Genomic DNA, 44,952 nt, shown 5'->3' on the forward strand with positions numbered 1-44,952 from the left:
ACCGTCACCTCGGCCCGCACCAGGTCGCCCGGGCGCACCGGGGCCATGAATTTCAGCGTCTGGCCCAGGTAGACCGTGCCATGGCCGGGCAGCTGTTCGCCGATCACCGCCGAGATCAGCCCGGCGGTCAGCATGCCATGGGCGATGCGTCCCTCGAAGATGGTGTCGCGGGCGTAATCCTCGTCCAGATGCACCGGGTTGCGGTCGGTCGAGACGGCCGCGAACATCTCGATATCCTCGTCTGTCACCACCTTTTGCAGGTAGCGCATCATCCCGACTTCCAGATCCTCGATGACGATGGTGCCGCGCGGAAGATTGTCCAGCATCATTCAATGCCCCCGGTGAGTAGCTTCATGCTGCATAGCAGCACCGGGGGCTTCGCGCAATAAAATAATGCGGCCTGGCAAAAAACGGACCGATTATTACCGGCCCGTTTTGCAGCTCAGCGCAGCCGGCCGATGCTGTAGCGCGGGGCCTCGGCCCGCATCGCCAGCCATTCCTCGAGCATGGCCGGGTCGGGGTTTTCCACGTCGGGGCCGAACTCGGCCGCGGCCAGCCCGCCAGTGACGAAAAGCGCGTCGATCCCCTCGCCCGCGGCGCCGGGAATGTCGGTGGCGATGCCGTCGCCCACCGCCAGGATGCGGGCATTGTCGTCGATGCCCAGGCGGCGGCGCGCCAGGTCATAGATCGGCGGATGCGGCTTGCCGAAATACAGCGCCTCGCCGCCCAGGTCCTGATACATCTCGGCCAGCGCGCCGGCGCAATAGACCCGCTTGTCGCCCAGGTCCACCACCACGTCGGGATTGGCGCACAGAAGCTTCAGCCCGCGCTCGCGCGACAGGATCAGCCGGGTGCGGTAATCCTCGGGCACCTCGGTCAGGTCGTCGAACAGGCCGCAGCAGACGATGCCCTCGGCCTCGGTCATGGGCACGCGCTGGATCGGGGGCGCGTCCTGCCACTCCTCGGGGATGTCGGTGAAGAAGCCCTCGTCCTTGTCCTGGGCGATGGCCCAGACCCGGCGGCCGACGGCGCCGGCGAACATCGCGTCCTGCGCGGCGTCGCCGGAACTGACCACCAGATCCCAGGCGTCGCGCGGCACGCCCATGCGGTCCAGCTGCTCGGCGACGTATTTCCACGGCCGCGGCGCATTGGTCATCAGCACCACGCGCCCGCCGCCGGCACGGAAAGCCTGCAGCGCCGCGATCGCCGCGGGCCAGGGCGCCTTGCCGTTGTGCAGGCAGCCCCAGAGATCGCAGAACAGGACGTCGTAATGGGTGCCGACCTCGGCCAGCGAGCGGATGATCTGCGTCATGGAGATGCCTTCTTTTCGTATCAGACCGCGAGCGCGGGGATGATCTGCTTCTTGCGCGACATGATGCCGGGCAGGACGACCGTGTCGCTGCTGACGGTGGCGTTGAAGCTTTTCTCGGCCACGGCCTTGACGAAGTCGTTCGGAACCAGGAGCGTCGCTTCCTCGTTCAGGATGTCGACGATGAACAGCAGCACCTCGTCGGCGCCATCGGCGGCGGCAACGCCCGGCATGGCGGCCATCAGCGCGCCCTTGCGGTCCAAGAGCACCTGCGGCGCCGTGGTTTCCAGCACCGAGACGCGCAGCTGCTTGCCGCCCAGCTCATATTCCTTGCTGTCCATGCGCAGCAGCGCCTCTTCGGTAAAGGCCGACACGTCGGACTTGGCCGCGAACATCTCGGCCGCGTATGCCGGGATCGAGACGCCCAAATCCTTGGCGATCTTCTCGGCCACCCAGCGGTCATGCGGCGTGGTGGTCGGGCTGCGGAATTCCAGCGTGTCGGACAGGATGCAGGTCAGCATCGCGCCCTTGACGCCGCGCGGGGCGCGGGCCAGCGCCTCGTCGCCGATCAGGTCGTGCATGATGGTCGCGGTGCAGGCCAGCGGGCGGATGGTGATGCTGATCGGCAGCTTCGTCTTGATGCCGCCGGCCAGCAGGTGGTGGTCGATGATCTCGATCACCTCGGCCGAGGCCAGCGATTCGGGCAGCTCGGCGGGGTTGTTGGTATCCACGATCACGCAGCGGTCGCCGGCAGCCACGTCGGCGATGATCGCGGGCTTGTCGAGGTTCCACTTGGTCAGCATCCAGGCGGCCTCGGTGTTCGGCTCGCCCTGCAGCACGGCGGCGGCGGGCTCCTTGCGGATCTCGGACAGATACCAAGCCCAGATGATGGGCGAGCCGGTCGAGTCGGTGTCGGGGGCCTTGTGGCCGAAAACCTTGATCATGCTGATCCCCTGAGATTGGGCGGAAAATTCGCGCGGGTTATAGGGCGCGGGGCCGGGAATGTCTATCAACCCAAGGCCAGCGCCGCATTCAGCGCCAGGGCCAGCAGCACGGTGTTGTAGTAGAACGAGAAGGCCGAATGCAGCAGCGTGATCCGCCGCGCCTGGCTGTCCAGCGCGGTCACGTCGGCGGTCTGCGCCGCCATGCCCAGCGTGAAGCTGTAGTAAAGGAAATCCCAGATTGTCGCGTCCTGGCCCTCGGGCAGGCCGGGAAAGCCGAGGTTGCGCTTTTCGCGCCCGTCCGGGCGGCGGGCATACCAGAGGCTCGCGTAGTGAAAGGCCATGACCGTGTGAATCATCGCCCAGCCCAGCGGCACCGAGGCCAGCGCAAAGGCCGGCCGCAGCCAGAAGCCGGAATGCGGGTCGCGGATGGTCAGCAGGATCGCCACCAGACTGATCGCGACCGAGCCGAAGGCGATGGGGACGATGACGCTCATGCCCTCGTCGTCCAGGTCGGCATGGCCGCGCATGATCTCGACCGTCATGCGCCGGATCAGAAGCCCGGTCAGCAGCAGGTAGCCCAGGCAGAAGGTAACCGAGAACAGCAAAAGCCGGTCCAGCGCCTGCATCCGCCAGGCGCCCAGGCCCACCGCCAGCCCCAGCGCGAAGCTCAGCAGAAAGCGCAGGTGGCGCCGCAGGTCGTGCAGCATTCAGGCCGGGGTCTGCTGGTGCTGGACGATGCGCCAGTCGCCGTCGCGGCGGATCCAGGTGGTGGTGCAGAGCGCGCGATAGGTCTCGGCCCCGGCGCGGCGGGCGGTGGCGTGATAGGCGAGCACGCAGAGCACGTCGGTCTCGATGGCGGCGCGGTCGCTCATGGTGACCTCCTGCCAGCGCGGGGCCGCGGACAGGTTTTCGACCACCCGGCGCCGGGTCAGGATGCCCGTCGGCGCAAAGGCCATCAGGCAGGCGTCGTCGAGCTTGCGCGCCGCCTCGGCCGCGCCCGAGAGCCAGAATTCGCGTTCCTCGCGCCACAGATCATCCGCCATCGCCTATCCCCTCCACCGTGACCGGGCTGATGGTCCAGCCGCGGTCCTGCAACAGTTGCAGCACGCCGTGCCGGCCCGGCAGGTGCAGCGCGCCAAAGCCCGCGACCACGCCCTTGCCCTGGCGGGCGGCGTCGGCCGCTGCCTGTTCAATGGGTTGGATCCAGCTTTCGTTCCGCTGGTCCATCAGCTTTTCCTGCGCCAGCCGCATCTGCCGGTCCACCTCGTCCCGGCCGAGGCCCGAGTTTTCATAGGCGTCGAAGCGGCCGAATTCCCAGATCAGCCAGCTGTCGCCGGCGAAATAGCTGTCGCTGAGCGTGGTGGCGTAATCGTCGGCATAGGCGGCGGCGGGCATGGCGGCGCGGATCATGTCCTCTTCCTCCTTGGGGGTCATGTCTCGAAACAGGGTGAAGACGGTGTCCCAGGGCTCCAGCGCCCGCACCGGCACGTCGGCCGCCTCGGCCCGGGCGATCAGCAGGTGGTCGAGCCCGCCGGCATCGCCCCGCGCCTCGACCATGCGCTTCATGCAGGGCGAGATGCCGAGCATGACCGCGACATACCAGGGCCGCAGCTTGCTGGCGATCAGCGCGGGCAGGCCGCGATCCTCGAGCGCGGCCGAGAGCGCCTGCCAATCCGCCTCGCCCAGCCGCTCGGGCAGGGTCGGGCCGGTGGTATCGACGACCAGGGTCGGGTCGGCGGCCATGGCCTCGGCCAGCTTCGCCTCCTCGGCCGGGCCGGCCTCGACCAGCAGGGCGGCGGCGCGGTCGATCTCGGGGCCGAAGCGGGCCATGGTCCGCTCGTGGCGCGGATCGGCGAAGTGATAGGTGCCGAGCAGCAGCACATGGCTGTCGCCCTTGCCCGCGCGCCAGAACAGGCCCTTGTGATGGGGCACCGCATCGGTCGCGGCGCGCAGCTGCGCCAACCGCTCGGGCGCCATGTCGTCGAACAGATTGCGCCCGACGCAATCCTGCGCCGCCGCGGGCCAGGCCAGGGTCGCGACGGCGATGAAGGCGGTCAGCAGGGATTTCAGGCGCATCGCGGGCTCCGGGCAGGTTCCGGCGCAGCATGGCACGGCGCCCCCCAAGGCACCAGAGCGGGCACGCGCCAGCCTAGCGCGGCAGCGGCAGTTCCTGGGGCGGCGCCTGCCCCGCCAGCAGCGCCTGCCAGATCCGGGTGACTTGCGCGGCCTTGGCGGGCCAGGTGAAATCGCGCATCACCCGCGCCTGCCCCGCCGCTGCCATGCCCGGCAGCACGGCAGGATCGGCCGCAATGGCCTGCAGCCGCGCGCGCAGCCCGGCAACGATCTGCGCGCGGCTGCCCATCGGGATGCGAAAGCCGGTGGCATCATCGACCAACTCGCCCGGCCCGGCGTAATCGGCGATGACCGGCACCACGCCCAGGGCCATCGCCTCCAGCACCACGCCGCCGCCGAACTCCCGCACCGAGGGGAACACCAGCAGTTGCGAGCGCGCCGCGATGGCCTGCACCTGGGCATGCTCGACCCAGCCGAGCAGGTTCACCGCATTGCCGACGCCCTCGCGCGCGACCAGATCGCGCAGCTGGTCCATCTGCGGCCCGTCGCCGATGATGTCGAGCACCAGCGCGCCCGAGCGCAACAGCGGCAGCGCCGCCTCGACCGCCATGTCGGCGCCCTTGTAGGGCACCAGCCGGCCGATGAAGCAGCCGCGCAGCGGCAGCGTGCCCGGTTGCGGCGCGGTCAGGCTGAAGCGCGCGGGGTCGATGGCGTTTTCCGGCAGCCAGACCGTCTTGGCGCGATGCTTCGCCGGGATCTCGCCCAGGGTATGCATCGAGCCGCAGATGATGGCACTGGCATCGCGCAGCATGGCGCCGCGTCCCGGCAGCGCCTTGTAGGCGCCGCGGATATAGGACAGCCACTCCTTTTCGCGCCGCCGCTCGCTGTCGAAGCCCTTGGGCCAAGGCACGCCGCCGTTCAGCGGTCCAAGCACGAAGGGCACCCCTGCCCGCTTGCAGCGCGGCGCAAGCAGGCTGTTCGCGGTCGGCGTCAGCGGCGTCACCCGGTGCACGATGTCGAATTCGCCGGCGCGGATGCGGGCGCCGAAGGCGCGCCAGACCAGCCGCTCGAAATAGCCGTAGCCCAGGGTCGAGACCGCGGTCTTGATCGTCCAGCCGACGCCCTTGCCCATGCTGAGCCGTTCGGCCAGCCGCCACATCGGCGCGGCCAGCGCCTCGCTGTCGATGGCGGTGAAGTCGCGGCCCTCGACCAGGCCGGCGCGCAGGATCGCCTCGCGGTTGCGGACCTGGGTGACGATATGGACATCGGCCACCTCGCGCAGCGCATGGGCCAGCGACCAGCCGACCAGCGGCACCGAAACCCATTCCGGGTTTGCCGCCTCGGCGATGACCAGAGCCTTGATGCGCCTCTCCACGATGCCGTCCCCCAGCCTGTACCCCCTTCCGCGTAGCCGCGGCGCAGAAACCGCGTCAAGCGGATTTCGCGGCGAATTTTTCTGGAAGCCGGGCGTTGACAGGTGCCGGGGCTCTGCCTAGATGGGCGTCACTGGCACTCACCAAGACCGAGTGCCAACATCTTAAACCAACCTGTAACACCGGAGTGTTCACATGGCTTTCAAACCGCTGCACGACCGCGTTCTGGTCCGCCGCGTCCAGTCGGACGAAAAGACCAAGGGCGGCCTGATCATCCCCGACAGCGCCAAGGAAAAACCCGCCGAGGGCGAGATCGTCTCGGTCGGCGAAGGCGCGCGCAAGGATTCGGGCGAGCTGATCGCCCCGGCCGTGAAGGCCGGCGACCGCGTGCTGTTCGGCAAATGGTCGGGCACCGAGGTCACCGTCGACGGTGAAGAACTGCTGATCATGAAGGAAAGCGACATCCTGGGCATCATCGCCTGATCTCGCCTTCCCGCATAACCCATTACAGGAGTAGATAGAATGGCTGCGAAAGAAGTCCGGTTCAACACCGACGCCCGCGACCGCATGCTGAAAGGCGTGAACATCCTCGCCGACGCCGTGAAGGTCACGCTGGGCCCGAAAGGCCGCAACGTGGTGATCGACAAGTCCTTCGGCGCCCCGCGCATCACCAAGGACGGCGTCTCGGTCGCCAAGGAGATCGAACTGTCCGACAAGTTCGAGAACATGGGCGCGCAGATGGTCCGCGAAGTCGCGTCGCGCACCAATGACGAGGCCGGCGACGGCACCACCACCGCCACCGTGCTGGCCCAGGCCATCGTGAAAGAGGGCATGAAGGCCGTTGCCGCCGGCATGAACCCGATGGACCTGAAGCGCGGCATCGACGTCGCCACCGCGAAAGTGGTCGAGGCCATCAAGGCCGCCGCCCGCCCGGTCAACGACTCGTCCGAAGTGGCGCAGGTCGGCACCATCTCGGCCAATGGCGAAGCCTTCATCGGCCAGCAGATCGCCGAAGCCATGCAGCGCGTCGGCAACGAGGGTGTGATCACCGTCGAAGAAAACAAGGGCATGGAGACCGAAGTCGAAGTCGTCGAAGGCATGCAGTTCGACCGCGGCTATCTCTCGCCCTATTTCGTGACCAATGCCGACAAGATGGTCGCGGACCTGGAAGACGCCTGTATCCTGCTGCACGAGAAGAAGCTCTCGTCGCTGCAGCCGATGGTGCCGCTGCTGGAAGCCGTGATCCAGTCGCAAAAGCCGCTGCTGATCGTCGCCGAAGACGTCGAAGGCGAGGCCCTGGCCACGCTGGTCGTCAACAAGCTGCGCGGCGGGTTGAAGATCGCTGCCGTCAAGGCGCCGGGCTTCGGCGACCGCCGCAAGGCCATGCTGCAGGACATCGCGATCCTGACCGGCGGCCAGGTGATCTCGGAAGACCTGGGCATGAAGCTGGAGAATGTCACCATCGACATGCTCGGCCGCGCCAAGAAGATCTCGATCAACAAGGACAACACCACCATCGTCGACGGCGCCGGTGAGAAGGCCGAGATCGAGGCCCGCGTGTCGCAGATCCGCCAGCAGATCGAGGAAACCACCTCGGACTACGACCGTGAGAAGCTGCAGGAGCGTGTCGCCAAGCTGGCCGGCGGCGTCGCCGTCATCCGCGTCGGCGGCATGACCGAGATCGAGGTGAAAGAGCGCAAGGACCGCGTCGATGACGCGCTGAACGCCACCCGTGCGGCGGTTCAGGAAGGCATCGTCGTCGGTGGCGGCGTGGCCCTGGTCCAGGGCGGCAAGGCGCTGGAAGGCCTGACGGGTGTGAACTCGGACCAGGATGCCGGCATCGCCATCGTCCGCCGCGCGCTGGAAGCCCCGATGCGCCAGATCGCCGAGAACGCCGGCGTTGACGGCGCCGTAGTGGCCGGCAAGGTCCGCGAGTCGAACGACAAGGCCTATGGCTTCAACGCCCAGACCGAAGAATATGGCGACATGTTCAAGTTCGGCGTGATCGACCCGGCGAAAGTCGTCCGCACCGCGCTGGAAGATGCGGCGTCGGTGGCTGGCCTGCTGATCACCACCGAGGCGATGATCGCCGAGAAGCCCGAGCCGAAGGCTCCGGCCGGTGGCATGCCCGACATGGGCGGCATGGGCGGCATGATGTAATCAGCCCCGCCTTTTGGCGAAGGATCGGCCGTCCCGAAAGGGGCGGCCTTTTCGATTCAGGCCGAGGCCCAGCGCTGCTGCGCGAGCCGGCGCAGGAAGGCCAGCACGAAGATCCCGGTCAGGATCAGCACGATGGTCGGCGCCGGCGCGCTGTCGAGCCAGAAGCTGGCATAGACCCCGATGAGCATCGCCGCCATGCAGACCGCGACCGCCACCGCCAGCATGCGGCCGAAGCTGCGCACCAGCAGGAAGGCGATGGCCCCCGGCGCGATCAGGAGCCCGACCGCCAGGATCAGCCCGGTCGCCGACATGGTGGCGACGATGGTCAGCGACAGCACCGTCAGCAACCCGTAGTGCAGCAGCCCGACCGGCAGGCCCGAGGCCCGCGCCTGCGCCGGATCGAAGGCGTGCAGCATCAGGTCCTTCCATTTCAGCAGCAGCACCGCCGCGACCGGCAGCGCGATCCCTAGCGCCAGCCGCAGGTCCTGCGGCCCGACGCCCAGCATGTTGCCGAACAGGATATGGTCCAGATGCACGTCCGAGGTGATCGCGGTATAGATCACGATCCCCAGCCCGAACATGCCCGAGAAGACCACGCCCATCACCGTGTCCTGCTTGACCCGGCTGTTGCCCGACAGATAGCCGGTGGCCAGCGCCGTCACCATGCCGGCGGAGAAGGCGCCCAGGATCAGCGGAAAGCCCCAGAGATAGGCCAGCACCACGCCCGGCAGCACGGCATGGCTGACCGCATCGCCCATCAGCGCCCAGCCCTTGAGCACCAGGAAGCACGACAGCAGCGCCGTCGGCACCGAGACGATCACCGCGATCAGGAAGGCATCTCGCATGAAGCCGAACTGGAAGGGCAGCAGAAGCTCGCTCATGGTGCTGCCTCCAGCGCGGCGCGGGCCTTGGCGCGGGCGGCGAGCAGCCCGTGCTTCGGCGCCCAGACGAAGGTCGCGAGGAAGATCAGCGTCTGCAGCACCACGATGATGCCGCCGGTGGCGCCGTCGAGGAAATAGGACAGATAGGCGCCGGCGAAGCTCGTCACCGTGCCGATGGTGACCGAGAGCGCGATCAGCCGCGGGAAGCGGTCGCAGATCAGATAGGCCGTCGCCCCCGGCGTCACCACCATGGCGATGACCAGGAAGGCGCCGACCGTCTGCATCGCCGCCACCACCGAGGCCGACAGCAGCACGAAGAATACGGCCTTCAAGAGCCCCGGCCGCAGCCCGACCGAGCGCGCGTGGCTTTCGTCGAAGAAGACCACCATCAGGTCCTTCCATTTCGCCAGCAGCACCGCCAGCGAGACGAAGCCGATGATCGCCAGTTGCAGCGTGTCGCCAGGGGTGATCGAGAGGATATTGCCCATGGTGATGGTCTGGACCGAGATCGCCATCGGGTTGATCGAGACCATGAACAGCCCGAGCCCGAAGAAGCTGGTGAAGATCAGCCCGATCACCACATCGGGTTTCAGCCCCGAGCGGTCCGACAGGAACAGCATGGCCGCCGCCGCCAGCCCGCCCGACAGGAACGCCCCCAGCGCAAAGGGCAGGCCCAGCATATAGGCGCCGGCGACGCCCGGGACCACGGAATGCGACAGCGCGTCGCCGATCAGCGACCAGCCCTTGAGCATCAGATAGGCGGACAGGAACGCGCAGACCCCGCCGACCAGCGCCGAGACCCACATGGCATTGGTCATGTAGAGATAGTCGAAGGGCTCCAGCAGCAGGCTCATTCCGCGCCCTCCTCCGGCTTTCCGGCGGTATGGGTGCGGTCGCCGTATTGCACCAGCGGGCGCTCGTCGTCGGTCAGGATGGTGACGCGGCGCGGGTCGTCGTCGTCATGGAGCCGCGTGCCGCCCAGGGTAAAGCGGCGCAGCACGCCGCCAAAGGCGGTTTCCAGGTTCTCGCGGGTGAAGGTGGTCTCGGTCGGGCCGTAAGCCAGCACCGTGCCCTTGACCAGCACCACCCGGTCGCAGAACTCCGGCACCGAGCCCAGGTTGTGGGTCGAGACCAGCATCACCCTCCCCTCGTCGCGCAGCTCGCGCAGCAGCGCGATGATCTGGTCCTCGGTCTTGACGTCGACGCCGGTAAAGGGCTCGTCCAGCAGGATGACGCGGCCGTCCTGCGCCAGGGCGCGGGCCAGGAAGACGCGCTTCTTCTGGCCGCCCGAAAGCTCGCCGATCTGGCGGTGGCGGTAATCCTGCATGTTCACCCGCGCCAGCGCCGCATCCACGGCGTCGCGGTCGGCCTGGCGCGGGATGCGCAGGAAACCCATGTGGCCATAGCGGCCCATCATCACCACGTCCTCGACCAGCACGGGGAAGGACCAGTCCACCTCCTCGGCCTGCGGCACATAGGCGACGAGGTTGCGCTTCAGCGCCTCGCGCACCGTCATGCCCAACAGGCGGATCTCGCCCGCGGCGGCCGGCACGAAACCCATGATCGCCTTGAACAGCGTCGATTTTCCGGCGCCGTTCACCCCGACCAGGGCCGTGACCGTGCCGCGCGGGATCTGGAAACTGGCATGGCGCAGCGCGGTCAGCCCGTTGCGATAGGTCACGGTCACGTCGCGGGCGTCGATGCCGCCGCCGGGGTCGGCCCGGTCGTTTTCTCCAAGCTCGGTCCTGATGTCGTCGCGCATCCCTGCTCCCTTGCTCAGTTGCCGGCGGCCAGGCCCTTGGCCACGGTTTCGGTGGTGACCTTCAACAGGTCGAGGTAGCTCGGCACCGGCCCGTCCGACTCGGACAGGCTGTCGACATAGAGCACGCCGCCGTAATGCGCGCCGGTCTCGCGCGCGACCTGCTCGGCCGGGGCAGTGTTCACCGTGCTTTCACAGAACACCACCGGGATCTGATGCGCGCGCACGCCGTCGATCACCGTGCGCACCTGGCGCGGCGTGCCCATCTGGTCCGAGTTCATCGGCCAGAGGTAGAGCTCCTTCAGCCCCAGGTCGCGCGCCAGATAGGGAAAGGCGCCCTCGCAGGTCACCAGCCAGCGCCGGTCCTCGGGGATGGCCGCGATCGCGGCGCGCAGCGGCTCCAGCGCCGCGCGCAGCTGCTGCTTGTAGGCCTCGGCATTGGCGGCATAGGTCGCGGCATTCGCAGGATCCTGCTCCGCGAAGGCCTTGGCGATATTGTCGACATAGGCTTCGGCATTGGTCAGGCCCATCCAGGCATGCGGGTTCGGCTTGCCCTCATAGCCGCCGGCGGCGATCGGGATCGGCTCGATGCCTTCGGTCAGCGTGGCCGAGGGCACCTCGCCCAGGTTGGCCAGAAACTGCTCGAACCAGCGCTCGAGGTTCATGCCGTTCCACAGGATCAGGTCGGCGCCCTCGGCCCGGACGATGTCCTGCGGCGTCGGCTCGTAGCCGTGGATCTCGGCGCCCGGCTTGGTGATCGAGACCACTTCGGCCGCGTCCCCCGCCACATGCCGGGCCATGTCGGCCAGCACGGTGAAGGTGGTGACCACCTTCATCTTCTCCGCGGCCGCAGCCGAGGCCGCCATGAGCGCCATCGCCGCCACCGCACCAATCAGGCGCGCGCCTGTCCGAGCCATGCCCATCCCTTCCGGTTTCGCGGCGCGCAGCCATTCCGGCGCCGATTCAGTTGCGAGTTGATCGCATATAGACATAGCGTCCTGCGCGCACATCGCAAGTGCAAATCAGTCGCAACTGGGTGGAGGGCTGCGAGATGGGGCCGTGCCGAGGATGCACCGGGCGCGCACCCGCGTACACCGCGCGTACACCGGCAACGCGCGGCGGCGGCTGTATGGGTCGGACCCGGACAAGCCGGCGATGAAGTGGAAGACCCCGCCCGGGTTATCGACCGGACTGTTGAGAAATTGCCTTAAGTCGCGGCCGAGAGAGCCGGGCATACAGGACTGAACGATTTCAATGATTTGGCGACCCCGGGACGACTCGAACGCCCAACCTAGTGATTAGAAGTCACTTGCTCTATCCAGTTGAGCTACGGGGCCGTGATTCCTCTGATAGCGGTTCGGGAGACGGTTCGCAACCTGCGACCACCTTCCTTACCGGTTGTATTCGCGTCCATATTTGGTCCAGAGCCGGACCTGGAAGGCGCACGCTCGATCCAGCCAAGCCACGGGGCCGTGTCGCCTTGTGCGGCGGCAAACCGCGCCACAAAGGACGGCGGCTGAATCAACCGCTCAATCGGCGCCGGACAGATCCAAGGTCATGAAGACGCTGTTCGGATCCGCGGCGTAGTCGCCGAAGGGCCCGCATTCGACGAAACCCGCCCGGGCGTAAAGCCCCCGCGCCGCGACGAAGGTCGGCTGCACGCCGGTCTCCAGGCTCAGCCGGGCCAGCCCCTCGGCGCGGGCATGGTCGATCAGCGCCGCCAGCATGCGGCGGGAATGGCCGCGACCGCGCGCCTCGGACAGGACATGCATCGACTTGATCTCGCCCAAGCCCGGCGCGATGCGCTTGACCGCGCCCATGGCCAGCGGCCGGCCGGCCTCGCGCAGGACGAAGAAGCCGATCTCGGGCCGCTCGAGCGCGGCGCGCGGCAGCATGTGGATCGACTCGGGCGGCGTGTCGGCATGCATGTCCTCGGTGTGGCGCTGGAACAGCAGCGCCAGATCCGGCGCCAGCGGGCTTTCGCGCCCGATCACCACATCCCCGTCAATCGCCGCCATGAACGCCCCCGAAGCCTTGCCGCATCAGGCTTAGCAGCGCGGGGCCGAATTGCGAAGCCCCGCTCGCGCGCGGCCCTCGCGCCGCAAGGCCGCAGGGGAAACCGCGCAACTTGCGGGAATGTCAGTGGACTTGACCGGAAGGGCCGCCTAGGCTGGATGCCATGGACGCCGCGATCAGGGAAAAGACCTCGACCTGCCCGGAACTGCCGAAGCCTCGCAGCTTTTGGCAGCGCATTGCCGATCGGCTGGCGGCGATCGTCGGCGCGCGCCGTCCCGCAACCCCGCCCGAGAAATCCGTGGCCTTCACCATCGCGGTCATCGCCCTGGGGGCCAAGCTCGCCAAGGCCGACGGCGCCGTCGCCCGCTCGGAGGTTGCGGCCTTTCGCCGGGTCTTCATCATCCCGCGCGCCGAGGAAAAGAACGCCGCCCGCGTCTTCGACCTGGCGCGACAGGACGTCGCCGGCTTCGACGCCTGGGCGCGGCGCATCGCCGCCATGTTCCCGCCGGGCGATCCGGTTCTGGCCGACGTGATCGAGGGGCTGTTCATCATCGCCGTCGCCGACACCGACCTGCACGAGGCCGAGATCCTGTTCATCGACGAGGTGGCGCGCATCTTCGGCCTGCCGCCCGAGCAGCTGGCCACGATCCGCGCCCGCCACGACCGCCGCCAGGGTTGCCCCTCCTGCGAGGTGCTGGGCGTGGCGCCCGACACGCCGCTGCCCGAGGCGCGGCGGCGCTGGCGCGACCTGGTGCGCGAGAACCACCCCGACCGCGCCATCGCCCGCGGCCTGCCGCCCGAGGCGATCCGCCTGGCCGAGGCCCGCACCCGCGCCATCAACGAGGCCTGGGATACCTTCCGCACCATGCACGCGCCGCGCCCGGCCTGAGGCGGGAACCGGCGGCCATCGGTGCGGGTTTTGCCTGCAAACAGCCCCGGGGACCGGACCATGCGCGCTTTTTCCCACCTGATCCTTGTCGCGGCGCTTGTCGCGGCCCCGGCGCTTGCGCAGGTCTACGAGCCGCCCAAGGCCGACGAGCCCGCGCCGGAGGACTCGCTGGAAAGCGGCATCGAGAATTTTCTGAACAACCTTCTGGGCCAGGCGCAGCCGCATCTGGACCGGCTGGGCCGCGATCTGGGCGATACGCTGGGTTCGGTCGGGCCGGTGTTCAAGGACATCGGCGCGCTGATGGACGATGTGCGCAACTACCAGGCCCCCGAGCGGCTGGAGAATGGCGATATCCTGATCCGCCGCCGCGCCGATGCGCCGCCGCCGCCCCCGGTCGGCGACGCGCTGCGCGAGATGCTGCGCCCGGCGCCCGAGGACGATCCGCGCCTGAACCCGCCGATGGCGGACCCGGATGCGCCGCGTCCTCTGCCCGACCCGGACCCGGAAAGCGAGATCGCGCTCTAGGGCTGGCGCTTGCGGCGGACGTAAAGCTCCAGCCGGTGGCGGACGATCTCATAGCCCATCTCGGCGGCGATCTCGGCCTGCAGCCGCTCGATGCGCTCGTTCAGGAACTCGATGACCTCGCCGGTCTCGACGTCGATCATGTGGTCGTGGTGCTGGCCGTCGGCGGTTTCGAACCGTGCCGGCTCGCCCTCGAATTCCAGCTTCTGGATCACGCCCTGCGCCTCCAGCGCCGAAAGCGTGCGATAGACGGTCGCCAGCGAGACCCCGGCCCCCGCTTCGGTCGCGCGGCGGTGCAGCTGGGTCGCGTCGGGATGATCGGCGGCATCGGCCAGCACGCGCAGAAGCGCCGCCCGCTGGCGGGTGATGCGCACGCCGGCGCGGCGCAGCGCCTCTTCGAAGGCCAAGGCTCGGGCTTCCGTCTCCATGTCCTTTCATCACCCGAAGCCGCGCCGACTGCAACCGGCTTGATCGGCCTCAGACCGTGCGGCCGCCGTCCACGTCGAGGATGACGCCGGTGATGAAATCCGCCTCGTCCGAGGCCAGATACAGCGCGGCATTGGCGATGTCGCGCGGCTGCGACAGCCGGCCCAGCGGGATGGTCGCCAGGAAACGCGCGCGGTTTTCGGGCGTGTCCGGGCAGCCCATGAAGCGTTCCAGCATCCCGGTCTCGCCCATGACCGGGGCGATGGCGTTGACGCGGATGCCGTCCGGCGCCAGTTCCACCGCCAGGCTGCGGGTCAGCGTGTTCACCGCGCCCTTCGAGGAATTGTACCAGGTCAGCCCGGGCCTCGGCCGGCTGCCCGCCGTCGAGCCGACATTGATCATCACGCCCGCGCGCTGCTCGCGCCACCAGGGCACGACGGCGTGGCACATGTGAAAGATCGACAGCACGTTCACGTCATAGATGCGCCGGAACGCGGTCTCGTCGGTCGCGAGCAAGGGACCGTTCGGCACGGTCCAGCCGGCGTTGTTCACCACGATGTCGAGCCCGCCGAACGCCGCCCGCGTCCGCGCCACGGCATCCGCGACCTGCGCCCCTTCGGTCACGTCGCAGGCGAGCGCCAGGCCGCCGATTTCCCCGGCGACGGCCTCGGCCGCGCCGGCATCGATGTCCAGCACCGCGACCCGCGCGCCCTCGCGCGCGAAGGCCTGCGCGATGCCCCGCCCGAAGCCCGAGCCCGCCCCCGTCACCAATGCCGTCTTGCCTTGCAGCCGCATGTCTCCCCCTATGCGTAGCGATGGACGATGGTTTTCAGCCGCGAGAATTCGTAAAGCGCGGCAAAGCCCTTTTCCCGGCCATGGCCGGATTTGCGCAGGCCGCCGAAGGGCAGCTCGACGCCGCCGCCGGCGCCATAGGCGTTGATGAAGACCTGGCCGCAGCGCATGGCATGGGCCACCCGCGCCTGCCGGTCGCCGTCCCGGGTCCAGATCCCCGCCACCAGCCCGTATTCCGTGCCATTGGCGATGGCGATGGCCTCGGCTTCGGTGTCGAAGGGAATGGCGGCCAGGATCGGGCCGAAGATCTCCTCCTGCGCCAGCGGGCTGCGCGGATCGACCGGACCGAAGAGCGCCGGCGCGACGTAGAAGCCGGCCCGCCGGCGCATCCGCCGCCACGCGGCCGCGCGCGATCAGGGGCGCTGCGGCCTTGGCGATATAGCTCTCGACCCGCGCCTTTTGCCGGGCCGAGATCAGCGGTCCCAGAGCCGCGCCTTCGGCCGGGCTTGCCTCGACGGCGCGGAAGCGCTCGGCCAGCATGGCGGTCAGCCGGTCCCAGATGCCGCGCTGGATCAGCACGCGCGACCCGGCCGAACAGGTCTGGCCGCCGTTCTGCACGATGGCATTGGTAATGATCGGTGCCGCGGCCTCGAGGTCGGCATCCTCGAAGACGATCTGCGGCGACTTGCCGCCCAGCTCCAGCGTGCAGGGGATGTGGTTCCTGGCCGCCGCGATCTGGATGGCCTGCCCCACCTCGGGCGAGCCGGTGAAGCTGATGAAATCGACGCCGGGATGCTCTGCCAGCGCCTTGCCCGCCACCTCGCCCCGGCCGGTGACGATATTGATGGCGCCGGGCGGAAAGCCCGCCTGCCCGGCCAGTTCGCCGATGCGCAGGATGGTCAGGCAGGCATCCTCGGCCGGTTTCGTCACCGTGGCATTGCCCATGGCCAGCGCCGCCCCGACCGAACGGCCGAAGATCTGCACCGGATAGTTCCAGGGGATGATATGGCCGGTCACGCCATGCGGCTCGCGCCGCGCGGTGGCGTCATGGCCGTTCAGGAAGGGGATGACCTCGCCATGCAGCTTGTCGGCCGCGCCGCCGTAATATTCGAAATAGCGCGCCAGCGCCGCCATGTCGGCGCGCGACTGGGCAATGGGCTTGCCGTTGTCGCGGGTTTCCAGCGCGGCGAGCGGCTCGGCCTGGGCCTCGATCAGCAGCGCCAGGCGCAGCATCAGCCGGCCGCGCTCGGCCGCGGTCAGCCGGCCCCAATCGCCCGCCAGCGCCGCGCGGGCGGCATCGACGGCGGCATCGATGTCCTCGGGGCCGGAATCGGCGATGGCGCCGAAGGGCTGGCCGTCGATGGGCGAGATCATCGGCAGTGCGCGCCCCGATGCCGCCGCCCGGCCGCGCCCGCCGACCAGGTTCAGTGCCTGCGGCAAGGTCAGGGGATGCTGCATCGTCGCCTCCTCTCGGCGGGATTCGTCCTGCGACAGCCTGACCGGGCGCGGGACGGGACGCAAGGCTGGCAAAACCGGGGCGGGACGCTAAGCTGGCCGCGCAACCGCAAGAGGACCCCATGACCCGCACCGCCATCAGCGCCCATCCCGACGATCCGCATTACGTCAGCCGCATGGGCTGGCTGCGGGCCTCGGTCCTGGGGGCGAACGACGGCATCGTCTCGGTCGGGGCGCTGATCGTGGGCGTGGCCGCCGCCGATCCGGGGCGCGAGGCGATCCTGATCGCGGGCCTTGCCGGGCTGGTGGCCGGCGCCATGTCCATGGCCATGGGCGAATATGTCTCGGTCAGCTCGCAGTCCGATACCGAGCGCGCCGACATCGCGCGCGAGACCGCCGCCCTGCGCGAGATGCCCGAGGAGGAGCTGCACGAGCTGGCGGCGATCTATGAATCGCGCGGCATGACCCCCGGCACGGCGTTGCAGGCGGCGCGCGAGGTGACCGAGCATGACGCCCTGGCCGCCCATGTCCGCGACGAGCTGGGGCTCAGCGAGGCGTCGAGCGCCAATCCTTTGCAGGCGGCGGCGGCCTCGGCCGCGACCTTCAGCACGGCGGCGGCGGTGCCGCTGCTGGCGGCGATCCTGGCGCCGGGGGGTGCCGTCATCGCCGCGGTGCTGGTTTCGGTGGTGCTGGCGCTGGCGGTGCTGGGCGCGCTTGGCGCCTGGGCCGGCGGCGCGCCGCCCGGCCGCGCCGTGCTGCGCGTGGTGCTGGGCGGCGTGTTCGCGCTGGCCGTGACCGCCGGCATCGGCAAGCTGTTCGGAATCGCGGTCTAGCCCGCCGCATAGCCCCGGCTTGCCGCCAGCAGGTCGCGGGCGTAGTCGCTGCGCGCGGCGCCCTGGCGCAAGGCGGCAGCGGTCATCTCCTCGACGATCTCGCCGCCGCGCATCACCGCCAGCCGGTCGCACATATGCGCCACCACGGCCAGGTCGTGGCTGACCATGACATAGGTCAGCCCGCGGTCCCGGCGCAGGTCGGCGAGCAGGTTCAGGATCTCGGCCTGCACGCTGACGTCGAGCGCCGAGGTCGGCTCGTCCAGCAGCAGAAGCTGCGGTTCCGCCGCCAGGGCGCGGGCGATGGCGACGCGCTGGCGCTGGCCGCCCGACAGCTGGTGCGGATAGCGGAAGCGGAAGCCGCGCCCCAGGCCGACGCTGTCCAGAAGCGTGGCGATGCGCTGGTCGATGCGGTCCATGCCTTGCAGATGCAGCGTCTCGGACAGCACCCGGTCCACCGAATGGCGCGGGTGCAGGCTGGCATAGGGGTCCTGGAACACCATCTGCACCGTCTTGTGAAAGGCGCGCGAGCGGTGGCAGCCGGTGACCGGCTGACCGGCGACCTCGATCCGGCCCGACCAGGTGTCGATCAGGCCGGTGACGGCGCGCAGGATGGTCGACTTGCCCGAGCCGGATTCGCCGACGAGGCCGAAGCTTTCGCCCCGCGCCACCGCAAAGCTGGCACCGCGCACGGCATCGACGCGCTCGGGCGGGTGGCCGAACCAGACGTCCAGATCCTTGACCGTCAGCATCGCTTGCCCTGTTGCGGTCGGGTATTTTCGGAGCAAAGAAGCATCACAGCCCTCCGGGCAGCGGCGTGGCGATTTCCGCGTCGCGCCAGCTGTCCTGGCGTTGCAGGGTCGAGAGGCGTTCGACCGGCTGGTCGAGGCGCGGCAGGCTGTTCAGCAGCCCCTGGGTATAGGGGTGGCGAGCGGCGTGCAGGTCCTGTGCGGGCAGTTCCTCGACCACGCGGCCGGCATACATGATCAGCACCCGGTCGCAGAATTGCCCGACCAGGTTCAGGTCGTGGCTGATGAAGATCAGCCCCATGCCGCGGTCGCGCACCAGCTTGTCCATGATGCGCAGGACCTCGTTGCGGACCGAGACGTCCAGCGCCGAGGTCGGCTCGTCCGCGATCAGGATCTCGGGGTCCGGGGCCAGCATCATGGCGGTCATCGCCCTTTGGCCCATGCCGCCCGAGATTTCATGCGGATAGGCGTCGAAGACCCGCTCGGGGTCGCGGATCTGCACGGCGCGCAGCATGTCCAGCGCCTTGTCGCGCGCCGCCTGCCCGCCCTGGCCGGAGTGCAGGCGATAGCTTTCCATGATCTGCCGGCCGATGGTCATCACCGGGTTCAGGCTGAACTTGGGGTCCTGCATGACCATGCTGATGCGGGCGCCGCGCAGCTTGCGCATGCGGCGCTCGGGCAGGTTCAGGATGGGCTCGCCGTCAAGCTCCAGCCGCTCGGCCGTGACCTGACCCGGCGGGCGCACGAGGCCCAGGATGGCGCGGCCGGTCATCGACTTGCCCGAGCCGGATTCGCCCACCACCCCCAGCCTTTCGCGGCCAAGGTCGAAGCTGACGCCGCGCACCGCCTGGAAGCTGCCGCTGCGGGTCGGGAAGCTGACGCGCAGGTCGCGAACGGACAGCAGCGGGGTCATTCGGCGCCTCCTTTCGGATCCAGCACGTCGCGCAAGCCGTCGCCCAGGAGGTTGAAGGCCAGGCTGACGATGAAGATCGCCAGGCCAGGCATGGCCGCGACCCACCAGAAGTCGAGGATATAGGTTCGCCCGTCCGAGATCATCGCCCCCCATTCCGGCATCGGCGGCTGTGCGCCAAGCCCGAGGAAGCCGAGGCCGGCGGCCGAGAGGATGATCCCCGCCATGTCCAGCGCCACCCGCACGATCAGCGAGCTGACGCAGAGCGGCCAGATATGCCCGATCAGCAGCCGCAGCGGCCCGGCGCCCTGCAACCGGGCGGCGGCGATGTAATCGGCGTTGCGGATGGTCAGCGTCTCGGCCCGCGCCAGTCGCGCATAGGGCGGCCAGGAGGTCACGGCCAGCGCCAGCACCGCATTGCCGATACCGGGCCCCAGCGCCGCGACGAAGGCCAGCGCCAGGATCAGCTTGGGGAAGGCCAGGAAGATGTCGGTGATCCGCATCAGCACCTGGTCAACCCAGCCGCCGGCGAAACCCGCCACCGTGCCGACGAAAAGCCCGATCACCGGCGCGACCAGCGCCACGGTGCCGACGATGAACAGCGTGATGCGCGAACCGTGGATCAGCCGCGACAGGATGTCCCGCCCCAGCGCATCCGTGCCCAGCCAATGCGCGGCCGAGGGCGGCTGCAGCCGGTCGGCCAGGTTCTGGGCAAAGGGGTTCTGCGGCGAAAGCCAGGGCGCGAAACCCGCGACGAACAGAAGCGCCAGCAGGATCACCAGCCCCAGCATGGCCAGCTTGTTGGCCCGGAATGTCAGCCAGCCCTGGTAGAGCGCGCCCATCCGGGCCTGGCGCCGGGTCTGCGGCGCGTCCGACAGCAGCCATGCGCGCGTCGTCTCGGTCATTTCGCCCTCGGGTCAAGGGTGCGGTAAAGCACGTCGGAGAGGATGTTCAGCGCCACGAAGCAGGTGCCGATCAGCACCGTGCCGCCCAGGACCGCGTTCATGTCGGCGGCCAGCAGCGCCTTGGTGATGTATTGGCCGAGCCCCGGCCAGGAGAACACGATCTCGGTCAGCACCGAGCCCTCCAGCAGCGAGCCGAAGCTGAGCGCGATCACCGTGATCAGCGGCACCAGGATATTGCGGAAGGCATGCGCCCAGACCACCCGCCGTTCGGACAGGCCCTTGACCCGGGCGGTGGTGATGTATTCGGCCGAGAGCTGCTCCAGCATGAAGCTGCGGGTCATGCGGCTGACATAGGCCAGGCTGAAATAGCCCAAGAGGCTCGCCGGCAGGATGATATGGCTGAAGGCGTCGCGAAACGCGCCCCAGTCGCCGGCGAGCAGGCTGTCGACCAGGATCATCCCCGTCATCTCGGGCACCATGCCGTCATAGACGATGCCCTGGCGGCCGGGGCCCCCGACCCAGCCAAGGATGCCGTAGAACAGCAGAAGCCCCATCAGCCCCAGCCAGAAGATCGGCATGGAATAGCCGACCAGCGCCACCACGCGGGCGATCTGGTCGATCCAGCCGCCGCGCCGCGCCGCCGCGACCACGCCCAGCGGCACGCCCACGCAGACGCCGATCAGCGTGCCAAGCGCCGCCAGCTCGAAGGTGGCGGGAAACACCCGGCGCAAGTCCTGCGCCACCGGATGGCCGGTCGAGATCGAGCGCCCGAAATCGCCGCGCAGCACCTCGCCCATATAGACCAGGAACTGCTGCCACAGCGGCTTGTCGAGCCCCATGGCAAGCCGCGCGGCCTCATACTGCGCCTGGGTCGCGCGCTCGCCCACCACCTTCAGCACCGGGTCGATCGGCATGACCCGGCCGATGATGAAGGTGACGAGCAGCAGGCCCAGCAGCGTCAGCGCCAGCGACAGCAAGAGCCCGCCAAGGCTGCGCATCCTGCGCCCCAGGCGCGCGCCGCGCCGGGATGAGGGCGGGCCTGCCCCCGGCCCCGGCGCGGCGCTGAGGTCGGTATTCGTCACGCCCTATTCCTTCGTGACCTTGCGATACATCGCCGAGCTGACCGAGCCGCCGGCGGTCCAGCCATGGATGTTCTTCTGCATGCCGTCGCGCTCGATGCGCTGGAACATCGGGATGATCGGGGCGATCTCGCGATATTGCTGCTGGAGGTCCAGATACATCTGCCGGCGCTTGTCGGTATTGCCTTCCAGCGTGGCGGCGACGGTGGCCTTGTTCATCTCGTCCGGCACCGCCCAGGCGTTGCGCCAGGCCAGTTGCGACAGCTTGGCGTCGTCGGCGTTGTTGGGGTTATAGGCAAAGGTCGAGGCATTGGTGTTCGGGTCGGCATAATCCGGCCCCCATTCGCCGACATAGATCGGCACCTGCCGCGCGCGATAGGCGTCAAGCGACTGCGCGCCGGTGACCTGCTGGATCTCCAGCGTCAGCCCGACCTGCGCCATCGAGGCCTGCAGCGTCTGCATGACGTTGCTGTATTCGGCCATGTCGCGCACCGTGGTCTTGATCGTGCCTGAGGTGACGCCGGCATCGGCCAGGATCTTCTTCGCCTTCTCGATGTCATAGGTCCACGGGTTCTCGTCCGAAGCGCCCAGATAGCCTTCCGGCAGGAAGTTCTGGTGGATCTTGAACTGGCCCTTCAGGAAGCTGTCCTCGATGCCCTTGTAGTCCACCAGATAGCGCATGGCCTGCACCACGGCGGGGTTGGACAGGATCGGGTCCTTCTGGTTCAGCCCCATATACAGGATGCGGCCGCGCGGCTCATTGCCGATCACCAGCTTGTCGCTCGTGGACAGTGCCTCGATATCGGTCGGGGTCAGGTTGCGGGCCACGTCCACGTCGCCCTGTTCCAGCAGCAGCCGCTGGGCGCTGCTTTCCTGGACATGGCGCACGATCACCCGCTTCATCGCCGGCGCGCCCTGCCAGTAATCGGCATTGCCGACCAGCTGCACCGCCTCGTTGGGTTTCCAGGCGCCCAGGTTGAACGGCCCCGAACCCGCGCTGTTGGTCGAGAGCCAGGCATTGCCCAGATCCTCGCCCTCGGCATGGGACAGCACGGTTTCCTTGTCGACGACCGAGGCGACCTCGGAGGCCAGGCTGTTGAGCACGTAGCTTTGCGCATAGGGCTGATCCAGCTTCAGCACCAGCTTGTTGCCGTCGAAACCGATCTGCTGGTCGACATTCTCGGCGGTAAAGCCGAACTGGTTCAGGATGAAGGCCGGCGACAGGTTCAGCTTGACGGCGCGTTGCAGCGACCAGGCGGCATCCTCGGCCCGGACCGGATTGCCCGACTGGAACTTGACGCCGTCGCGCAGGGTCAGGGTCACGGTCTTGCCGTCCTCGCTGACCTCCCAGCTTTCGGCGAGGCTGGGCTTGAAGCCTGCCTCCAGGTCGGTCGGATCGAAATCGACCAGCCGGTCGTAGAGGTTCTTGATGACATCCTGCCCCGACAGCTCGAAGCTTTGCGCCGGATCCATGCTGATGATGTCGTCGATCTGGCCCGCCACGACCAGCGTATCGGCCGGCGTCTCGGCCCAGGCCGCCGGCGCGGCCGCAGCCATGGCCACGGCCGAAGCCAGAAGCAGCGCGCGAAGCGGGAAACGGTTCTGCATGATGGTCATCCCTGTTGTCGCGCCCCGTTGTCCCGGGGCTGGAATGGCAGCAGCTTGGCCCGAAGCCTCGCGCCCCGCAAGCCCCTCGCAGGAACGGCACCCGGCCGCCGCCCGGCGAATTTCCAGATGCGGGCTTGCGCCCCCCGGCGCCCACGCCCTATCTCGGAACCAAGGAGTGACCATGGAAAAACGCAATCTTCCCGAACGCCCGGGCTGGCGCGACGAGGCGGTGAAGCTCGGCTTCACCTTCGCCGACATGGGCGGGGAACCCTATTGGGACGAAACCAGCGCCTATCGCTTCACCCTGCAAGAGATCGAGCAGGACATCGAGGCGCCCGCGACCGAACTGCACGCCATGTGCCGCGAGGCGGTGGCGCTGGTCGCACGCGACGAGGCCTGGCTGACCCGGCTCGGCATCCCGCAGCGGCACTGGGACCTGGTCGCCGGCAGCTGGGCCGAAGGGCAGCCCGAGCTCTATGGCCGCATGGACCTGGCCTATGACGGCACCGGCCCGGCGAAGCTGCTGGAATACAACGCCGACACCCCGACCGCGCTTTACGAATCCGCCAGCTTCCAGTGGCTCTGGTTCGAACAGCAGCAGGCGGCGGGCGTGCTGGACGAGGATTGCGACCAGTTCAACAGCATCCACGAGGCGATCGTGGCGCGCTGGACCCAGATCTGCGCCGATGGCGAGGACGTGCATTTCGCCGCCGACCCCGAAAACCCCGAGGATTACGCCACCGTCGAAACCCTGGCCTGGGCCGCGCGCGAAGCCGGCCTCGGCGCGCATTTTACCGCGCTGGCGCAGATCGGCCTGACCGACGAGGGCCAGTTCGCCGACGAGCAGTCCCGCGTCATCGGCACGCTCTTCAAGCTCTACCCCTGGGAGGACATGCTGCGCGACGAATTCGCGACGCATCTGCAAAGCGCCGGCGCCCGCTTCATCGAGCCGCCGTGGAAGGCGATCCTGTCGAACAAGGGCATCCTGCCGCTCTTGTGGCAGATGTTCCCCGGCCACCCGAACCTGCTGCCGGCCTTCTTCCTCGACGACGTGGCCGAGGCGATGCGCGGCGGCAGCCCCGCCCCGGCCGTGGCCCAGGCCTTCGCGGCCGCGCAGGACGAGTTGGCGCGCGGCCATGTGCTAAAGCCGATCTTCTCGCGCGAAGGCGCGGGCGTCACCATCTTCGAGGCCGGCCGCGAGGTCGCCCGGACCGAGGACGACAGCTATTCGCATCACCCGATGATCGTGCAGGGCCTGGCGCCGCTGCCCGCATTCGACGGCTTCCATCCGGTGCTCGGCGCCTGGATCGTGGGCGAAAGCTGCTGCGGCCTCGGCCTGCGCGAGGACCGCGCGCGCATCACCCACAACCTGTCGCGCTTCAAGCCGCATTTCATCGAGGGCTGATCCATGACCGCTCCCGCCACCCGCCCCGCCCGCAAACGCTCGCGCCATGTTGCCCTGGCGCTGGCCGGTGCCGCCACCCTGGCACTCGCGGCCTGCAAGGACGACCAGGTCGACGCGCAAAGCTTTCCCGACCTCGAAAGCTGCATCGCGGCGGCCAAGGACAACAGCCTCTGGTTCACCGAACAGGACTGCCGCACCAATTTCGCCGCCGCCCAGCAGGAATTCCTGGAAACCGCGCCGCGCTACGAGTCGAAGGAGCTTTGCGAACAGGAACATGGCGCCGGCAATTGCGGCAGCGACCCCGCCGCCCAGCAACCCGCGACCGGAGAGGCGCAGGCGCAGAACTCCGGCGGCGGCTTTTCCTTCATGCCGCTGCTCGTCGGCTACATGATGGGCTCGATGCTGTCGCGCGGCGGCGGCATCTTCTCGCAGCCGATGGTCAAGACCGCCGACGGCCGCTTCTCCACGCCCAAGGGCGACCAGAGCTTCGCCAGCAACCGCGGCGCCGGCAAGGTCGCGCCCTCGACCTTCCAGCGCGCGCCCTCGACGCTGGGCAAGCCGCCGATGTCGGCCGCCCAGGTCGGCCAGCGGGGCGGCTTCGGCGCCAGCGCCACCGCGCGCTCGGGCAGCCGCACCAGCTTCGGTGGCTGATGGCTTCTCTTTTGTGGAAAAATATCCTCGGGGTGAATTGCGGCGAAGCCGCAAGAGGGGCGGAAAGCCCCTGCCCTTTCCGACGCGGTGCCGATTCCAGTTACCGCTAACATCAACCCTTGAAACAAGGCGCGGAAAAGCGCACCCTGCCGCCGAATTTTCAGGAACGAGGCCGCCATGACCCCAGAGATCCAGTCCCAGAAATCCCGTGCGCTTTGCGAACTCGCCCCGGTGATCCCGGTCCTGGTGGTGGGCGACGCCGCCCGGGCCGAGGGCCTTGCCACCGCCTTGGTCGCGGGCGGGCTGCCGGTGCTCGAGGTGACGCTGCGCACCCCGGCCGCGCTCGCCGTGATCCGCGAGATGGCCAGGGTGCCGGGCGGTCATGTCGGTGCCGGCACCGTGCTGACCCCCGACGACGCGAAACGCGCCAAGGAGGCCGGCGCCAGCTTCGCCGTCTCGCCCGGCCTGACCGAGACCCTGGCCCGCGCCTGTGCCGAGATCGAACTGCCGCTGCTGCCCGGCGCCGTCACCGCCTCCGAGGTGATGCGGGCGATGGAGCTTGGCTATTCCATGCTGAAATTCTTCCCGGCCGAGGCGGCTGGCGGGGCAAAATCGCTGAAATCCCTGGCCGGGCCGCTGCCGCAGGTCAGCTTCTGCCCGACCGGCGGTATCACGCTCGCCAATGCCCCGGATTACCTGGCGCTGCCGAATGTGGTCTGCGCCGGCGGCAGCTGGATCGCCCCCGATGCCGATGTCGCCAGCGGCAACTGGCAGGCGATCGAGTCCCGTGCCCGCGAGGCCGCCGCCCTGAAATGAGCCGGTCATGATCGCCTCCGAACCGATGACGGATCCGATGCGCCGCGCCCGGCGCAATGTCGTGGTGCTGCTGATCGCCCAGGCGGTGATGGGGGCGCAGATGTCGATGATCTTCATCGTCGGCGGCCTGACCGGGCAGATGCTCAGCCCCAACCCCTGCATCGCCACGCTGCCCTTGTCGATGATCGTGCTGGGCTCGGCGCTGTCGGCGCGGCCGCTTGCCGGTTTCATGCGCCGGCACGGCCGGCGGGCCGGCTTCGTTCTGGCCTGCGGCGCCGGTGCGCTGGGTGCCGCCGCCGCCGCGACCGGCATGATGCTGGGGAATTTCTGGCTTTTCATGCTCAGCGGCCTGCTGACCGGGGTCTACCAGGCGGCGCAGGGCTTCTATCGCTTCGCCGCCACCGATTGCGCTCCGGCCGAGTTCCAGTCGCGCGCCATTTCCTGGGTGCTGGCCGGCGGCCTCGCCGCCGCCCTGACCGGCCCGCTGCTGGTGCGGCTGACCGCCGACCTGACCGCGGTGCCTTTCCTTGCCACCTATGCGGCCATCGTCGGGCTGAACCTGTTCGGGCCGCTGCTCTTCGGCTTCCTGGACATCCCGCGCCCGGCGGCGCCCGCTGCCGGCAGCCCCGCCGGCCGCCCGCTGCGCGAACTCATACGCGAGCCGCGCATCCTGGTCGCGATGATCTGCGGCATGGTCGCCTATGCGCTGATGAACCTGGTGATGACCTCGACGCCGCTCGCCGTGGTCGGCTGCGGCTTCCAGACCGCGGATGCCGCCAATATCGTGTCGTTCCACGTGCTGGCGATGTTCGGGCCGTCCTTCTTCACCGGCCATCTGATCGCGCGTTTCGGAGCCACGCGCATCGTCATGCTGGGCCTCGGCATCCTGGCCGGCGCCGGCGCCGTGGCCCTGTCCGGGGTGGAACTCGGGCATTTCTACGCCGCGCTGGTGCTTCTGGGGCTGGGCTGGAACTTCGGCTATATCGGCGCCACCGCCATGCTGACCCGCGCCTATCGCCCCGAGGAGCGCGAGCGGGTGCAGGGCCTGAACGATGCGGTGGTGTTTTCCGGCGTGTTCCTGGCCTCGCTGTCCTCGGGTGGGCTGATGAACTGCATGGGCGGCTCGGCCCAGGCCGGCTGGAACGCGGTGAACCTGGCCATGCTGCCCTTCCTGGTGCTGGCGGGCGGTGCGCTTTTGTGGCTCATGCTGCGGCCGGGCGAGGTTGCGCGGTAACGGGGGGCTCTGCCCCCCGCGCCAGCCGCACCCCTCGATGGGGTGCGGCTGGCGCTCCCCCCGGGATATTTCCCCACAAAAGAGAAATCAGAACAGGGACTGCTGGCCCCTGGGATCCCGCGGCTTGCGGGCCGGTTTGGCCGGTGGTCTTTCGGGACGCGCGGCGATGCGGCCGTCGTGGAATTCGATCTCGAACCCGGGCGCCTTCTCGGCCTCGGTCGCGCTGGTCAGCAGGTGGTCCGGGCCGTGGACCACCGCGAAGCCACGTTTCAGCGTCTCGGTATAGCCCAGGGTCTGGCGCAGGCGGTCCAGGCGGTCCAGGCTGTCGCGGCGTGGCGGCGCGATGCGGGCGGCCGTTGCCGCCAGCCGCGCCGAGAGCCGCGCGAGTTCGGCGCGGTCGCGGCTCGATCCGGCGAGCAGCCGTGCCCGGGCTCGGTCCAGGCGCGGGCCGAGATCGGCCAGGCGCTCGGCCTTGCGGCGGGCGAGCCGGGACAGCCCGGGGGCCAGGCGGTTCTCTTGGGTCTGAAGGTTCTGCCGGCGGTTGCGCAGGTTGCCGCGCAGCGCCGCTAGCGACAGCGGCAGCCCGGCCAACCGGTCGCGGCAGCGGCGGGTGAAGCCCTTCAGCGCCGGTTCCAGCCGCTCGGCAAAGAGGTCGAAGCGCTGCCGGGCCGGGTCGGTCAGCGCCTGCGGCCGGCCGAGCGCACGGCCCAGGTCGGCCAGGCGCTGCCGGTGGCGCTGGCGGGCCTGCTGGCCGGCGCGGATCATGCGTGTGCCGCATTCGCCCAGCCGTGCGGCCAGTTCGGTGCGCACCGGCACCGCCATTTCGGCGGCCGCCGTCGGCGTCGGCGCCCGGCGGTCCGAAGCGAAATCGATCAGCGTGGTGTCGGTTTCATGCCCGACGGCCGAGATCAGTGGAATGGCGCTTTCGGCGGCGGCGCGCACCACCAATTCCTCGTTGAAGCCCCAGAGATCCTCGAGGCTGCCACCGCCGCGGGCGACGATCAGCAGGTCCGGGCGCGGGATCGGGCCGGCCGGGTCCAGCGCGTTGAAGCCGCGAATGGCGGCCGTGACCTGCGGCGCACAGTCCTGGCCCTGTACCGCCACCGGCCAGATCAGCACCCGGGTCGGGAAGCGGTCGCGCAGCCGGTGCAGGATGTCGCGGATCACCGCGCCCGAGGGCGAGGTGACGACGCCGATCACCCGCGGCAGATAGGGCAGCGGCCGCTTGCGCGATTCGTCGAAGAGCCCCTCGGCCGCCAGCGCCTTGCGGCGCTTTTCCAGCATCATCATCAGCGCACCGGCGCCCGCAGGCTCGATCTCGTCGACGATCAGCTGGTATTTCGACTGGCCGGGAAAGGTGGTCAGCCGGCCGGTGGCGATGACCTCGATGCCTTCCTCGGGTCGGGTGGACAGGCGCGCGGCCTGGCCCTTCCAGGTCACGGCGGCGATGCAGGCGCGCTCGTCCTTCAGATCGAAATACAGGTGCCCCGAGGACGGGCGCGAGACGCGGCCGATCTCGCCGCGCACGCGGACGCGGCCGAACTGGTCCTCGAGCGTGCGCTTGATCGCCCCCGAGATCTCGGAAACGGTGAACTCATGGGCATTGCTGGCGGCGGCGTCGTCGATCAGGTCCATGGCTCTGGTTCTGGCGCGGGCGGGCCGCGGGATCAAGGCTTGATCCGGGGGGCCGCGCTTCCTAGAAGGCGGCAGGCAGCGGAAGGGGCGCGCATGAACATCCTGATCCTTGGCAGCGGCGGGCGCGAACATGCGCTGGCCTGGGCAGTGCGGCAAAATCCGAAATGCGACCGGCTGTTCGTCGCCCCGGGCAATGCCGGGATGGAACCCCTGGCCCGGCTGGCGGATCTGGACATCCTGTCCGGCGCCGCCGTGATCGGCTTTTGCGAGGAGAATGCCATCGACCTGGTGATCGTCGGTCCCGAGGCCCCGCTGGCCGCCGGGGTCGCGGACGATCTGCGCGCGGCGGGGCTGCTGGTCTTTGGTCCCTCGAAGGCGGCGGCGATGCTGGAAGCCTCGAAAAGCTTCACCAAAGCGGTCTGCGACGCCTGCGGCGCGCCGACCGCCGCTTGGGCGCGCTTCGACGCGGCCGGGCCGGCGCGGGATTATGTGCGGGCGCAGGGCGCGCCGATCGTCATCAAGGCCGACGGGCTGGCCGCCGGCAAGGGCGTCACCGTCGCCATGACCGAAGCCGAGGCCATCGCCGCCGTGGACGACGCCTTTGGCGGTGCCTTCGGCGCGGCCGGGGCCGAGGTGGTGATCGAGGAATTCATGGCCGGCGAGGAGGCGAGCTTCTTCATCCTCTGCGACGGCACGGACTGCCTGCCCATCGGCACCGCGCAGGACCACAAGCGCGTGGGCGAGGGCGACAGCGGGCCGAACACCGGCGGCATGGGCGCCTATTCCCCGGCTCCGGTGCTGAGCCAGGCGATCCAGGACGCGGTCATGGCCGAGATCGTGCGCCCGACCGTGGCCGAGATGGCGCGGCGGGGCACGCCGTTCCAGGGCGTGCTCTATGCCGGGCTGATGATCGAGGACGGCCGCGCCCGGCTGGTCGAATACAACGTCCGTTTCGGCGACCCGGAATGCCAGGTGCTGATGATGCGGCTGGGCGCGCAGGCGCTGGACCTGATCCTGGCCTGCGCCGAGGGCCGCTTGCGCGATGCCAGCGTCACCTGGGCCGAAGACCATGCCCTGACCGTGGTGCTGGCGGCGAAAGGCTATCCCGGCGCCTATGAGAAGGGCAGCGAGATCCGCGGGCTGGAGGCCCTGCCCGAGGATTCGAGCCGCATGGTGTTTCATGCCGGCACCGCGCGCCAGGACGGCGCGCTGGTTGCGACGGGCGGTCGGGTGCTGGCGGCGACCGGGCGCGGTGCGACGCTGGCCCAGGCGCATGAACGGGCCTATGCCCTGGCGGATGCGATCGACTGGCCCGGCGGATTCTATCGCCGCGACATCGGCTGGCGGGCGCTCTAGCGTCCTTTCGAGTATTTGGGAAACGGTGAAATTGCGGACCTCCGGCGTCGGTGTCGCGGTTGCATGGGTATTTTGGGGAGCAAAGAAGCCCGGTATCGGCGCGGCGCGGGGGAATTTTCGGTCTTTTCAAGCGCGGGGCGGCGCGCTTATAGTCCCGGCATGACTCGGATGCGACAGATCATTGCCGGTATCGGGGACGCGCAGGACGGCGCGGCCTTTGGCATGCAATCCCGCGGTCTGCTTCTTCTTACGCTGCGCTGAGCGGGTCTTCCGGGCCGCCGCTCAGTCTGGTTCGTGCCCGGTTTCACGAACGAGCAACGATTCATGCGTAAGAAAGACCGACAGCCATGACCGACAAGAATCACGTCCTGATCTTCGACACCACCCTGCGTGACGGCGAGCAGTCGCCCGGCGCCACCATGACCCACCAGGAAAAGCTGGACATCGCCCAGATGCTGGACGAGATGGGCGTGGATGTGATCGAGGCGGGCTTCCCCATCGCCTCGGAGGGCGATTTCGCCGCCGTGTCCGAGATCGCGCGGCGCGCGCAGAACAGCACCATCTGCGGCCTGGCCCGCGCCCAGTTCCCCGACATCGACCGCTGCTGGGAGGCGGTGAAACACGCCAAGCGGCCGCGCATCCACACCTTCATCGGCACCTCGCCGCTGCATCGCGCCATTCCGAACCTGGACATGGACCAGATGGCCGAGCGCATCCACGAGACCGTGACCCATGCCCGCAACCTGTGCGACAATGTGCAATGGTCGCCGATGGACGCGACGCGGACCGAGCATGACTATCTGTGCCGCGTGGTGGAAATCGCCATCAAGGCCGGCGCCACCACCATCAATATCCCCGACACCGTGGGCTATACCGCGCCGCGCGAAAGCGCCGCGCTGATCCGCATGCTGCTGGAGCGGGTACCGGGCGCCGACGAGGTGATCTTTGCCACCCATTGCCACAACGACCTGGGCATGGCGACGGCGAACAGCCTGGCCGCGGTCGAGGCAGGCGCCCGCCAGATCGAATGCACCATCAACGGGCTGGGCGAACGGGCCGGCAATACCGCGCTGGAGGAGGTGGTGATGGCGCTGAAGGTGCGCCACGACATCATGCCCTTCACCACCGGCATCGACACCACCAAGATCATGGGCCTGTCGCGGCGGGTGGCGCAGGCCTCGGGCTTTGTCGTGCAGCCGAACAAGGCCATCGTCGGCAAGAACGCCTTCCTGCACGAATCCGGCATCCACCAGGACGGCGTGCTGAAGAACGTCGAGACCTTCGAGATCATGCGCCCCGCTGACATCGGGTTGAACGAGGCCAATATCGCCATGGGCAAGCACTCGGGCCGCGCCGCGCTGCGCGCCAAGCTGCGCGACCTGGGCTATGACGTCGGCGACAACCAACTGAAGGACGTCTTCGTGCGCTTCAAGGCCCTGGCCGACCGCAAGAAGGAGATCTACGACGACGACCTGGTCGCCCTGATGCAGGACAGCGCCGCCAATACCGAGGACGACTATCTGCAGGTCAAGCACCTGCGCGTGGTCTGCGGCAGCGATGGGCAATCGGCCGACCTGACCATGAGCGTCGGCGGCGAGGAGAAAGCCGTGCATGCCACCGGCGACGGCCCGGTCGATGCCTGCTTCAACGCGGTCAAGGCGATCTGGCCGCATGGCGCCCGGCTGCAGCTGTACCAGGTCCATGCCGTGACCGAAGGCACCGATGCCCAGGCCACCGTCAGCGTGCGGCTGGAGGAGGAGGGTCGCGTCGTCACCGGCCAGGCCGCCGATACCGACACCATCCTGGCCAGCGTCAAGGCCTATGTCGGGGCGCTGAACCGGCTGAAGGTGCGGCGCGAGATGGTCGGCGAAGGCGCCGATGCCAAGCAGGTCAGCATGTATTCGCACTAAAAAGGCGTCTGCAAACGATGATCGGGGGCGGCGTCAGGCCGCCCCTTTCCTTTCGACGAAGCCCAGGTCGAGCCCTTGCAGGAAGGGGAAATCCTCGGCCAGGTCGCGCTGGAATGCCTCGGCCGTCAGCGGCTGGAACCATTTCGGGAACTTGGCCCAGATAGTCGCGACCGAATCGCCCTCGTCCCAGCGGGTCTGCACATAGCCGAGCCCGCGCACGTCGGTCAGGCCCGGGAAGTGCTTGGGCAGCTGGAAATGGTTGAAGGCATAGATGCTGCGCCCCGGTCCCCGCATCCGCACCGCGGCGCCGGCGCCGATGAAGGGCTGGTGCGCGCGCCAGAAGCTGACCGGCTCGCCCTCGTAGCTGCCGAAGACCAGGCCCTGCGGATAGCTGATGGCGAAGGCCGGCAGGTCGGCGAAGCGGCGGGCATGGCGGCGCAGCCGGGCGACGTGATGGCGCGAGAAGGCGTCGTCATCGTCGACGCGGAACTGGATCACCGGTCGCCCCGCCGCCTCGGCCGCCTGCAACAGCGGCTGGCGCAGCGCGTCCTGGGTGTCGCGGCTGTCCGAGACGATGATCCGGACCTGCGGCAGGTCGGCGCAAAGCCCGCGCAGCCGGGCGAGCCACTCGGCCGGCAGTTCGGGCGAGGTCAGCAGCCAGAAGCTGAAATCCGCATCGGTCTGCGCCCGGATCGAGGGCAGGCAGAGCCGCTCGAAGGCGGCGAAGCGCCGGGCCAGGCGCTCGGGCGCGTAAAGCATGGCGCGGCGCCGGGCCATGGTCTCGGCGGTATTGCCGTCCTTGCCCGTCGTCTCGGCCCAGTCGCATTTCCCAAGAAAGGAAAACCGGCAGATCCCCACGATATCGTCCCGCAATCCCTGCCCTTTCCCCGCCAACCGAGCCCGAGGCAGGCTAGGCACCGGGGCCGGCGCGGTCAAGCGCGGGACGCCCGCGAAAGCCCGCCCAAGCCCGCGCCGCATAAAAATTTACGGGTTTTCCCCGGACAGGGCTCGGCCTATATGTCGCGCACCTTCGGCGGGGCGACTCATCGGGGCAATCGGGCAATGGCCGTCGGCAAACGACGGCGAACCGCCGTCATGGCAGGGACGGCAGAAGGGGTAGTCATCATGGCCTTTGGCGGGTTGTTTTCCACCGACATCGCAATCGACCTCGGGACCGCGAACACGCTGATCTACGTCAAGGGCAAGGGCATCATCCTGAACGAGCCTTCGGTCGTGGCCTATCACGTCAAGGACGGCAAGAAGCAGGTCCTGGCCGTGGGCGAGGACGCCAAGCTGATGCTGGGCCGCACGCCCGGCAGCATCGAGGCCATCCGGCCGATGCGCGAGGGCGTGATCGCCGACTTCGACAGCGCCGAGGAGATGATCAAGCATTTCATCAAGAAGGTGTTCAAGCGCACCAGCTTCTCGAAGCCCAAGGTCATCGTCTGCGTGCCGCATGGCGCGACCCCGGTGGAAAAGCGCGCCATCCGGCAGTCGGTGCTGTCCGCCGGCGCCCGCCGCGCCGGGCTGATCGCCGAGCCCATCGCCGCCGCCATCGGCGCCGGCATGCCGATCACCGAGCCGACCGGCAGCATGGTCGTGGACATCGGCGGCGGCACCACCGAGGTCGCGGTGCTGTCCCTGGGCGACGTGGTCTATGCGCGTTCCGTCCGCATCGGCGGCGACCGCATGGACGACGCGCTGATCAACTATCTGCGCCGCAACCACAACCTGCTGATCGGCGATTCCACCGCCGAACGGGTCAAGACCCAGATCGGCACCGCCCGCATGCCCGACGACGGGCGCGGCGCCACCATCATGGTGCGCGGCCGCGACCTGCTGAACGGCATCCCCAAGGAGATGGAGATCACCCAGGCCATGGTCGCCGAGGCCCTGGCCGAGCCGGTGCAGCAGATCTGCGAGGCGGTGATGGTGGCGCTGGAGGCGACGCCCCCGGACCTCGCCGCCGACATCGTCGACCGCGGCGTGATGCTGACCGGCGGCGGCGCCATGCTGGGCGAGCTGGACCTGGCGCTGCGCGAGCAGACCGGCCTGTCGATCAGCCTGGCCGACCAGCCGATGAGCTGCGTCGCCCTGGGCACCGGCAAGGCGCTGGAGTTCGAGAAGCAGCTGCGCCACGTCATCGACTACGACAGCTGACCCGCGGATCATGGCGCGCAAGGGCCCCGACTACGCGGCTCCGGTCCGCCGCATCCTGGTGTCGCTGCTGGTTCTGCTGCTGCTGGCGGTCTTTCTGTTCTGGCAGATCGACAGCCCGCGGGCCGAGCGGATGCGGGCGGCCTTCATCGACCGTTTCGTGCCCAGCTTCGACTGGGCCATGGTGCCGGTGACCAAGCTGTCGCGCATGGTTGCGGGCTTCCAGTCCTATTCCCGGCTCTACGAGCAGAACCAGGAACTGCGGCGCGAGCTGCAGAAGATGTCGGCCTGGAAAGAGGCCGCGGTGCAGCTGGAACAGGAAAACGCCAAGCTGCTGGCGCAGAACAACGTGCGCATCGACCCGGCGCTGACCTCGGTCTCGGGCGTGGTGATGACCGACAGCGGCACGGCCTTTCGCCAGTCGGTGCTGCTGAACGTCGGCGCGCGCGACGGCATCCTGGACGGTTGGGCGACCATGGACGGGCTGGGGCTGGTCGGGCGCATCTCGGGCCTGGGGCAGACCACCAGCCGGGTCATGCTGCTGACCGACCCGACCAGCCGGATCCCGGTGACGATCCTGCCCTCGGGGCAGCATGCGCTGCTGACCGGCGACAACACGGCCCTGCCGGCGCTGGATTTCATCGAAAGCCCGGAAAACATCCGCCCCGGAGACCGCGTGGTCAGTTCCGGCGACGGCGGTGTGTTCCCGGCCGGGCTGCTGGTCGGGCAGCTGGCGCTGGCCAACGACGGCCGGATGCGGGTGCGGCTGGCGGCCGATTACGGCCGGCTCGAATTCCTGCGCGTGCTGCGCAGCCACCCGGCCGAGCAATTGCCCGACACCGGCCTGCTGATCCCGCCGCCGCCAAGCGATTTCATCGGCCCGCCGATGCCGCCGGTCATGGACCTTGATGCCGCGCGCGCCGATGCCGAAGTCCCGCCCGCCGCGGCCGAGCCCGAGGTTGCGAATGATTGATCCGGGCCGGCGCCGGCGAATCCTGGGACAGGCGCTTTACGTGGCGCTGTTCCTGGCGATCCTGTTCTGGCGGCTTTTGCCGCTGGCGCCGGGCCGCGTGGTCTGGCCCGGCCCGGACCTGGGGCTGTGCCTGACGCTGCTTTGGGTGCTGCGCCGGCCCGAACAGGTGCCGGTGCTGACCATCGCCGCGCTCTACCTGATCGAGGACATCCTGCTCATGCGTCCCATCGGCCTTGCCGCCGCCATCGCCGTGCTGGGCACCGAGGCCGCACGAAAGCGCGAGCACCGTTGGCGCGAGTTGCCATTCATGGTTGAATGGCTGCGGGTGACCATGCTTCTGGCGCTGATGATGCTGGCCTATCGCTTTGTGCTGACGACCTTCTTCCTGTCCCCGCCGCCGCTGGGCCAGGCCATGCTGCAATTCATCGCCACCACCGCCGCCTATCCGCTGGTCGCGGGGCTGGCCGCCTGGGGGCTGGGCCTGCCGCGCAGCACCGCCGACCGCGACGCGAGGGCCCGCTGATGCGCAAATCCGACCGCGAGATCGTCGAAAGCAGCCGTTCCATCACCCGGCGCGTGCTGATGCTGGGGGTGATCCAGGCCGCCGTCGTCTCGGTCCTGGGGCTGAAGCTGCGCTCGATGCAGATCGAGCATGCCGACGAATACCGCATGCTGTCGGACGGGAACTCGATCAAGATCCGGCTCTTGCCGCCGGCGCGCGGGCTGATCCTCGACCGCCACGGCACCATCATCGCCGGCAACGAACAGAACTACCGCGTCACCCTGACCCGCGAAGAGGCGGGCGACGTGTCCGCCGTCATCGCCCGGCTGCGCCGCATCATCCCGATGACCGACCGCCAGGCCGCCGAGATCCTGGAAGAGATCCGCAAGCGCAGCGCCGTCACCCCGGTCATGGTCGCCGACCGGCTCAGCTGGTCCGAATTCTCCTCGATCGCGCTCAATGCCCCCGCCCTGCCCGGCGTCACCCCGGAATCGGGCCTGTCGCGCAGCTATCCGCGCGGCGGCGATTTCTCGCATGTGCTGGGCTATGTCGGCCCGGTCTCGGATTACGACCTTTCGAAGATCGAGAACCCGGACCCCGTGCTGCGCCTGCCCGAGTTCCAGCTGGGCAAGGTCGGCATGGAGGCGAAGCTGGAAGAGGCGCTGCGCGGCAAGGCCGGCGCCCGCCGGGTCGAGGTCAACAGTGCCGGGCGCGAGATGCGCGAGCTGTCGCGGCAAGAGGGCCAGCAGGGCGCCACCGTGCAGACCACGCTGGACGCCGGCTTGCAAAATTTCGCCACCCAGCGGCTGGGCGAGGAAAGCGCGGCGGCCGTGGTCATCGACGTGACCAATGGCGATATCCTGGCGATCTCTTCCTCGCCGGTGTTCGATCCGAACAAGTTCGTGCGCGGCATCTCGGGGCCGGACTATCGGATGCTGATGAACCACGACCACCGGCCGCTGGCCGACAAGACCGTGCAGGGCGCCTATCCGCCCGGCTCGACCTTCAAGATGGTCACGCTGCTGGCCGGGCTGGAATCGGGCGTCATCAACCCCGGCTCGCGCTTCTTCTGCCCGGGCTCGCTGCAGGTCGCCGGCCGCAAGTTCCATTGCTGGAGCCGGGGCGGCCACGGCATGGTCGATGCGGTGCAAAGCCTCGAGCGGTCCTGCGACGTCTACTACTATGAGCTGGCGCAGCGCGTCGGCATCGACCGCATCGCCGCCATGGCGCGCAAGCTGGGCATCGGCGTCAAGCACGACCTGCCGATGTCGGCCATCACCGAAGGCATCGCCCCCGACCGCGCCTGGAAGCGGGAACGCTACGGCCAGGAATGGCAGGTCGGCGATTCCATCAACGCCTCGATCGGCCAGGGCTATGTGCTGGCCTCGCCCCTGCAGCTGGCGGTGATGACGGCGCGGGTGGCGACCGGGCGCGCGGTCTCGCCCCGGCTGGTCAAGGCCATCGACGGCGTGCCCGAGCCGGTGCCGGAATGGCCCGAGCTGGGCATCAACCCGCTGCACCTGCGCACCGCGCGCGGCGGCATGGATGCGGTGATGAACAGCAGCCACGGCACCGCGCGCCGCGCCCGCATCATCGCGCCGGAATGGCAGATGGCCGGCAAGACCGGCACCAGCCAGGTGCGCAACATCACCGCTGCCGAACGCGCGCGCGGCGTGATCTCGAACGACCAGCTGCCCTGGAATCGCCGCGACCACGCGCTTTTCGTCTGCTTCGCACCCTTCGACAGGCCGCGCTATGCGGTCTCGGTGGTGGTCGAGCATGGCGGCGGCGGCGGTGCGGTCGCCGGCCCCATCGCCCGCGACATCCTGCTTTACGCGCTGGCCGGCGGCCTGCCGCCGATCTCCGCCTATCCCGACGACGGCACCCGCGCCAAGGTGCAGGAGATCTGGTCCAAGATGAACCTGGCCCCCTCTGCCCGCCCGGCCGAGACACGCGCGAAAGCCTGAGCGATGAGCTATCTGAACTATCCCGTCGCCCAGGTGCCGAGTGGCTGGCGCAAGATCCTGCACCTGAACTGGCCGCTGGTTTTCCTTGTGACAGCCGTTAGTTGCATCGGCTTCCTCATGCTTTATTCGGTTTCGGGCGGCGATATCGACCGCTGGGCCATGCCGCAGATGGAGCGGTTCGCCGCCGGCATGGTGCTGATGTTCGCCCTGGCCTTCGTGCCGATCTGGTTCTGGCGCTCGATCTCGGTGATCTCCTATGTGATCTGCGTGCTCTTGCTGGTGCTGGTCGAGATCATGGGCGACATCGGCATGGGCGCGCAACGCTGGCTGGTGCTGGGGCCGATCCGCATCCAGCCCTCCGAGCTGACCAAGATCGCCTTCGTGATGACGCTGGCCGCCTATTACGACTGGCTGCCGGTCGAAAAGGTCTCGCGCCCGTTCTGGGTGCTGATCCCGGTGCTGCTGATCCTGCTGCCGACCGGCCTCGTGCTGATGCAGCCCGACCTCGGCACCTCGATCATGCTGATCGCCGGGGGCGGCATCGTGATGTTCGCGGCCGGCGTCAGCCTGTGGTATTTCGCCGCCGTCATCGCCATCGTCGTCGCCAGCGTCACCGCGGTGATGGAGAGCCGGGGCACCGACTGGCAGCTCTTGCACGACTACCAGTTCAAGCGCATCGACACTTTCCTCGATCCCAGCTCCGACCCCTTGGGCGCGGGCTACAACATCGCCCAGGCGCAGATCGCGCTGGGATCGGGCGGCTGGTCGGGGCGCGGCTTCATGCAGGGCACGCAGTCGCGGCTGAACTTCCTGCCCGAAAAGCACACCGACTTCATCTTCACCTCGCTGGCCGAGGAATTCGGCTTTGTCGGCGCCGGCTCGCTTCTGGCGCTTTACGTGCTGATCCTGGGCTTCTGCCTGCATTCGGCGCTGACCAACCGCGACCGTTTCGCCAGCCTGTTGACCATCGGCATCGCCGGGACGTTCTTTCTGTATTTCTCGATCAACATGGCCACGGTCATGGGGATGCTGCCCGCCAAAGGCTCGCCCCTGCCGCTGGTCAGCTATGGGGGGACCTCGCTGATGATCCTGCTGATGGGTTTCGGCATCCTGCAATCGGCGCATGTGCACAGGCCCCGCGGATGAAGGTGCTGTTCGCCGCCCCCGCCCGGCTGTGGGACGCCTGGGCCCCCACCCTGCGCGCCGCCTGCCCCGAGATGGCACTTTGCCGCGACGGCGACCCGGGCGGTTTCGACGCGCTGATCTATGCCCCGGGCTACCCCGAGGGCGGCGCGGCGCTGGACTTTTCGCCCTTCACCCGCGCCCGCGTGGTGCAAAGCCTCTGGGCCGGGGTCGAGCGCATCGTCACCAACCCGACCCTGACCCAGCCCCTGTGCCGCATGGTCGATCCGGGGCTGGCGCAGGGCATGGCGGAATATTGCACCGGCTGGGCGCTGCGGGCGCATCTGGGCATGGACCGCTATGCCCAGGACGGCGTCTGGCGCAACGCCGTGACGCCGCCGCTGGCCAGCGCGCGGCAGGTGACGGTGCTGGGCATGGGCGAGCTGGGCCGGGCCGCGGCGGCGGCGCTGGCCGGGCTTGGCTTCCGCGTCACCGGCTGGTCGCATTCCGGCCGCGCCGTGCCGGGGATCGAGGTTCTGGCCGGACCCGACCTGCCCCGGGCGCTGGCCCGGGCCGAGATCCTGATCTGCCTGCTGCCCGACACGCCCCAGACCCGCGACCTGCTCGACGCCGAACGGCTGGCGCTGCTGCCGGCGGGCGCCGCGATCATCAACGCCGGGCGCGGCACGCTGATCGACGAAACGGCCCTGCTGGCGGCGCTCGACTCGGGGCATATCGCCCATGCGGTGCTCGACGTGTTCCGGCAAGAGCCCCTGCCCCCGGATCACCCGTTCTGGCGCCATCCCGGCGTCACCGTCACGCCGCATGTCTCGGCCGAGACCCGGCCCGAAAGCGCCGCCGCCGTCGCGGCCGAAAATCTGCGCCGCGCCATGCGGGGCGCGCCGCTGCTCTACCGCGTGGACCCGATGCGGGGCTATTGAAAGGTCAGGTTTACCGGCGGGCCGCGGCCATGCTATCCGGCGAGGGACCGCCTTGCGCCTTGGAGTTGATTTCATGACGATTACCCCCGTTCTTCTGGCCGGAGGCTCGGGCACGCGGCTCTGGCCGGTGTCGCGCAAGAGCTTTCCCAAGCAATTCGCCCCGCTGATCGGCGAGGAGAGCCTGTTCCAGGCCTCGGCCCGCCGGCTGTCGGGCGCCCGCTACGCCGCGCCGCTGGTGATGACCAACGCCGATTTCCGCTTCATCGTGGCCGAGCAGCTGGACCAGATCGGCATCGCGCCGGCAGCGATCCTGATCGAGCCCTCGGGCCGCAACACCGCGCCGGCGATCCTGGCCGCGGCGCTGACGGCGGCCGAGACCGATCCCGAGGCGGTGCTGCTGGTCGCGCCCTCGGACCATGTCGTGCCGGATGCCGAGGCCTTCGGCCGCGCCGTCGACCTGGGTCTGCCAGCCGCGCAGGCCGGCCGCATCGTCACCTTTGGCATCACGCCGACCCGCGCCGAGACCGGCTATGGCTATATGGAGGCCGAGGCGGCCGGCGAAGGCCCGGTCACGCTGAAGCGCTTCGTCGAAAAGCCCGATGCCGAGAATGCCGCCCGGATGATCGCGCAGGGCAATTTCCTGTGGAACGCGGGGATTTTCCTGTTCTCGGCCCGGACCATGATCGAGGCCTTCAAGGCCCACGCCCCCGAATACCTGGCCCCGGTCCAGGCGGCGCTGACCGAGGCGCGGCCGGATCTGGGTTTCCTGCGCCTCGCGCCCGAGCCCTGGGACCGGCTGCCCGACCTGTCGATCGACTATGCCGTGCTGGAAAAGGCCGCGAACCTGTCGGTGGTCCGTTTCTCGGGCCATTGGTCCGACCTCGGCGGCTGGGACGCGGTCTGGCGCGAGACGCAGGACGCCGCCCCGGCCGAACGCGGTGCCGTCACCGACGACCGCTCGACCGCCATCGACTGCGACAACGTGCTCCTGCGCTCGCAGGACGAGGGTATCGAGGTCGTGGGCATCGGCCTGCAGGACGTGATGGTGGTCGCCACCAATGACGCGGTGCTGGTCGCCGGCATGGACCGCGCGCAAGAGGTCAGGAAGGCGGTCTCGGCGCTGAAATCCAAGGGTGCGCGCCAGGCGGAAAGCTTCCTGCGCGACCACCGTCCCTGGGGCTGGTTCGAGACCCTGGCCCTGGCCGACCGCTTCCAGGTCAAGCGCATCGTCGTGAACCCCGGCGCGGCCCTGTCGCTGCAATCGCATTTCCACCGTTCCGAGCACTGGATCGTCGTTTCGGGCACCGCCCGGGTGACGGTGGACGAGACGGTGACGCTGGTGACGGAAAACCAGTCGATCTATGTGCCGCTGGGCGCCGTGCACCGGATGGAGAACCCCGGCAAGGTGCCGATGGTGCTGATCGAGGTGCAGACCGGCGTCTACCTGGGCGAGGACGACATCGTGCGCTACGAGGACGTCTATTCCCGCAACTGACCCTCGCGGTTTCGTGCGGCGGGCTTTGCTTGCGCGGCGCGGGCCGGCCGTCTAACCATGGCCGGCGATGAAACTGCGTGTTCTTTCCCTGCTGATCGCCCTGCTCGCGCCGCTTGCCGCCCGGGCCGACGCCCTGACCGTGCAGCTGCGCGGCCCGGCGCTGGCGGAATCGGCCGGCTTCCTGCTGGCGCAGGCGCGCGGGCATTACGCGGCCGAGGGGCTTCAGGTCACGCTGCTGCCGGCCGATGACGCGCCGCCCTTCGAGTCGCTGGCGCGCGGCGCGGCCGAGGCGACGGTCGAATGGATGCCTATGGCGCTGGTCGCGCGCGAAAACGGCCTGCCGGTGGTGAATGTCGCGCAGATCCTCGCCAAGCCGGCATTGCGGCTGACCTGCACCCGCGACAGCGGCGTCGCGACTGCCGCCGACCTGCGCGGCAAGACCGTCGCGAGCCCGTTTCGCGGCGCGGACTATCCGCTGCTGGCCTGGCTCAACCGGCTGGGACTGAAGCCCGACGACAGTCTTTCGGGCGTGGCGCTGCTGGGGCAATGGCCGGCGGCGGTCGAGATGCTGCGCCACCGCCAGGCCGCCTGCGCGACCACGCTGGCCTATGACCCGCTGCCGGGCGACGGGCTGGTGGTGCTGGACCCGGCAACCGAGGGCGCCGCGACGCTGGAGGACGGGCTCTATGCCCTGCCCGCCACCCTGTCCGACCCGCAGGCACAGGACCGGCTGGCCCGTTTCCTGCGCGCCAGCATGAAGGGCTGGCATGAGGCCGTGGCCGATCCCGAAGCCGCCGCCGGGCTGATCCTGGGCCCGGACCCCGACGCAGGCGCGCTGCGCCGCCAAGCGGCGATGATCGAGGCCATCGGGCCGCTGCTCTCGCCCTCGGGCGCGCTGGACGAGGGCGATTACCGCCGCACCGTCGACAGCCTGCGCGCAGGCGGCGGGCAAGCCGTCCTGCGGCGGGATCCGGGCGACGCCTTTACCTCGGCCGTCACCGCCCGGATGGCTTTGCCGAAAGCGGCGACCAACAGGGCGGACGCCGCGCCCTGAGCGCAGACTCGGCATTTGGGTATTTAAGAAACAAAGAAGGCGGGGCGCGGCCTTGGTTTTCTTCGTTGCCCAAATACCCATCCTGCCGTGACGTTCCAGTGAAGGGTGCCCCTAGGCGGCGACTCCCAAGGCGCGCTTGACGTTCGCGGTCCAGCCGAGCAGGTGCAGATCGCCCGCGACAATCGCCGGCCGCTTCATCAGCGAGGGTTTCGCCGACAGCATCTGCAGGGGCGTGCCGGCGCGTTCCGCCTCGGACATGCCGCGCCAGGTCAGGCTGGCGCGGTTGACCAGCTTCTCGCCGAAATCGGCGATCATCCGCTGCCATTCGGCCTCGTCCAGTGGCGCCTTGGCGACATCGCGAAATTCGACCTGCCAGCCTTGAGCCTCAAGCTCGGCCTGCGCCTTCTGGCAGGTCGAGCAATGCGCCAACCCATACATCTGCAACGCCCCCGCCATCAGACCAGCGGAACCAGCGGCACGTTGCAACCCGACAGCGCCAGCATGGCGCCAAGCAGCAGGATGGTTTTCAAGATGGGCTCCTTCGTGGTGAAATCAGTGACCGCCGGCATGCAGCCGGGCCTTGATGCGGCGCATGGCCAGCCAGACGCCGGCGACGACCAGCGGCGTCAGCGCCGCGACCATCACCGCCTTGTCGACATGCAGCGCATGGGCGACCGGATATAGCGCATAGCCCAGAAGGCCCACGGCGTAATAGCTGATCGCCACCACCGACAGGCCCTCGACCGTGTGCTGCAGCCGCAGCTGCAGGTCGGCGCGCCGGTCCATGCGCTCCATCAGCTCCTGGTTCTGGGCGCTGCGCTGCACGTCGACCCGGGTGCGCAAGAGTTCGCCCGCGCGCTCGCTGCGGTCGACCATTGCCGCCAGCCGTTTCTCGGCCGATTTCGCGGTGCGCATGGCGGGATGATAGCGTCGCGCCATGAATTCGGTCAGCATCTGCCCGCCCATGAAGCGCGACTCGCGCAGCGAGGCGACGCGGTCCATCACGATCGCCTCGTAAGCCGCGGTGGCGCCAAAGCGGAACGCCTGCTGCGTCGCCGTGCGCTCCAGCCGGGCCGAGACCGTCAGCAGCTCGTGCAGCACCGCGTCGGCGGGCCGGCTCTCGTCGGCCATGCCCTGCAGGATGTCGTTGAGCTGCGGGTCCAGCGCATTGAGCTGCTGCGTCAGCTGGCGCGCGCCGCCCAGGCCCAGCATGGACATGGCGCGATAGGTTTCCAGGTCGGTCAGCCGCTGCACGATGCGGCCGATGCGGCCCGATTGCGTCCCGGGCTTCACGAACAGCGCGAAGCGCATCCAGCCGTCGGGATCGATGCGGAAATCGCCCGCGACCACCGCCGCCTCTTCCAGCACCCAGACCGAGGCTAGGCTGTCGGCCGCGAACCATTCGCGCAGCCGCGGCATGATGGCGGCCGGATCCTCGGGCAGGAAATCGACCTGGATCATCACCGCCGCGATGCGCTTGCCCGGGGCGTGATGCTGCCAGTCCTCGGGAAAGATGGCGCCGGCGGAAGGGTCGAAAGGCCGTGGCGGCAGGCCGGGCGCGAAGGCGGCATAGGTCACGAATTCGGTATGGCTTTCCCAGCGCAGCTGATGCCGGCCCAGCTGCGCGGTGTAATGGCCGGCGCTGGTGTCGGGGCTGGGCGCGCCGTGGCGGGCGCAAAGCTCGGCCAGATGCGCCACGTCGCGGGCGCGGTCGCGGTTCGCCGCGTCGCGCGGCTCCTTCACCGCCAGGAAGACGGCCGTGCAGGGCGCCTTGAGCCGCGGCGAGGGCCGGGCGTGCAGCTCGTTGACCAGCGCATAGCGCAGCGGGTGTTCGTCTTCGTCGTTCATGGCGGCATGTTTAGCCGCAGCCGGATTTCCCGCAAGCCGAAAGCCCAAGGCGCGCGCCGGCTCTGGCAATTCTGCCACCCGCACGGGCAGCCGCATCAGGATTTCGTGAACCGCCGGCGGATTGCCCGTCACCCGCAGGACAGGCAAAATGCCGCAAAACACCGATCGAGGGGCATCACATGGGCTGGCTGGGCCGTATCGTCGCCATTGCGCTTTTGCTGGGGCTTGCCGCCTGCGGGCCCAGCAAGTTCAAGACCTATTCCGGTCCGCCGGTGACCCAGGTCGTGGTGAACAAGGGCGCGCGGCAGATGCTGCTGCTCAGCGGCAATAGCGTGCTCAAGGCCTATCGCATCGGGCTTGGCAACGAACCCCTCGGCCACAAGCAGTTCGAGGGCGACGGCAAGACCCCGGAGGGGCTTTACTACATCGACCGCCGCAACCCCGACAGCCGCTATCACCTGTCGGTCGGCGTGTCCTATCCGAACCCGAACGACACCGCCTTCGCGCTGGCGCAGGGCAAGGCGCCGGGCGGCGACATCTTCATCCACGGCCAGGGCCCCGAGGGCCGCGCCCTGTCGCAGCGCATGCAGGACTGGACCGCCGGCTGCATCGCCGTGCGCGACGAGGAGGTCGAGGACATCTATGCCATGGTGCGCGACGGCACGCCGATCCTGATCACGCCCTAGGCGCGATACGACCAAGGCACGAAAGCCGGGTGCGCCATACGCGCTGAACTTGTATGGCACACCTGTTCAAAAGGGCAGATACAAATCCGCGCCGGCTCGGACTAACAAATTGGATGTATCCAATTTTAAGTTTCCGAGTAGCCGTGCCCATGTACCTGCCCCCCGTCATCAGTGAAGCGCTGATCGATTCGGCCGAAACCGAGGGCTATGTCCCCGGCGCCATCGAAAGCGTGCTGCGGTTCGGCCCGCATTCGCGTTGGCGGGCGGGGGCCATCGTCACCGGCTCGGCCAAGCATTCCCATGCCATCGCCACGCGCTGCGCGCTGCTGATCCCGCGCCGGGGCAAGCGAACCCGCAAGCTGGCGCTGCACCCCGCCCTGCCGACCGACGTGGTCAAGTCCATGCTGGACGCTTATTAGCACCCGGAAAACGCGAAGGGCGGGCCGCGATGGCCCGCCCCCTGTTTTCTGCCCGGTGTCGCCCTTAGTCGATCATCGGCAACAGCTGGTCGAGGGATTTC

45 protein-coding genes, 1 tRNA gene and 1 pseudogene (1 of these 47 only partly in view) are annotated in these 44,952 nt (G+C 68.9%); 21 read left to right on the top strand and 26 right to left on the bottom strand.

What is annotated here, in order from left to right:
• The 7 genes from E3D03_RS03720 to E3D03_RS03750 all read right to left on the bottom strand — a co-directional run.
• Nucleotides 1-326: the 5' portion of a MaoC family dehydratase gene (locus E3D03_RS03720; protein ID WP_026155430.1), read on the bottom strand. The gene continues 118 nt to the left of window position 1, outside the view; 326 of the gene's 444 nt are visible here — the first part of the coding sequence; the start codon lies at nucleotides 324-326; its stop codon lies off the left edge, out of view.
• A 116-nt stretch (nucleotides 327-442) separates the two neighbouring features.
• Entirely contained in the window at nucleotides 443-1,312 is an 870-nt protein-coding gene (locus E3D03_RS03725; RefSeq protein WP_062560484.1) for a TIGR01459 family HAD-type hydrolase, read from the bottom strand.
• A 20-nt stretch (nucleotides 1,313-1,332) separates the two neighbouring features.
• Nucleotides 1,333-2,253: a manganese-dependent inorganic pyrophosphatase gene (locus E3D03_RS03730; RefSeq protein ID WP_263565869.1), complete on the bottom strand. Its 921-nt coding sequence runs from the start codon at nucleotides 2,251-2,253 to the stop codon at nucleotides 1,333-1,335.
• A gap of 65 nt (nucleotides 2,254-2,318) precedes the next feature.
• Nucleotides 2,319-2,960, bottom strand: a complete 642-nt coding sequence (locus E3D03_RS03735; RefSeq protein ID WP_263565870.1) for a DUF1345 domain-containing protein — start codon at nucleotides 2,958-2,960, stop codon at nucleotides 2,319-2,321.
• Entirely contained in the window at nucleotides 2,961-3,296 is a 336-nt protein-coding gene (locus E3D03_RS03740; RefSeq protein WP_062560481.1) for a DUF4440 domain-containing protein, read from the bottom strand.
• Nucleotides 3,286-4,329: a TraB/GumN family protein gene (locus tag E3D03_RS03745; RefSeq protein ID WP_263565871.1), complete on the bottom strand. Its 1,044-nt coding sequence runs from the start codon at nucleotides 4,327-4,329 to the stop codon at nucleotides 3,286-3,288. The genes E3D03_RS03740 and E3D03_RS03745 overlap by 11 nt, the downstream gene beginning before the upstream one ends.
• Before the next feature lie 73 nt (nucleotides 4,330-4,402).
• Nucleotides 4,403-5,701 carry a glycosyltransferase family 4 protein gene (locus E3D03_RS03750; RefSeq protein ID WP_263565872.1) on the bottom strand — a complete coding sequence of 433 codons (1,299 nt, stop codon included), beginning with the start codon at nucleotides 5,699-5,701 and terminating at the stop codon, nucleotides 4,403-4,405.
• 193 nt (nucleotides 5,702-5,894) lie between these two features.
• On the opposite strand from E3D03_RS03750, the gene E3D03_RS03755 reads away from it, so the two are divergent.
• Entirely contained in the window at nucleotides 5,895-6,182 is a 288-nt protein-coding gene (locus E3D03_RS03755) for a co-chaperone GroES (protein ID WP_018000357.1), read from the top strand.
• A 39-nt stretch (nucleotides 6,183-6,221) separates the two neighbouring features.
• Entirely contained in the window at nucleotides 6,222-7,859 is a 1,638-nt protein-coding gene (groL, locus tag E3D03_RS03760) for a chaperonin GroEL (protein WP_263565873.1), read from the top strand.
• Between the two features lie 56 nt (nucleotides 7,860-7,915).
• On the opposite strand, the gene E3D03_RS03765 is transcribed toward groL, so the two are convergent.
• The 6 genes from E3D03_RS03765 to E3D03_RS03790 form a co-directional block, all read right to left on the bottom strand.
• A complete protein-coding gene (locus E3D03_RS03765) occupies nucleotides 7,916-8,740 on the bottom strand; it encodes a metal ABC transporter permease (protein WP_263565874.1) in 825 nt (274 codons plus the stop codon).
• Nucleotides 8,737-9,594 carry a metal ABC transporter permease gene (locus tag E3D03_RS03770; protein WP_263565875.1) on the bottom strand — a complete coding sequence of 286 codons (858 nt, stop codon included), beginning with the start codon at nucleotides 9,592-9,594 and terminating at the stop codon, nucleotides 8,737-8,739. Before E3D03_RS03770 ends, E3D03_RS03765 begins: the two co-directional genes overlap by 4 nt.
• Complete coding sequence (locus tag E3D03_RS03775; protein ID WP_263565876.1) at nucleotides 9,591-10,502, bottom strand: manganese/iron ABC transporter ATP-binding protein; 912 nt, start codon at nucleotides 10,500-10,502, stop codon at nucleotides 9,591-9,593. Before E3D03_RS03775 ends, E3D03_RS03770 begins: the two co-directional genes overlap by 4 nt.
• 14 nt (nucleotides 10,503-10,516) lie before the next feature.
• Nucleotides 10,517-11,416: a metal ABC transporter substrate-binding protein gene (locus tag E3D03_RS03780; RefSeq protein WP_411969788.1), complete on the bottom strand. Its 900-nt coding sequence runs from the start codon at nucleotides 11,414-11,416 to the stop codon at nucleotides 10,517-10,519.
• A gap of 343 nt (nucleotides 11,417-11,759) precedes the next feature.
• A tRNA-Arg gene (locus E3D03_RS03785) sits at nucleotides 11,760-11,836 on the bottom strand.
• A gap of 192 nt (nucleotides 11,837-12,028) precedes the next feature.
• Nucleotides 12,029-12,517 (bottom strand): GNAT family N-acetyltransferase, encoded by a 489-nt coding sequence (locus tag E3D03_RS03790; RefSeq protein WP_263565877.1) that lies wholly within the window; start codon nucleotides 12,515-12,517, stop codon nucleotides 12,029-12,031.
• Nucleotides 12,518-12,678: 161 nt separating this feature from the next.
• Between E3D03_RS03790 and E3D03_RS03795 the strand changes: the two genes are divergently transcribed.
• Together E3D03_RS03795 and E3D03_RS03800 are read left to right on the top strand one after the other, a co-directional pair.
• Nucleotides 12,679-13,404 (top strand): molecular chaperone DjiA, encoded by a 726-nt coding sequence (locus tag E3D03_RS03795; RefSeq protein ID WP_263565878.1) that lies wholly within the window; start codon nucleotides 12,679-12,681, stop codon nucleotides 13,402-13,404.
• Between the two features lie 60 nt (nucleotides 13,405-13,464).
• Nucleotides 13,465-13,929, top strand: a complete 465-nt coding sequence (locus E3D03_RS03800) for a hypothetical protein (protein WP_263565879.1) — start codon at nucleotides 13,465-13,467, stop codon at nucleotides 13,927-13,929.
• Here the strand turns inward: E3D03_RS03800 and E3D03_RS03805 are convergent.
• From E3D03_RS03805 to E3D03_RS03815, 3 genes and pseudogenes are all read right to left on the bottom strand, one after another.
• Nucleotides 13,926-14,354, bottom strand: a complete 429-nt coding sequence (locus tag E3D03_RS03805) for a Fur family transcriptional regulator (RefSeq protein ID WP_017997932.1) — start codon at nucleotides 14,352-14,354, stop codon at nucleotides 13,926-13,928. The two genes, E3D03_RS03800 and E3D03_RS03805, sit on opposite strands and share 4 nt — an antisense overlap.
• 49 nt (nucleotides 14,355-14,403) lie before the next feature.
• Nucleotides 14,404-15,147 (bottom strand): SDR family oxidoreductase, encoded by a 744-nt coding sequence (locus E3D03_RS03810; protein WP_263565880.1) that lies wholly within the window; start codon nucleotides 15,145-15,147, stop codon nucleotides 14,404-14,406.
• 8 nt (nucleotides 15,148-15,155) lie between these two features.
• Nucleotides 15,156-16,602 (bottom strand): annotated as a pseudogene (locus E3D03_RS03815) (aldehyde dehydrogenase family protein).
• Between the two features lie 119 nt (nucleotides 16,603-16,721).
• On the opposite strand from E3D03_RS03815, the gene E3D03_RS03820 reads away from it, so the two are divergent.
• Nucleotides 16,722-17,432 (top strand): VIT family protein, encoded by a 711-nt coding sequence (locus tag E3D03_RS03820; RefSeq protein WP_062560636.1) that lies wholly within the window; start codon nucleotides 16,722-16,724, stop codon nucleotides 17,430-17,432.
• Here the strand turns inward: E3D03_RS03820 and E3D03_RS03825 are convergent.
• From E3D03_RS03825 to E3D03_RS03845, 5 genes are all read right to left on the bottom strand, one after another.
• Entirely contained in the window at nucleotides 17,429-18,181 is a 753-nt protein-coding gene (locus tag E3D03_RS03825) for an ABC transporter ATP-binding protein (RefSeq protein ID WP_263565881.1), read from the bottom strand. The genes E3D03_RS03820 and E3D03_RS03825 overlap by 4 nt on opposite strands.
• 43 nt (nucleotides 18,182-18,224) lie before the next feature.
• Entirely contained in the window at nucleotides 18,225-19,091 is an 867-nt protein-coding gene (locus E3D03_RS03830) for an ABC transporter ATP-binding protein (RefSeq protein WP_263565882.1), read from the bottom strand.
• Complete coding sequence (gene nikC, locus E3D03_RS03835) at nucleotides 19,088-19,993, bottom strand: nickel transporter permease (RefSeq protein WP_263565883.1); 906 nt, start codon at nucleotides 19,991-19,993, stop codon at nucleotides 19,088-19,090. The genes E3D03_RS03830 and nikC overlap by 4 nt, the downstream gene beginning before the upstream one ends.
• Nucleotides 19,990-20,991: an ABC transporter permease gene (locus E3D03_RS03840; protein ID WP_062560640.1), complete on the bottom strand. Its 1,002-nt coding sequence runs from the start codon at nucleotides 20,989-20,991 to the stop codon at nucleotides 19,990-19,992. The genes nikC and E3D03_RS03840 overlap by 4 nt, the downstream gene beginning before the upstream one ends.
• An 87-nt stretch (nucleotides 20,992-21,078) precedes the next feature.
• Nucleotides 21,079-22,689: an ABC transporter substrate-binding protein gene (locus E3D03_RS03845; RefSeq protein ID WP_263565884.1), complete on the bottom strand. Its 1,611-nt coding sequence runs from the start codon at nucleotides 22,687-22,689 to the stop codon at nucleotides 21,079-21,081.
• 172 nt (nucleotides 22,690-22,861) lie between these two features.
• Between E3D03_RS03845 and E3D03_RS03850 the strand changes: the two genes are divergently transcribed.
• From E3D03_RS03850 to E3D03_RS03865, 4 genes are all read left to right on the top strand, one after another.
• A complete protein-coding gene (locus E3D03_RS03850; RefSeq protein WP_263565885.1) occupies nucleotides 22,862-24,085 on the top strand; it encodes a glutathionylspermidine synthase family protein in 1,224 nt (407 codons plus the stop codon).
• A 3-nt stretch (nucleotides 24,086-24,088) separates the two neighbouring features.
• The gene (locus E3D03_RS03855; RefSeq protein WP_263565886.1) at nucleotides 24,089-24,736 is read left to right on the top strand and encodes a DUF1190 domain-containing protein; all 648 of its coding nucleotides are present in this window, start codon (nucleotides 24,089-24,091) and stop codon (nucleotides 24,734-24,736) included.
• A gap of 177 nt (nucleotides 24,737-24,913) precedes the next feature.
• Nucleotides 24,914-25,552 (top strand): bifunctional 4-hydroxy-2-oxoglutarate aldolase/2-dehydro-3-deoxy-phosphogluconate aldolase, encoded by a 639-nt coding sequence (gene eda / locus E3D03_RS03860; protein WP_263565887.1) that lies wholly within the window; start codon nucleotides 24,914-24,916, stop codon nucleotides 25,550-25,552.
• A gap of 7 nt (nucleotides 25,553-25,559) precedes the next feature.
• On the top strand, nucleotides 25,560-26,786 hold the full coding sequence (locus tag E3D03_RS03865; RefSeq protein WP_263565888.1) for an MFS transporter: 1,227 nt from the start codon (nucleotides 25,560-25,562) through the stop codon (nucleotides 26,784-26,786).
• A gap of 87 nt (nucleotides 26,787-26,873) precedes the next feature.
• On the opposite strand, the gene xseA is transcribed toward E3D03_RS03865, so the two are convergent.
• Nucleotides 26,874-28,421 carry an exodeoxyribonuclease VII large subunit gene (xseA, locus tag E3D03_RS03870; protein ID WP_263565889.1) on the bottom strand — a complete coding sequence of 516 codons (1,548 nt, stop codon included), beginning with the start codon at nucleotides 28,419-28,421 and terminating at the stop codon, nucleotides 26,874-26,876.
• A 93-nt stretch (nucleotides 28,422-28,514) separates the two neighbouring features.
• Between xseA and purD the strand changes: the two genes are divergently transcribed.
• Nucleotides 28,515-29,777, top strand: a complete 1,263-nt coding sequence (purD, locus tag E3D03_RS03875) for a phosphoribosylamine--glycine ligase (protein WP_263565890.1) — start codon at nucleotides 28,515-28,517, stop codon at nucleotides 29,775-29,777.
• 347 nt (nucleotides 29,778-30,124) lie between these two features.
• Nucleotides 30,125-31,687, top strand: coding sequence for a 2-isopropylmalate synthase (locus tag E3D03_RS03880; protein ID WP_263565891.1), 1,563 nt, complete (start codon nucleotides 30,125-30,127; stop codon nucleotides 31,685-31,687).
• 33 nt (nucleotides 31,688-31,720) lie between these two features.
• On the opposite strand, the gene E3D03_RS03885 is transcribed toward E3D03_RS03880, so the two are convergent.
• The gene (locus E3D03_RS03885; protein ID WP_263565892.1) at nucleotides 31,721-32,560 is read right to left on the bottom strand and encodes a putative rhamnosyl transferase; all 840 of its coding nucleotides are present in this window, start codon (nucleotides 32,558-32,560) and stop codon (nucleotides 31,721-31,723) included.
• A 252-nt stretch (nucleotides 32,561-32,812) separates the two neighbouring features.
• Between E3D03_RS03885 and E3D03_RS03890 the strand changes: the two genes are divergently transcribed.
• The 8 genes from E3D03_RS03890 to E3D03_RS03925 all read left to right on the top strand — a co-directional run bounded on the left by E3D03_RS03890 (nucleotide 32,813) and on the right by E3D03_RS03925 (nucleotide 41,898).
• Entirely contained in the window at nucleotides 32,813-33,847 is a 1,035-nt protein-coding gene (locus tag E3D03_RS03890; RefSeq protein WP_017997914.1) for a rod shape-determining protein, read from the top strand.
• Between the two features lie 10 nt (nucleotides 33,848-33,857).
• Nucleotides 33,858-34,817, top strand: coding sequence for a rod shape-determining protein MreC (mreC, locus tag E3D03_RS03895; RefSeq protein ID WP_263565893.1), 960 nt, complete (start codon nucleotides 33,858-33,860; stop codon nucleotides 34,815-34,817).
• Nucleotides 34,810-35,340: a hypothetical protein gene (locus tag E3D03_RS03900; RefSeq protein WP_062560651.1), complete on the top strand. Its 531-nt coding sequence runs from the start codon at nucleotides 34,810-34,812 to the stop codon at nucleotides 35,338-35,340. Before mreC ends, E3D03_RS03900 begins: the two co-directional genes overlap by 8 nt.
• Nucleotides 35,340-37,286 (top strand): penicillin-binding protein 2, encoded by a 1,947-nt coding sequence (gene mrdA, locus E3D03_RS03905; RefSeq protein ID WP_263565894.1) that lies wholly within the window; start codon nucleotides 35,340-35,342, stop codon nucleotides 37,284-37,286. The genes E3D03_RS03900 and mrdA overlap by 1 nt, the downstream gene beginning before the upstream one ends.
• A gap of 3 nt (nucleotides 37,287-37,289) precedes the next feature.
• Nucleotides 37,290-38,432, top strand: a complete 1,143-nt coding sequence (gene rodA, locus E3D03_RS03910; RefSeq protein ID WP_263565895.1) for a rod shape-determining protein RodA — start codon at nucleotides 37,290-37,292, stop codon at nucleotides 38,430-38,432.
• Complete coding sequence (locus E3D03_RS03915) at nucleotides 38,429-39,349, top strand: 2-hydroxyacid dehydrogenase (RefSeq protein WP_263565896.1); 921 nt, start codon at nucleotides 38,429-38,431, stop codon at nucleotides 39,347-39,349. Before rodA ends, E3D03_RS03915 begins: the two co-directional genes overlap by 4 nt.
• 73 nt (nucleotides 39,350-39,422) lie before the next feature.
• Nucleotides 39,423-40,844 carry a mannose-1-phosphate guanylyltransferase/mannose-6-phosphate isomerase gene (locus tag E3D03_RS03920; protein WP_263565897.1) on the top strand — a complete coding sequence of 474 codons (1,422 nt, stop codon included), beginning with the start codon at nucleotides 39,423-39,425 and terminating at the stop codon, nucleotides 40,842-40,844.
• 67 nt (nucleotides 40,845-40,911) lie between these two features.
• The gene (locus E3D03_RS03925) at nucleotides 40,912-41,898 is read left to right on the top strand and encodes an ABC transporter substrate-binding protein (protein ID WP_263565898.1); all 987 of its coding nucleotides are present in this window, start codon (nucleotides 40,912-40,914) and stop codon (nucleotides 41,896-41,898) included.
• A 111-nt stretch (nucleotides 41,899-42,009) separates the two neighbouring features.
• Here E3D03_RS03925 and E3D03_RS03930 read toward each other — a convergent pair whose 3' ends face one another.
• From E3D03_RS03930 to E3D03_RS03940, 3 genes are read right to left on the bottom strand one after another with little or no spacing between them, the layout of a single operon-like run.
• Nucleotides 42,010-42,336, bottom strand: coding sequence for an arsenate reductase family protein (locus tag E3D03_RS03930; protein WP_263565899.1), 327 nt, complete (start codon nucleotides 42,334-42,336; stop codon nucleotides 42,010-42,012).
• A 17-nt stretch (nucleotides 42,337-42,353) separates the two neighbouring features.
• Complete coding sequence (locus tag E3D03_RS03935; protein WP_156429050.1) at nucleotides 42,354-42,467, bottom strand: lipoprotein; 114 nt, start codon at nucleotides 42,465-42,467, stop codon at nucleotides 42,354-42,356.
• Nucleotides 42,451-43,746, bottom strand: coding sequence for a DUF3422 family protein (locus E3D03_RS03940; RefSeq protein ID WP_263565900.1), 1,296 nt, complete (start codon nucleotides 43,744-43,746; stop codon nucleotides 42,451-42,453). Before E3D03_RS03940 ends, E3D03_RS03935 begins: the two co-directional genes overlap by 17 nt.
• 179 nt (nucleotides 43,747-43,925) lie before the next feature.
• On the opposite strand from E3D03_RS03940, the gene E3D03_RS03945 reads away from it, so the two are divergent.
• On the top strand, nucleotides 43,926-44,432 hold the full coding sequence (locus E3D03_RS03945; RefSeq protein ID WP_062560657.1) for a murein L,D-transpeptidase family protein: 507 nt from the start codon (nucleotides 43,926-43,928) through the stop codon (nucleotides 44,430-44,432).
• Nucleotides 44,433-44,581: 149 nt separating this feature from the next.
• Nucleotides 44,582-44,851 (top strand): hypothetical protein, encoded by a 270-nt coding sequence (locus E3D03_RS03950; protein WP_062560658.1) that lies wholly within the window; start codon nucleotides 44,582-44,584, stop codon nucleotides 44,849-44,851.
• Nucleotides 44,852-44,952: the final 101 nt, after the last annotated feature.

The organism is Paracoccus sp. DMF (assembly GCF_004407025.1).
Classification (GTDB): Bacteria; Pseudomonadota; Alphaproteobacteria; order Rhodobacterales; family Rhodobacteraceae; genus Paracoccus; species Paracoccus aminovorans_B.

Bases quoted from the DNA above. Each gene is read 5' to 3' on its own strand.
- E3D03_RS03845 (WP_263565884.1), bottom strand. From the start codon at position 22,689: ATGACCATCATGCAGAACCGTTTCCCGCTTCGCGCGCTGCTTCTGGCT.
- E3D03_RS03915 (WP_263565896.1), top strand. From the start codon at position 38,429: ATGAAGGTGCTGTTCGCCGCCCCCGCCCGGCTGTGGGACGCCTGGGCC.
- E3D03_RS03830 (WP_263565882.1), bottom strand. From the start codon at position 19,091: ATGACCCCGCTGCTGTCCGTTCGCGACCTGCGCGTCAGCTTCCCGACC.
- E3D03_RS03780 (WP_411969788.1), bottom strand. From the start codon at position 11,416: ATGGCTCGGACAGGCGCGCGCCTGATTGGTGCGGTGGCGGCGATGGCG.
- E3D03_RS03765 (WP_263565874.1), bottom strand. From the start codon at position 8,740: ATGAGCGAGCTTCTGCTGCCCTTCCAGTTCGGCTTCATGCGAGATGCC.
- E3D03_RS03790 (WP_263565877.1), bottom strand. From the start codon at position 12,517: ATGGCGGCGATTGACGGGGATGTGGTGATCGGGCGCGAAAGCCCGCTG.
- E3D03_RS03775 (WP_263565876.1), bottom strand. From the start codon at position 10,502: ATGCGCGACGACATCAGGACCGAGCTTGGAGAAAACGACCGGGCCGAC.
- xseA (WP_263565889.1), bottom strand. From the start codon at position 28,421: ATGGACCTGATCGACGACGCCGCCGCCAGCAATGCCCATGAGTTCACC.
- E3D03_RS03855 (WP_263565886.1), top strand. From the start codon at position 24,089: ATGACCGCTCCCGCCACCCGCCCCGCCCGCAAACGCTCGCGCCATGTT.
- E3D03_RS03740 (WP_062560481.1), bottom strand. From the start codon at position 3,296: ATGGCGGATGATCTGTGGCGCGAGGAACGCGAATTCTGGCTCTCGGGC.
- E3D03_RS03865 (WP_263565888.1), top strand. From the start codon at position 25,560: ATGATCGCCTCCGAACCGATGACGGATCCGATGCGCCGCGCCCGGCGC.
- E3D03_RS03770 (WP_263565875.1), bottom strand. From the start codon at position 9,594: ATGAGCCTGCTGCTGGAGCCCTTCGACTATCTCTACATGACCAATGCC.
- E3D03_RS03925 (WP_263565898.1), top strand. From the start codon at position 40,912: ATGAAACTGCGTGTTCTTTCCCTGCTGATCGCCCTGCTCGCGCCGCTT.
- E3D03_RS03730 (WP_263565869.1), bottom strand. From the start codon at position 2,253: ATGATCAAGGTTTTCGGCCACAAGGCCCCCGACACCGACTCGACCGGC.
- E3D03_RS03900 (WP_062560651.1), top strand. From the start codon at position 34,810: ATGATTGATCCGGGCCGGCGCCGGCGAATCCTGGGACAGGCGCTTTAC.
- E3D03_RS03745 (WP_263565871.1), bottom strand. From the start codon at position 4,329: ATGCGCCTGAAATCCCTGCTGACCGCCTTCATCGCCGTCGCGACCCTG.
- groL (WP_263565873.1), top strand. From the start codon at position 6,222: ATGGCTGCGAAAGAAGTCCGGTTCAACACCGACGCCCGCGACCGCATG.
- E3D03_RS03890 (WP_017997914.1), top strand. From the start codon at position 32,813: ATGGCCTTTGGCGGGTTGTTTTCCACCGACATCGCAATCGACCTCGGG.
- E3D03_RS03825 (WP_263565881.1), bottom strand. From the start codon at position 18,181: ATGCTGACGGTCAAGGATCTGGACGTCTGGTTCGGCCACCCGCCCGAG.
- E3D03_RS03935 (WP_156429050.1), bottom strand. From the start codon at position 42,467: ATGCCGGCGGTCACTGATTTCACCACGAAGGAGCCCATCTTGAAAACC.
- nikC (WP_263565883.1), bottom strand. From the start codon at position 19,993: ATGACCGAGACGACGCGCGCATGGCTGCTGTCGGACGCGCCGCAGACC.
- E3D03_RS03805 (WP_017997932.1), bottom strand. From the start codon at position 14,354: ATGGAGACGGAAGCCCGAGCCTTGGCCTTCGAAGAGGCGCTGCGCCGC.
- E3D03_RS03725 (WP_062560484.1), bottom strand. From the start codon at position 1,312: ATGACGCAGATCATCCGCTCGCTGGCCGAGGTCGGCACCCATTACGAC.
- E3D03_RS03930 (WP_263565899.1), bottom strand. From the start codon at position 42,336: ATGTATGGGTTGGCGCATTGCTCGACCTGCCAGAAGGCGCAGGCCGAG.
- E3D03_RS03755 (WP_018000357.1), top strand. From the start codon at position 5,895: ATGGCTTTCAAACCGCTGCACGACCGCGTTCTGGTCCGCCGCGTCCAG.
- E3D03_RS03840 (WP_062560640.1), bottom strand. From the start codon at position 20,991: ATGCGCAGCCTTGGCGGGCTCTTGCTGTCGCTGGCGCTGACGCTGCTG.
- E3D03_RS03950 (WP_062560658.1), top strand. From the start codon at position 44,582: ATGTACCTGCCCCCCGTCATCAGTGAAGCGCTGATCGATTCGGCCGAA.
- purD (WP_263565890.1), top strand. From the start codon at position 28,515: ATGAACATCCTGATCCTTGGCAGCGGCGGGCGCGAACATGCGCTGGCC.
- E3D03_RS03940 (WP_263565900.1), bottom strand. From the start codon at position 43,746: ATGAACGACGAAGACGAACACCCGCTGCGCTATGCGCTGGTCAACGAG.
- E3D03_RS03920 (WP_263565897.1), top strand. From the start codon at position 39,423: ATGACGATTACCCCCGTTCTTCTGGCCGGAGGCTCGGGCACGCGGCTC.
- E3D03_RS03735 (WP_263565870.1), bottom strand. From the start codon at position 2,960: ATGCTGCACGACCTGCGGCGCCACCTGCGCTTTCTGCTGAGCTTCGCG.
- E3D03_RS03820 (WP_062560636.1), top strand. From the start codon at position 16,722: ATGACCCGCACCGCCATCAGCGCCCATCCCGACGATCCGCATTACGTC.
- E3D03_RS03945 (WP_062560657.1), top strand. From the start codon at position 43,926: ATGGGCTGGCTGGGCCGTATCGTCGCCATTGCGCTTTTGCTGGGGCTT.
- E3D03_RS03795 (WP_263565878.1), top strand. From the start codon at position 12,679: ATGGACGCCGCGATCAGGGAAAAGACCTCGACCTGCCCGGAACTGCCG.
- E3D03_RS03800 (WP_263565879.1), top strand. From the start codon at position 13,465: ATGCGCGCTTTTTCCCACCTGATCCTTGTCGCGGCGCTTGTCGCGGCC.
- rodA (WP_263565895.1), top strand. From the start codon at position 37,290: ATGAGCTATCTGAACTATCCCGTCGCCCAGGTGCCGAGTGGCTGGCGC.
- eda (WP_263565887.1), top strand. From the start codon at position 24,914: ATGACCCCAGAGATCCAGTCCCAGAAATCCCGTGCGCTTTGCGAACTC.
- E3D03_RS03810 (WP_263565880.1), bottom strand. From the start codon at position 15,147: ATGCGGCTGCAAGGCAAGACGGCATTGGTGACGGGGGCGGGCTCGGGC.
- mrdA (WP_263565894.1), top strand. From the start codon at position 35,340: ATGCGCAAATCCGACCGCGAGATCGTCGAAAGCAGCCGTTCCATCACC.
- mreC (WP_263565893.1), top strand. From the start codon at position 33,858: ATGGCGCGCAAGGGCCCCGACTACGCGGCTCCGGTCCGCCGCATCCTG.
- E3D03_RS03850 (WP_263565885.1), top strand. From the start codon at position 22,862: ATGGAAAAACGCAATCTTCCCGAACGCCCGGGCTGGCGCGACGAGGCG.
- E3D03_RS03880 (WP_263565891.1), top strand. From the start codon at position 30,125: ATGACCGACAAGAATCACGTCCTGATCTTCGACACCACCCTGCGTGAC.